General features: G+C 67.4%; 59 protein-coding genes, 1 tRNA gene and 1 pseudogene (2 of these 61 cut by a window edge). 39 read left to right on the top strand and 22 right to left on the bottom strand.

What is annotated here, in order from left to right; translation table 11 throughout:
* Positions 1-545 carry the 5' portion of a septum site-determining protein Ssd gene (gene ssd / locus AC4LGL_RS19695; protein ID WP_491840252.1) on the bottom strand. The gene continues 535 nt to the left of window position 1, outside the view, so the window shows 545 of its 1080 coding nt (coding positions 1-545); it begins with the start codon at positions 543-545; its stop codon lies beyond the left edge, outside the window.
* Positions 546-965: 420 nt separating this feature from the next.
* Between ssd and AC4LGL_RS19690 the strand changes: the two genes are divergently transcribed.
* A complete protein-coding gene (locus tag AC4LGL_RS19690; RefSeq protein ID WP_413784902.1) occupies positions 966-1823 on the top strand; it encodes an HAD-IB family hydrolase in 858 nt (285 codons plus the stop codon).
* Between the two features lie 428 nt (positions 1824-2251).
* Here the strand turns inward: AC4LGL_RS19690 and AC4LGL_RS19685 are convergent, their stop codons facing one another.
* Positions 2252-2992 (bottom strand): Fic family protein, encoded by a 741-nt coding sequence (locus AC4LGL_RS19685; RefSeq protein WP_491840251.1) that lies wholly within the window; start codon positions 2990-2992, stop codon positions 2252-2254.
* A gap of 126 nt (positions 2993-3118) precedes the next feature.
* Here AC4LGL_RS19685 and acs point away from each other — a divergent pair, with 126 nt between their 5' ends.
* Complete coding sequence (gene acs / locus AC4LGL_RS19680; protein ID WP_491840250.1) at positions 3119-5080, top strand: acetate--CoA ligase; 1962 nt, start codon at positions 3119-3121, stop codon at positions 5078-5080.
* A gap of 71 nt (positions 5081-5151) precedes the next feature.
* Here acs and AC4LGL_RS19675 read toward each other — a convergent pair whose 3' ends face one another.
* A complete protein-coding gene (locus AC4LGL_RS19675; protein ID WP_491840261.1) occupies positions 5152-5787 on the bottom strand; it encodes a S1 family peptidase in 636 nt (211 codons plus the stop codon).
* Between the two features lie 174 nt (positions 5788-5961).
* Here AC4LGL_RS19675 and AC4LGL_RS19670 point away from each other — a divergent pair, with 174 nt between their 5' ends.
* Both AC4LGL_RS19670 and AC4LGL_RS19665 read left to right on the top strand, forming a co-directional pair.
* Positions 5962-6468, top strand: a complete 507-nt coding sequence (locus tag AC4LGL_RS19670) for a phage holin family protein (RefSeq protein WP_491840249.1) — start codon at positions 5962-5964, stop codon at positions 6466-6468.
* Positions 6468-7415: an alpha/beta fold hydrolase gene (locus AC4LGL_RS19665; protein WP_491840248.1), complete on the top strand. Its 948-nt coding sequence runs from the start codon at positions 6468-6470 to the stop codon at positions 7413-7415. The genes AC4LGL_RS19670 and AC4LGL_RS19665 overlap by 1 nt, the downstream gene beginning before the upstream one ends.
* On the opposite strand, the gene marP is transcribed toward AC4LGL_RS19665, so the two are convergent.
* From marP to nth, 4 genes are read right to left on the bottom strand one after another with little or no spacing between them, the layout of a single operon-like run.
* Positions 7416-8606: an acid resistance serine protease MarP gene (gene marP / locus AC4LGL_RS19660; protein ID WP_055118119.1), complete on the bottom strand. Its 1191-nt coding sequence runs from the start codon at positions 8604-8606 to the stop codon at positions 7416-7418.
* Between the two features lie 11 nt (positions 8607-8617).
* Positions 8618-9394: an NUDIX hydrolase gene (locus AC4LGL_RS19655; protein WP_491840247.1), complete on the bottom strand. Its 777-nt coding sequence runs from the start codon at positions 9392-9394 to the stop codon at positions 8618-8620.
* Positions 9395-9405: 11 nt separating this feature from the next.
* Positions 9406-10056, bottom strand: coding sequence for a TlpA family protein disulfide reductase (locus AC4LGL_RS19650; RefSeq protein ID WP_491840246.1), 651 nt, complete (start codon positions 10054-10056; stop codon positions 9406-9408).
* Between the two features lie 7 nt (positions 10057-10063).
* Positions 10064-10837 carry an endonuclease III gene (gene nth / locus AC4LGL_RS19645; protein WP_491840245.1) on the bottom strand — a complete coding sequence of 258 codons (774 nt, stop codon included), beginning with the start codon at positions 10835-10837 and terminating at the stop codon, positions 10064-10066.
* A gap of 96 nt (positions 10838-10933) precedes the next feature.
* On the opposite strand from nth, the gene AC4LGL_RS19640 reads away from it, so the two are divergent.
* Positions 10934-11161, top strand: coding sequence for a hypothetical protein (locus AC4LGL_RS19640; RefSeq protein ID WP_491840244.1), 228 nt, complete (start codon positions 10934-10936; stop codon positions 11159-11161).
* An 87-nt stretch (positions 11162-11248) separates the two neighbouring features.
* The gene (gene crp / locus AC4LGL_RS19635) at positions 11249-11923 is read left to right on the top strand and encodes a cAMP-activated global transcriptional regulator CRP (RefSeq protein ID WP_003883807.1); all 675 of its coding nucleotides are present in this window, start codon (positions 11249-11251) and stop codon (positions 11921-11923) included.
* A gap of 106 nt (positions 11924-12029) precedes the next feature.
* Here crp and AC4LGL_RS19630 read toward each other — a convergent pair whose 3' ends face one another.
* From AC4LGL_RS19630 to sp36, 3 genes are read right to left on the bottom strand one after another with little or no spacing between them, the layout of a single operon-like run.
* Positions 12030-12815, bottom strand: a complete 786-nt coding sequence (locus AC4LGL_RS19630; protein WP_491840260.1) for an MBL fold metallo-hydrolase — start codon at positions 12813-12815, stop codon at positions 12030-12032.
* 34 nt (positions 12816-12849) lie between these two features.
* Positions 12850-13305: a RidA family protein gene (locus AC4LGL_RS19625; protein WP_491840243.1), complete on the bottom strand. Its 456-nt coding sequence runs from the start codon at positions 13303-13305 to the stop codon at positions 12850-12852.
* Positions 13302-13463 (bottom strand): Sp36 family protein, encoded by a 162-nt coding sequence (gene sp36 / locus AC4LGL_RS19620; RefSeq protein ID WP_075908995.1) that lies wholly within the window; start codon positions 13461-13463, stop codon positions 13302-13304. Before sp36 ends, AC4LGL_RS19625 begins: the two co-directional genes overlap by 4 nt.
* Before the next feature lie 44 nt (positions 13464-13507).
* On the opposite strand from sp36, the gene bagA reads away from it, so the two are divergent.
* Positions 13508-14539: an ATPase BagA gene (gene bagA, locus AC4LGL_RS19615; RefSeq protein WP_491840259.1), complete on the top strand. Its 1032-nt coding sequence runs from the start codon at positions 13508-13510 to the stop codon at positions 14537-14539.
* Positions 14539-15672, top strand: coding sequence for an ATPase BagB (bagB, locus tag AC4LGL_RS19610; RefSeq protein ID WP_491840242.1), 1134 nt, complete (start codon positions 14539-14541; stop codon positions 15670-15672). The genes bagA and bagB overlap by 1 nt, the downstream gene beginning before the upstream one ends.
* Positions 15673-15718: 46 nt before the next feature.
* On the opposite strand, the gene AC4LGL_RS19605 is transcribed toward bagB, so the two are convergent.
* Positions 15719-16048, bottom strand: a complete 330-nt coding sequence (locus AC4LGL_RS19605; protein WP_019347376.1) for a WhiB family transcriptional regulator — start codon at positions 16046-16048, stop codon at positions 15719-15721.
* A gap of 326 nt (positions 16049-16374) precedes the next feature.
* Here AC4LGL_RS19605 and ponA2 point away from each other — a divergent pair, with 326 nt between their 5' ends.
* The 4 genes from ponA2 (at position 16375) to AC4LGL_RS19585 (ending at position 21275) form a co-directional block, all read left to right on the top strand.
* Entirely contained in the window at positions 16375-18825 is a 2451-nt protein-coding gene (gene ponA2, locus AC4LGL_RS19600; RefSeq protein ID WP_491840241.1) for a transglycosylase/D,D-transpeptidase PonA2, read from the top strand.
* A gap of 27 nt (positions 18826-18852) precedes the next feature.
* The gene (locus AC4LGL_RS19595) at positions 18853-19797 is read left to right on the top strand and encodes a metallophosphoesterase (RefSeq protein ID WP_064881207.1); all 945 of its coding nucleotides are present in this window, start codon (positions 18853-18855) and stop codon (positions 19795-19797) included.
* The gene (gene cds1 / locus AC4LGL_RS19590) at positions 19794-20900 is read left to right on the top strand and encodes an L-cysteine desulfhydrase Cds1 (protein WP_491840240.1); all 1107 of its coding nucleotides are present in this window, start codon (positions 19794-19796) and stop codon (positions 20898-20900) included. Before AC4LGL_RS19595 ends, cds1 begins: the two co-directional genes overlap by 4 nt.
* A 301-nt stretch (positions 20901-21201) precedes the next feature.
* Positions 21202-21275, top strand: a tRNA-Pro gene (locus AC4LGL_RS19585).
* 427 nt (positions 21276-21702) lie between these two features.
* Here the strand turns inward: AC4LGL_RS19585 and AC4LGL_RS19580 are convergent.
* Positions 21703-22851 carry a serine/threonine-protein kinase gene (locus AC4LGL_RS19580; RefSeq protein ID WP_491840239.1) on the bottom strand — a complete coding sequence of 383 codons (1149 nt, stop codon included), beginning with the start codon at positions 22849-22851 and terminating at the stop codon, positions 21703-21705.
* A 68-nt stretch (positions 22852-22919) separates the two neighbouring features.
* Between AC4LGL_RS19580 and AC4LGL_RS19575 the strand changes: the two genes are divergently transcribed.
* Genes AC4LGL_RS19575 through AC4LGL_RS19565 form a run of 3 tightly spaced genes read left to right on the top strand, consistent with a single transcriptional unit; the run spans position 22920 to position 24948 of the window.
* Complete coding sequence (locus tag AC4LGL_RS19575) at positions 22920-23414, top strand: SRPBCC family protein (protein WP_491840238.1); 495 nt, start codon at positions 22920-22922, stop codon at positions 23412-23414.
* A gap of 36 nt (positions 23415-23450) precedes the next feature.
* Entirely contained in the window at positions 23451-24245 is a 795-nt protein-coding gene (locus AC4LGL_RS19570; RefSeq protein ID WP_491840237.1) for an acyl-CoA thioesterase, read from the top strand.
* A 40-nt stretch (positions 24246-24285) separates the two neighbouring features.
* Positions 24286-24948, top strand: coding sequence for a phosphodiesterase (locus tag AC4LGL_RS19565; protein ID WP_491840236.1), 663 nt, complete (start codon positions 24286-24288; stop codon positions 24946-24948).
* Between the two features lie 3 nt (positions 24949-24951).
* Here the strand turns inward: AC4LGL_RS19565 and AC4LGL_RS19560 are convergent, their stop codons facing one another.
* From AC4LGL_RS19560 to AC4LGL_RS19550, 3 genes are read right to left on the bottom strand one after another with little or no spacing between them, the layout of a single operon-like run.
* Entirely contained in the window at positions 24952-25098 is a 147-nt protein-coding gene (locus AC4LGL_RS19560; protein ID WP_491840235.1) for a hypothetical protein, read from the bottom strand.
* Positions 25099-25144: 46 nt separating this feature from the next.
* A complete protein-coding gene (locus AC4LGL_RS19555; protein ID WP_064888124.1) occupies positions 25145-25609 on the bottom strand; it encodes a GatB/YqeY domain-containing protein in 465 nt (154 codons plus the stop codon).
* Positions 25610-25628: 19 nt separating this feature from the next.
* The gene (locus AC4LGL_RS19550) at positions 25629-26300 is read right to left on the bottom strand and encodes an SIMPL domain-containing protein (RefSeq protein ID WP_491840234.1); all 672 of its coding nucleotides are present in this window, start codon (positions 26298-26300) and stop codon (positions 25629-25631) included.
* 39 nt (positions 26301-26339) lie between these two features.
* Here AC4LGL_RS19550 and AC4LGL_RS19545 point away from each other — a divergent pair, with 39 nt between their 5' ends.
* From AC4LGL_RS19545 to AC4LGL_RS19515, 7 genes are all read left to right on the top strand, one after another.
* Complete coding sequence (locus AC4LGL_RS19545) at positions 26340-27311, top strand: DUF7847 domain-containing protein (RefSeq protein WP_491840233.1); 972 nt, start codon at positions 26340-26342, stop codon at positions 27309-27311.
* Position 27312: 1 nt separating this feature from the next.
* Positions 27313-27900 (top strand): DUF4129 domain-containing protein, encoded by a 588-nt coding sequence (locus AC4LGL_RS19540; protein WP_491840232.1) that lies wholly within the window; start codon positions 27313-27315, stop codon positions 27898-27900.
* Positions 27897-29024: a DUF4350 domain-containing protein gene (locus AC4LGL_RS19535; protein ID WP_491840231.1), complete on the top strand. Its 1128-nt coding sequence runs from the start codon at positions 27897-27899 to the stop codon at positions 29022-29024. Before AC4LGL_RS19540 ends, AC4LGL_RS19535 begins: the two co-directional genes overlap by 4 nt.
* The gene (locus AC4LGL_RS19530; RefSeq protein ID WP_491840230.1) at positions 29021-29995 is read left to right on the top strand and encodes an AAA family ATPase; all 975 of its coding nucleotides are present in this window, start codon (positions 29021-29023) and stop codon (positions 29993-29995) included. Before AC4LGL_RS19535 ends, AC4LGL_RS19530 begins: the two co-directional genes overlap by 4 nt.
* A complete protein-coding gene (locus tag AC4LGL_RS19525; RefSeq protein ID WP_491840229.1) occupies positions 29995-31317 on the top strand; it encodes a DUF58 domain-containing protein in 1323 nt (440 codons plus the stop codon). The genes AC4LGL_RS19530 and AC4LGL_RS19525 overlap by 1 nt, the downstream gene beginning before the upstream one ends.
* Before the next feature lie 127 nt (positions 31318-31444).
* On the top strand, positions 31445-32086 hold the full coding sequence (locus AC4LGL_RS19520; protein WP_491840228.1) for a type IV toxin-antitoxin system AbiEi family antitoxin domain-containing protein: 642 nt from the start codon (positions 31445-31447) through the stop codon (positions 32084-32086).
* Positions 32083-32859 carry a nucleotidyl transferase AbiEii/AbiGii toxin family protein gene (locus tag AC4LGL_RS19515; RefSeq protein ID WP_491840227.1) on the top strand — a complete coding sequence of 259 codons (777 nt, stop codon included), beginning with the start codon at positions 32083-32085 and terminating at the stop codon, positions 32857-32859. Before AC4LGL_RS19520 ends, AC4LGL_RS19515 begins: the two co-directional genes overlap by 4 nt.
* 76 nt (positions 32860-32935) lie before the next feature.
* Here AC4LGL_RS19515 and AC4LGL_RS19510 read toward each other — a convergent pair whose 3' ends face one another.
* A complete protein-coding gene (locus tag AC4LGL_RS19510) occupies positions 32936-33928 on the bottom strand; it encodes a stage II sporulation protein M (RefSeq protein ID WP_491840226.1) in 993 nt (330 codons plus the stop codon).
* Positions 33929-33960: 32 nt separating this feature from the next.
* Between AC4LGL_RS19510 and AC4LGL_RS19505 the strand changes: the two genes are divergently transcribed.
* Genes AC4LGL_RS19505 through lfrA form a run of 3 tightly spaced genes read left to right on the top strand, consistent with a single transcriptional unit; the run spans position 33961 to position 37013 of the window.
* Entirely contained in the window at positions 33961-34806 is an 846-nt protein-coding gene (locus AC4LGL_RS19505) for an RDD family protein (protein ID WP_491840225.1), read from the top strand.
* 52 nt (positions 34807-34858) lie between these two features.
* Positions 34859-35434: a TetR/AcrR family transcriptional regulator gene (locus AC4LGL_RS19500; protein WP_064937263.1), complete on the top strand. Its 576-nt coding sequence runs from the start codon at positions 34859-34861 to the stop codon at positions 35432-35434.
* Between the two features lie 25 nt (positions 35435-35459).
* The gene (gene lfrA / locus AC4LGL_RS19495) at positions 35460-37013 is read left to right on the top strand and encodes an efflux MFS transporter LfrA (protein ID WP_491840224.1); all 1554 of its coding nucleotides are present in this window, start codon (positions 35460-35462) and stop codon (positions 37011-37013) included.
* Positions 37014-37088: 75 nt separating this feature from the next.
* Here the strand turns inward: lfrA and AC4LGL_RS19490 are convergent, their stop codons facing one another.
* On the bottom strand, positions 37089-37568 hold the full coding sequence (locus AC4LGL_RS19490) for an anthrone oxygenase family protein (RefSeq protein WP_491840223.1): 480 nt from the start codon (positions 37566-37568) through the stop codon (positions 37089-37091).
* Between the two features lie 99 nt (positions 37569-37667).
* On the opposite strand from AC4LGL_RS19490, the gene AC4LGL_RS19485 reads away from it, so the two are divergent.
* Together AC4LGL_RS19485 and AC4LGL_RS19480 are read left to right on the top strand one after the other, a co-directional pair.
* Positions 37668-38426: a class I SAM-dependent methyltransferase gene (locus tag AC4LGL_RS19485; protein ID WP_491840222.1), complete on the top strand. Its 759-nt coding sequence runs from the start codon at positions 37668-37670 to the stop codon at positions 38424-38426.
* A gap of 16 nt (positions 38427-38442) precedes the next feature.
* Positions 38443-39375: an AraC family transcriptional regulator gene (locus AC4LGL_RS19480; RefSeq protein ID WP_491840221.1), complete on the top strand. Its 933-nt coding sequence runs from the start codon at positions 38443-38445 to the stop codon at positions 39373-39375.
* Here the strand turns inward: AC4LGL_RS19480 and AC4LGL_RS19475 are convergent.
* Positions 39341-40501: a cation:proton antiporter gene (locus AC4LGL_RS19475; protein ID WP_491840220.1), complete on the bottom strand. Its 1161-nt coding sequence runs from the start codon at positions 40499-40501 to the stop codon at positions 39341-39343. The genes AC4LGL_RS19480 and AC4LGL_RS19475 overlap by 35 nt on opposite strands.
* Before the next feature lie 9 nt (positions 40502-40510).
* Positions 40511-41821 carry a carotenoid oxygenase family protein gene (locus AC4LGL_RS19470; RefSeq protein ID WP_491840219.1) on the bottom strand — a complete coding sequence of 437 codons (1311 nt, stop codon included), beginning with the start codon at positions 41819-41821 and terminating at the stop codon, positions 40511-40513.
* 58 nt (positions 41822-41879) lie between these two features.
* On the opposite strand from AC4LGL_RS19470, the gene AC4LGL_RS19465 reads away from it, so the two are divergent.
* The 3 genes from AC4LGL_RS19465 (at position 41880) to AC4LGL_RS19455 (ending at position 43895) form a co-directional block, all read left to right on the top strand.
* Positions 41880-42398, top strand: a complete 519-nt coding sequence (locus AC4LGL_RS19465; RefSeq protein ID WP_491840218.1) for a PadR family transcriptional regulator — start codon at positions 41880-41882, stop codon at positions 42396-42398.
* Between the two features lie 68 nt (positions 42399-42466).
* Positions 42467-43198: a PadR family transcriptional regulator gene (locus AC4LGL_RS19460; RefSeq protein ID WP_491840217.1), complete on the top strand. Its 732-nt coding sequence runs from the start codon at positions 42467-42469 to the stop codon at positions 43196-43198.
* A 19-nt stretch (positions 43199-43217) separates the two neighbouring features.
* Positions 43218-43895 carry a hypothetical protein gene (locus AC4LGL_RS19455; protein WP_491840216.1) on the top strand — a complete coding sequence of 226 codons (678 nt, stop codon included), beginning with the start codon at positions 43218-43220 and terminating at the stop codon, positions 43893-43895.
* A gap of 4 nt (positions 43896-43899) precedes the next feature.
* On the opposite strand, the gene glpK is transcribed toward AC4LGL_RS19455, so the two are convergent.
* Positions 43900-45420, bottom strand: coding sequence for a glycerol kinase GlpK (gene glpK / locus AC4LGL_RS19450; protein WP_491840215.1), 1521 nt, complete (start codon positions 45418-45420; stop codon positions 43900-43902).
* A gap of 9 nt (positions 45421-45429) precedes the next feature.
* Here glpK and AC4LGL_RS19445 point away from each other — a divergent pair, with 9 nt between their 5' ends.
* Positions 45430-46194, top strand: a complete 765-nt coding sequence (locus tag AC4LGL_RS19445) for a class I SAM-dependent methyltransferase (protein WP_491840214.1) — start codon at positions 45430-45432, stop codon at positions 46192-46194.
* Between the two features lie 6 nt (positions 46195-46200).
* Here AC4LGL_RS19445 and AC4LGL_RS19440 read toward each other — a convergent pair.
* Together AC4LGL_RS19440 and eccA are read right to left on the bottom strand one after the other, a co-directional pair.
* A pseudogene (locus AC4LGL_RS19440) lies at positions 46201-47190 on the bottom strand (MinD/ParA family ATP-binding protein); the annotation flags it as partial.
* A gap of 55 nt (positions 47191-47245) precedes the next feature.
* Positions 47246-49054, bottom strand: a complete 1809-nt coding sequence (gene eccA, locus AC4LGL_RS19435) for a type VII secretion AAA-ATPase EccA (protein ID WP_491840213.1) — start codon at positions 49052-49054, stop codon at positions 47246-47248.
* A 69-nt stretch (positions 49055-49123) separates the two neighbouring features.
* On the opposite strand from eccA, the gene AC4LGL_RS19430 reads away from it, so the two are divergent.
* The 8 genes from AC4LGL_RS19430 to AC4LGL_RS19395 all read left to right on the top strand — a co-directional run.
* Positions 49124-49441 (top strand): hypothetical protein, encoded by a 318-nt coding sequence (locus AC4LGL_RS19430; RefSeq protein ID WP_491840212.1) that lies wholly within the window; start codon positions 49124-49126, stop codon positions 49439-49441.
* Positions 49438-49791 (top strand): YbaB/EbfC family nucleoid-associated protein, encoded by a 354-nt coding sequence (locus AC4LGL_RS19425; RefSeq protein ID WP_491840211.1) that lies wholly within the window; start codon positions 49438-49440, stop codon positions 49789-49791. Before AC4LGL_RS19430 ends, AC4LGL_RS19425 begins: the two co-directional genes overlap by 4 nt.
* A 437-nt stretch (positions 49792-50228) precedes the next feature.
* A complete protein-coding gene (locus tag AC4LGL_RS19420; RefSeq protein WP_491840210.1) occupies positions 50229-50480 on the top strand; it encodes a hypothetical protein in 252 nt (83 codons plus the stop codon).
* A 249-nt stretch (positions 50481-50729) separates the two neighbouring features.
* Entirely contained in the window at positions 50730-51800 is a 1071-nt protein-coding gene (locus AC4LGL_RS19415) for a hypothetical protein (RefSeq protein WP_491840209.1), read from the top strand.
* A 24-nt stretch (positions 51801-51824) separates the two neighbouring features.
* A complete protein-coding gene (locus AC4LGL_RS19410; protein ID WP_491840208.1) occupies positions 51825-52118 on the top strand; it encodes a PE family protein in 294 nt (97 codons plus the stop codon).
* Positions 52119-52166: 48 nt separating this feature from the next.
* Entirely contained in the window at positions 52167-53249 is a 1083-nt protein-coding gene (locus AC4LGL_RS19405; RefSeq protein ID WP_491840207.1) for a PPE domain-containing protein, read from the top strand.
* Positions 53246-54052 (top strand): ESX secretion-associated protein EspG, encoded by an 807-nt coding sequence (locus tag AC4LGL_RS19400; protein ID WP_491840206.1) that lies wholly within the window; start codon positions 53246-53248, stop codon positions 54050-54052. The genes AC4LGL_RS19405 and AC4LGL_RS19400 overlap by 4 nt, the downstream gene beginning before the upstream one ends.
* Positions 54053-54129: 77 nt before the next feature.
* A protein-coding gene (locus tag AC4LGL_RS19395) for a WXG100 family type VII secretion target (RefSeq protein WP_003883841.1) crosses the window boundary here: on the top strand, positions 54130-54310 show its 5' portion. It continues 89 nt past the right edge of the window; 181 of the gene's 270 nt are visible here — the first part of the coding sequence; it begins with the start codon at positions 54130-54132; the stop codon falls past the right edge of the window.

The raw sequence follows: 54310 nt of genomic DNA, 5'->3' as shown, positions 1-54310 counted from the left end.
GGCCAGCGCAGGCCGGCCAGATCCTCACTGCCCGCCACCAGGTCGATTCCGCCGCTCCACGGATCGGCTTCGATCAGCAGCGCAGCCGGCGCCGATTGGGCCAATGCCACCGCGAACACCGATGCCCCGGCACCGCCGCGAGCGCTGACCACCGCCACCGCCGGGCCACGACCGCCGGCGTCGCGACAGTCCGCTTCGGACAGGACCGCCACGAGGTCGGCGTCCTGGGCGGGCAGTGTCATCACGTGCTGCGCGCCAACGGAGACCGCCGCCTGCCAGTCGTCCGGCCGCGGCTCCACGTGACCGACGAGGATCACCCGCGGGCGGCGCGGCAACCCGCGCGTGGCGCACCGCAGAGCCGCCGCGGCGTCGAGCAGCACGGCGGCGGCCGCCGTCCACGCCTTGCGCCCAGAGGGGTCGTCGACGACGACGAGGCCGACACCAGCGGCAGCGGCCACCCGCGACACGTCCTCACGCAGCTGCGGATCGCCGATCAGCGCCAGCACCGTGCCGGCCGGGGTGATCGTGATGGTCGGAATGGCCATGTGCCCACCCTGCGGGCAACGACAGGGCCGGCACCATCACCAATTCGCGGATTGTGGATGAACTACGCGCTGTGGATCAATCCCGGGCGGAGAACACGCCGGGCGACACGCTGAAAATACGGTTCCGCAACCACCGGGGCAGGGCCGGTAAGGATTCTTCCCCCAGAAAAGGGACGACCCCCGCCAGGGGGGGAGGAGGCGGAGGTCGTCGTGTATCAGCCCCGGGGGGTCGGGCTGATACACCCTCGGCATAAGCCGAGTAATGCTCACTATACACACGGAACTGCCAAAACATGCAAGAGACACCGCTGCGGGCTACCGAGGCGATCCCGGAATCGCCGTCCGAAAGAATGTGTCTTGAACTGCCATTTTGTGTTCCCGTCCAGATAACGTGCCACAGGTGCCTCTATGCTGACGCTTGTGACCGCATCCGATCGGGCTGCCGGGGAATTGATCGCACAGCAATCCGGGCCGCACAACGGTCGGCCGGTACGTACGGCGGCCTTCTTCGACCTCGACAAGACCGTCATCGCCAAGTCCAGCACGCTCGCTTTCAGCAAACCTTTCTTCAATCAAGGTCTGCTGAACCGACGCACCGTTCTCAAGTCGACGTATGCCCAATTTCTGTTCCTCATGTCGGGCGCCGACCACGACCAGATGGACCGGATGCGCAGCTACATCACCAACATGTGCACCGGTTGGGATGTCGAGCAGGTCAAGTCGATCGTCGGCGAGACGCTGCACGACATCGTCGACCCCCTGGTCTTCGCCGAGGCCGCCGAGCTCATCGCCGACCACAAGCTGTGTGGCCGCGACGTCGTGGTGGTGTCGGCGTCGGGCGAGGAGATCGTCGCGCCCATCGCCAGGGCACTGGGCGCCACCCACGCGATGGCGACCCGGATGGTGGTCGAAGAGGGCCGTTACACCGGCGAAATCGCGTTCTACTGCTTCGGCGAGGGCAAGGTCGAGGCGATCCGCGCCCTGGCCGCACGCGAGGGCTATGTCCTCGATCACTGCTACGCCTACTCGGACTCGATCACCGACATCCCGATGCTGGAATCCGTGGGCCACCCCACCGCCGTCAACCCCGACCGGGGACTGCGCAAAGAGGCCGCTTCACGTGGGTGGCCGGTGCTGACGTTCACCAAGCCGGTGTCGCTGCGCGACCGGCTTCCCGCTCCGTCGACGGCCGCCGTCGCCACCACTGCGGCCGTCGGGATCAGCGCTCTGGCGGCGGGCGCATTGACCTATTCATTGTTGCGTCGCTTCACTTCCTGAGCTACCGAACGTAGTAGCTGAGACGACGGCGTAACGATCAGAACTCGGGTGCATTTGACCCTTGCTGTGACCGTGGTCACGTAGTACAAAGGAACCACGGAAGCTTGGATGAGGCCAAGGCTTAGCCAGAAGAGAAGGCTGAATCTCCCGAACCAGGCTCCCCAGCACGGGTCCCGGCACCCACGCGGAGCACATGCCGCGGAATAGGCAAAAGTGTTGTGGGCCTGCGTGATTGCGAAGAGCGGACGGCTACGACGGCCCTTTGGGTAGGGTTGCAGCCGAGGCGCATTGCAAGGACGCCGAGGCCACCCACGCAACCCACGTTGGCACGCTTGGTAACCGGTATCCGTGCTAGCGGGCGACGCGCCGAAACATCGTTTCGGACCGTCGCCCGCTTTCGTTTGCTGGAAATACCCTGAGCGGCTGGTTCAGCCTGCCGCGGATTGGGCGATCTGCAGCGCTTCCCGCGCACCGCCCTTCAGGGCCTCGCTACTGAGCAGCAGCCACGCAGTCAGCCCGTCGGCGGTCCCGGAGGCGAATCCCCGTGCAGCAGCCCGGTACTCCCCCGACTTCCGCATCCAGTGCACCTCGGGAACACCCAGCCCGTGCGGATCGAGCCCGCTGGCGATGGTCACCAGGCGCGACACCGCGCGAGCCACCACCCCGTCGGCGGTGCCGAATGGAGCCAGGCTGAGCAGTTCGCCATGAGCCACGGCGGCCAGCACCGGCGCCGGAACCTTGGAGCCGCCGGCCACGATCTCGGTCAGCAGCTCAAGACGGCGTCCGACGTCAAGGTCGGTGCGTGGCCGGCCCAGGTGCTCATCGTCGGTGAGGTCGGCCGCGGCCAAGGCGTGCAGCCGGGCCAGGGCCTGCATCGGGGCCCGCTGCCACACCCCGACCAGCGAGGTGGCGCCACCTTCCAGCGCCTCGGCGACGCGGATGGCGCCCGCGGTCACCGGGTCGGGTTCGCCGTCGGCGGACAGCTGGAGGGCCCCGCCGTCGAGCACCGCGGAGGCCCGCGCTGCGCGTAGGGCGGCCTCGGCGGCCGTCTGTGGCCAGCCGCGCAGATTGAACTTGTGTCGATGCGCCCGGCCCAAGGCCTCACGCGCCTCGTCGCTGGCCGCAGAAACACCGGGCAGGTCGATCAGCGGTGCGAGTGGATCGGTCATACGCGAAACGCTAGCCGACCGTTGGACTCCATCTCGCCGACCGTTGGGCGCATGAGGACCGCCGCCCGCCCGGCGTCTTGTGACGTCCCAACGCCGGTGCAACGTTTGGTGACTAGGCTCACATGCATGTCAAACGCGCCAGCGACGTCTACCGAAGTTCCGTCAGCCTATCCGCCGCCTGCCGATTTCGCGGCCAATGCCAACGCGACGGGCGAGTTGTACGCCGAGGCCGAGAAGGACCGGCTGGCGTTCTGGGCCGCCCAGGCCGACCGGCTGAGCTGGCAGACCCCGTTCAGCGAGGTGCTGGACTGGTCGGAGGCTCCGTTCGCGAAGTGGTTCGTCGGCGGCAAGCTCAACGTGGCCTACAACTGCGTCGACCGTCACGTCGAGGCGGGCAATGGCGACCGGGTCGCGATCCACTGGGAGGGTGAGCCCGTCGGCGACGCCCGCGACATCACCTACGCCCAGCTCAAGGACGAGGTCAGCAAGGCTGCCAATGCGCTGGCCGCACTCGGCCTGACCGCCGGCGACCGCGTCGCCATCTACATGCCGATGGTGCCCGAGGCGATCGTCGCGATGCTGGCGTGTGCGCGCCTGGGCGCCATGCACAGCGTCGTGTTCGCCGGGTTCTCGGCGTCGGCGCTGCGGGCCCGCGTCGAGGACGCCGAGGCCAAGCTCGTCATCACCACCGACGGCCAGTACCGGCGCGGCAAGGCCGCCTCGCTCAAGGACGCGGTGGATGAAGCCGTCTCGGGCCAACCGTCGGTCGAGCACGTCCTGGTGGTGCGCCGCACCGGCATCGACGTGAACTGGACCGAGGGCCGCGACCTGTGGTGGCACGAGACCGTCGACGCCGCTTCGCCGGAACACACCCCGGAGGCGTTCGACGCCGAGCAGCCACTGTTCCTGCTGTACACCTCGGGGACCACGGGTAAGCCCAAGGGCATCGTGCACACCTCGGGCGGCTACCTCACCCAGTCGGCGTACACCCACTACAACGTGTTCGATCTCAAGCCCGAGACCGACGTGTACTGGTGCACCGCCGACATCGGCTGGGTGACCGGGCACACCTACATCGTCTACGGCCCGCTGGCCAATGGCGCCACCCAGGTGGTCTACGAGGGCACCCCCACCTCGCCGACCGAGCACCGTCACTTCGAGATCATCGAAAAATACGGCGTCACAATCTATTACACCGCGCCCACGCTGATCCGCACCTTCATGAAGCTGGGCCGCCAGATCCCCGCCGAGCACAACCTGTCCAGCCTGCGGCTGCTGGGGTCGGTGGGCGAGCCGATCAACCCCGAGGCCTGGCGCTGGTACCGGGAAGTCATCGGCGCCAACAAGACCCCGATCGTCGACACCTGGTGGCAGACCGAGACCGGGGCGATCATGATCTCCCCGCTGCCCGGTGTCACGGCAGCCAAGCCCGGCTCGGCCATGACCCCGCTGCCCGGCATCTCGGCCAAGATCGTCGACGACGCCGGCAACGAGCTGGTCCCCGGCGCCGACGAAGCCGAACACGTCACCGGCTACCTGGTGCTGGACCAGCCGTGGCCGGCGATGCTGCGCGGCATCTGGGGCGACCCGCAGCGGTTCAAGGACACCTACTGGTCGCGCTTCGCCGAGCAGGGCTGGTACTTCGCCGGTGACGGTGCCCGCTACGACTCGGACGGCAACATCTGGGTGCTGGGCCGCATCGACGACGTCATGAACATCTCCGGACACCGCATCTCGACCGCCGAGGTGGAGTCGGCGCTGGTCGGGCATTCCGGGGTGGCCGAGGCTGCCGTGGTCGGCGCATCCGACGAGACCACCGGTCAGGCCATCTGCGCGTTCGTCATCCTCAAGGCCTCCGCGCACGGCGGGGCCGACACCATGATCGAGGAACTGCGCGCTCAGGTGGCGACCGAGATCTCGCCGATCGCCAAGCCGCGGGAGATCCACGTGGTGCCCGAGCTGCCCAAGACCCGAAGCGGCAAGATCATGCGCCGGCTGCTGCGCGACGTGGCCGAAGGCCGCGAACTCGGTGACACCTCGACCCTGGTCGACCCCAGCGTGTTCGAGGCGATCCGCGCCGGCAAGTAGGCACAGCTCGTCGAAAGGCCAGTTATGGCACGCGTTTCCGAAGAGGGCGTGTCATAACTGGCCACTCGGGATCAGGGAATCGGGACGAAACCCGTTCCCGGTCGGTTCTTGGCGGTGATGTCGGCCAGTTGCGTGTTGAACGACATCGTCACCGCCGGCGTGTGCAGAGGCACGAACTTGACGACGCAGGTCGGCAGTTCCTCGCTGTAGGCGCCGTGAATCATGCCCACCAGTCGGTTGTTCACCGTCACCGGCGCGCCCGAGTCGCCCGGCTGTCCGCACACCTGGTTGACGATGGTGCCCGGGTCCTTGCCCGGTCCCCAGGTGACGCCGCAGGAATAGCCGGTGGTGCGGCCGAGCTTGCAGGCGATCTCCCCGAACGCCGGGTCCGGTCCGAGCCCGTCGATCTGGAAACCGTCGACGTTGTTGGTCGGGGTGACCTTCGCGGGATCGAATTCGATCACCGCGTAATCGAGCAGGTCGTTACCGGCGACCATCTTGCCCACCAGTCCGGCGCTGTCCGCGCCTTCAGCCGACACCACGGCACCCGGTCCGCCGCAGTGTGCGGACGTGAAACCGATGAGCCGGCCCGCACTGTCGTGCCCGATGGTGGTGAGCGTGCAGAACGAATCGCCGTTGACGACGATGCCCGAGCCGCCGCCCAGTACAACCGGCTGATCGGCATGAGCCGGGGCCGAGGTCAACATCGCAACAGCGGCGAGGATCGGTGCGCCAATCAGCAACTGCAGGCGGTGTCTGCTCGTCAAGTGTCCTCCGATCGACGCGCCCGACCCGCGCAACTCAAGAATGCGATCAGTCTACTAAGACCAGGATGTCGGCCGGGATCGTTAACGGCTTCGCCGCATGGCAACATGAACGCCATGAGCACAGGCGACCGCAGGGACGGCGTTCCGACGACGGTGACCTCGATTCCGCTCGTCGACCCGCATGCCCCCAAGCCGGACCCCTCGATCGGCGACCTCGTCAAGGACGCCACCGCGCAGGTCTCCACCCTGCTGCGCGCCGAGGTGGAGTTGGCCAAGGCTGAGATCACCCGGGATGTGAAGAAGGGCCTGACCGGCAGCGTGTTCTTCATCGCCGCGCTGGTGGTGCTGTTCTACTCGACCTTCTTTTTCTTCTTCTTCCTGGCCGAGCTGCTCGACACCTGGCTGTGGCGCTGGGTGGCCTTCCTGATCGTGTTCGGCCTGATGGTGCTGACCACGGGGGCGCTTGCGGTGTTCGGCTTCCTGAAGGTGCGACGGATCAGAGGTCCGCAGCAGACGATCGAGTCGGTCAAGGAGACCCGCGAGGCCCTCACGCCCGGCCATGACAAGGGCGCACTGCCCGCTGTCCCGGTCAAGCCGGCCACCGACCCGTCAGGCTGGTAATGCCTCCACCCGCTCCGTCGATCGCCAGGATCGAGGGGCCGTGGCGGCATCTGCAGGTGCACGCCAATGGGATTCGCTTCCATGTGGTGGAGGGCGAGGGCTCGCAGGGTGACAGCGAGACGGACCGCCCACTGGTCATCTTCCTGCACGGGTTCGGCTCGTTCTGGTGGTCGTGGCGTCATCAACTCACCGCGCTGACCGGTGCGCGTGTGGTGGCGGTCGATCTGCGTGGCTACGGCGACAGTGACAAACCACCGCGCGGCTACGACGGCTGGACCCTGGCCGGAGATACCGCCGGGCTGGTGCGCGCGTTGGGCCACAAGACCGCGACCCTGGTCGGGCATGCCGATGGCGGTCTGGTGTGCTGGGCGACGGCGGTCCTGCATCCGCGGGTGGTCAACGCGATCGCACTCGTCAGTTCACCGCACCCGCTGGCGTTGCGGACGTCCACCTTGACCCGGCGCGACCAGGGCCGCGCGCTGTTGCCGTCGATGCTGAGCTACCAGTTGCCGGCCTGGCCCGAGCGCACGCTGACCCGTCACGACGGCGCGGAGCTGGAGCGCCTGGTCCGCAGCCGGGCGGGCACCAAATGGCAGACCAGCCAAGACTTCTCCCAGACCATGGGCCATCTACGTCAGGCCATCCAGATTCCAGGGGCCGCGCACTGTGCACTGGAATATCAGCGGTGGGCGGTGCGCAGCCAGCTACGCGGTGAGGGCCGGCGGTTCATGCGCTCGATGAAACGTCCGATCGGCGTGCCGGTGTTGCACATGCGCGGCGATGCCGACCCGTATGTGCTGGCCGACCCGGTGCACCGGACCCAGCATTATGCACCGCATGGCCGGTATGTATCGATCACGGATGCAGGGCATTTCGGCCACGAGGAACAGCCGGAGGCCGTCAACGCGCAGCTGAGCCGGTTCCTGACCCAGCTGCGCGCCAACTGATCAGGAGTTGATGCAGGTTCCGGTCGCGACGCGCTGGGTGTTGCCGATCTTGGCCAACTGATGCTCGACTTCCTTGGCGGTCAGCACGAATCCGGTATCGGCGTCGTCGACTGCCGCACCGAACACCACGCCCAGCACCTTGCCGGACCGGTTGATCATCGGCCCGCCTGAATTGCCTTGCCGCACCGTGCCCCTGACCGTGTAGACCTCGCGGGTGACGGTGGTGGTGCGGTAGATGTCGGGTCCGTTGAGCTCGATGATCTCGCGCACGCGGGCCGGGGTGGCCAGGAAGTCGCCGCCACCCGGGTAACCCATCACCACAGCGTCGGTGCCCTTCGGGGCCGGTTGTTCGGCGAACTGCAGCGGCGTGATCGGCAGGTTCGGGACGTCGAGGATCGAGATGTCGGCGTTGGGGTCGTAGGACACCACCCCGGCGTCGTAGGTCTTTCCGTCGGCCTCGATGGTCACGCTGTCGGCACCGGCGACCACATGGGCGTTGGACATGACCCGGTTGGGGGCGACCACGAAACCGCTGCCCTCAAGCACTTTCTGGCAACTCGGCGCGACACCGCGGATCTTGACCACGCTGGGCCGGGAGGTCGTCACCACAGGATCGGTGGCCAGTGCCGCGTCCGGGGCGTCGACGTTGACGATCGGGGTCCGCCCGAACGGTTCGAGCACATCGGGCAGCCCGGAGGTGTCCAGCAGCGCCGACAACCGGTTCGGCACGGACCGCAGCCAGTCCGGCGCGACCTTGTCGACCTCGGTGAGCACCCGTGAATTCTTCACGGCCGCAGCCAGATTCGGCTGGTCCGAGGAGGTGAGCAGACTGCCCAGCAGCCAGGACGCCACCAGGACGGCGACCAGCATCAGGCTCACCCCGACCGCCGAGTCCAACACCCGGAACACCGGGTTTCGGATGGTGCCGCGCACCGCACGGCCCAGCACCACACCGGCGATCTCACCGATCACCACGAGCGCGAGGATCAGGAAGAGCGTGGCGAAAAGCTTGGTGCGGTCACCGCTGACGTGCGGGATCACGTGCGGCGCCAGCAGCACGCCTGCCACCGCACCGAGCACCACGCCGATGAAGGACAGCAGGGAGCCGAGCGCGCCGGAACGCCAGCCGGAGATGGCTGCGACGAACCCGATGCCGAGGATGGCGAAATCGAGCCAGACCGAAGGTGTCATCTATATCCACTTCAACATTGGGCTTCACCGTAACCGTTGTCATGCCCGACGAGGGCCATTGCGTCGTCGAGTCCGCGCACGTCGTCGGTGTTCCACGGTTTGGCCCAACCTGCGACGTCGAGGATCGCCGAGATCACCTGGCCGGTGAAGCCCCACACCAGCATCTCGTTGAGGAGGAACGCCGGTCCGGCAAACCGGCTGGTGTTGGCCTCCCGGTACACCATGAGGCGGTTCTCGGGGTTGGTGAAGGCGCGCACCGGAACCCGTGCGACGACCGCGGTCTCGGATTCGTTGACAACAGCGACGGGCCCTGGGTCGGGCGAGTACGCCAGCACCGGGACCACGTGGAACCCGGACGGCGGGATGAACATCTTCTCCAGCGTCGCCAGCGGGTACAGGCGGTCGGTGTCGATGCCGGTCTCTTCCCAGGCCTCGCGGAACGCCGTGCCCACCGGACCCTGGTCACCGGGATCGGTGGCCCCGCCGGGGAACGCGGCCTGACCGGCGTGGTGGCGCAGGGTCGAGGCGCGGACCGTGACCAGCAGGTCGGCATCCTCGGGAAGGAGCGGAGGTGTTCCCTCGGCCGGGCCGGAGAAGAGGACCAGGACCGCGGCATCGCGCCGGGCGCCGGCCTGGGCGGCTTGATTGTTGGCTTCGACGATGCCTGCCAGCACCTCAGGGGGAACCCGTCGGCGATAGGCGTCCGGTACTCGGTCGAGGTTGTCGACCAGCGGTTTGAGCCAGGCCGGGGCGGCATCCGGGAACAGCCCGTCGCGCGTCGATCTCACCCCGGGTGCTCCTATCGGCTAGAGCGGATCTTTTCGTCGACCGCCGCCGCGATCTCGTCGGCGCTGACGAACGATCGGGGTAGGGTCCCGGCCACGCTACCGTCCGCGCGCAGCACGACCGTCGCAGGCATGACGTTGGGCACCTTGAGCGCAGCCGCGACCAGCCGTCTGCCGTCCTGCAGGGTCGGAAGACGCACTCCGAGCTCGGCCAGACGCACCAGCGCCGCCGTCTCGTTCTCGTCCTGGTGCACCGTCACGACCAGTACATCGTCGCCGACCCGGCGCTGGTATTCGGCCATCGCCGGAAGCTCGTCGGCGCACGGGCCGCACCAGTACGCCCAGAGGTTGAGCACCACAGTCCGGCCGGCCAGCGCCTGCGCCACGTCCACGGGCTTCCCGTCGCCGACGCACTCCAGGGTGATCCCACGCAACGCTTCAGGTCCGGGACCCTCCGCTGGCCCGGGGCACGGCGGCAGCTCCGCACGGGCCCGGGGTCCGGCGAGGGCCGCCGGGGTGTCGGCATCGCGATGATCGCGGGAGGTGGACTGTTGCCCCACCCCGGCCTGCGGTGCGGGCTCGTCGCGCAGTTCCATCCAGAACGCGGTGCCCAGCGCCACCAGGACGACGAGGACCACCACGGTCCAGCGGGCCGATCTGCTCACGGTGCGTTCACAGGCCGGCCAGCGCCAGCAGATGCTCGGTCTCGGGACCTCTGACCAGTGCAGCAGCCGCGGGCGGATCGGTGGGCCCGAGCCCGAACGACGGGCAGTCCTTGGCCAGAACACACACTCCACACGCCGGCTTGCGGGCGTGGCAGACCCGGCGGCCGTGGAAGATCACCCGGTGGCTCAGCAGGGTCCATTCCTTGCGTTCGATGAGCTCACCGATCGCGAACTCGACCTTGACCGGATCCTCTTCCTCGGTCCAGCGCCACCGCCGCACCAACCGGCCGAAGTGGGTGTCGACGGTGATCCCCGGGATGTCGAAGGCGTTACCCAGGATGACGTTGGCGGTCTTGCGCCCCACCCCCGGCAGCGTCACGAGGTCCTCGATGTTGTCGGGCACCTCGCCGTCGAACCGGGCCACCAACTCCTGGCCGAGCCGGATCAGCGAGTTGGTCTTGTTCCGGTAGAAGCCGGTCGGCCGGATCAGCTCCTCCATCTCGGTGCGATCGGCCTGGGCATAGTCCAGGGCCGTGCGGTATTTGAGGAACAACGCCGGCGTGGTCAGGTTCACCCGCTTGTCGGTGCTCTGTGCCGACAGGATGGTCGCCACCGCCAGCTCCAGCGGATTGGTGAAGTCCAGCTCGCAGTAGACGTGCGGAAATGCCCGCGCCAGTTCACGGTTCATTCGTCGAGCCCGACGAACCAGGCCCAGGTGGGTTTCGCTGTCCCACTTCTTGGACCGGCGCGTCTTCCCTGTCGGGGCGGCAGCCTCAGTCACGTCAATCAGCCTACTGACCTCGCCGGACATACTCCTGCGCGGACCGGTGATGATTCGTGACCCCACTGAGACCTACGCCGTGTTAACTACTGCCTTGTGTCGTGGTTGCTGGTGGCGCTCATCCCGGGCTTGCTGATGCTGGCGGCGTTCGGGCTCGAGCGGCTGGAATCGGGGTTGGAACGAAAGCCCGCGCCTGCGGCGCCCGCGCCCCGGGTCAAACCTGTCCTCATCGACGTCGAGAGTGAACGTTTGCCGACGCGCTACTACGAACCGCAGGCCATCAATACCGGGTTTCCTGCGTCTCGACATGTCAATCGTGTGTAGCGTGGGCTAGTCGCGAAACCGCGTACCTCTAGACTGAGCAGGAAATATCAGTAAGAGGACAACACACCCAATAGCTTAAGGGGCAACGTGGACGAGATCCTGGCCAGGGCCGGAATCTTCCAGGGCGTCGAACCGACCGCCGTTTCGGCGCTGACGAAGCAGTTGCAGCCCGTCGACTTTCCGCGCGGGCACACCGTCTTCGCCGAGGGCGAACCCGGCGACCGCCTGTACATCATCATTTCCGGCAAGGTGAAGATCGGCCGCCGTTCACCGGACGGCCGCGAGAACCTGCTGACCATCATGGGCCCGTCGGACATGTTCGGTGAGCTGTCGATCTTCGACCCGGGGCCTCGTACCTCGAGCGCCACCACCATCACCGAGGTGCGCGCCGTGTCGATGGACCGCGACGCGCTGCGCGCGTGGATCGCCGACCGTCCCGAGATCGCCGAGCAGCTGCTGCGGGTGCTCGCGCGTCGTCTGCGCCGCACCAACAACAACCTGGCCGACCTGATCTTCACGGACGTTCCCGGCCGCGTGGCCAAGCAGCTGTTGCAGCTGGCTCAGCGGTTCGGAACCCAGGAGGGCGGGGCGCTGCGCGTCACGCACGACCTCACGCAGGAAGAGATCGCCCAGCTCGTCGGCGCGTCCCGCGAGACCGTCAACAAGGCACTCGCCGATTTCGCCCACCGCGGCTGGATCCGCTTGGAGGGCAAGAGCGTGCTGATCAGCGACAGCGAAAGGTTGGCGCGCCGAGCGCGCTAGCGCGAGCATCCAGCACAGCGCGCGTTAGTTTTCCGCCGAAACGGCATTCCGGCAGCGATTGTTTCGAGTAATCAGCTGCTGGAATGCCGTTTCGGCGTTTCTGGGGTCAGGCCCGCAGATAGTCCAACTGGGCCTGCACGCTCTTCTCGGCGGCGTCCCACAGTTTCTGGTCGACGTCGGTGTAGACGTGCTCGACGACCTGGCGGACCGAGGCGTCCTCACCGAGTTCCCGTAGCGCCGCCCGGATCTGGTCCAACCGCTCTTCGCGGTGGGCCAGGTACATCGCGGTCACCTCGTGGAGATTCGGCAGATCGGGCCCGTGCCCGGGCAGCACCGTCCGGGCGCCCAGGCCCTGCAGCCGCTGCAGGGATTCCAGGTAGTCACGCAGGCTGCCGTCCTCGGTGTCGATGACGGTGGTGCCGCGGCCCAGCACGGTGTCGGCGGTCAGTACCGCCCCTTGCCCGTTGTCGTCGTCGAGCACGAACGACAGTGAATCGACGGTGTGGCCGGGGGTGGCCATCACCTTGATCCGCAGCCCGGCCGCGTCGATCACCTCGCCATCGGTCAGCGGACCGCCGAGGCCTCGCAGGAAGCCACTGCCGACCGAACGGACCGTGGCGCCGGTCAGGTCCACGAGCTTGTCGATGCCGCCGGTGTGGTCCTCGTGCTTGTGACTGATCAACACCAACGCGACGGTGCCCAGTTCGGCGATGCGGGCGATGTGCGCCGCATCGTCGGGTCCGGGGTCGACGATGACGATCTCGTCGCTGCCCGGACCGCGCAGCACCCACGTGTTGGTGCCCTCCAGGGTCATCAGCCCCGGGTTGTCGCACAGCAGCACCGAGGCCGATTCGGTCACCGGCCGTAACAGCCCGTAGGCCGGGTGTTGCATGACGACGCGGTTGCCTCTCCTCATGCTCGATCGCTTACGCGATCTCGGCGATGATCTCGACTTCGACCGGCGCGTTGCGCGGCAGTTCCGACACGCCGACGGCCGAACGCGCATGCGCGCCCGCCTCGCCGAAGATCTCGCCGAACAGTTCGGAGGCGCCGTTGACGACGCCGGGCTGTCCGCTGAATCCGGCTGCGGAGGCGACGAACCCGGTCACCTTGACGATCCGGACGACGGAGTCGATGCCCACCAGTGCGTGCACGGCGGCCAGCGCGTTGAGGCCGCAGACCCGGGCCAGCTCGTTGCCCTGCTCGGGGCTGATCTCCGCGCCGACCTTGCCGGTGGCCAGCAGCTCGCCGGCTTGGATCGGCAGCTGACCGGCGGTGTAGACGAGGTTGCCGGTCCGGACGGCGGGGACGTACGCGGCCAGCGGAGCGACGACGTCCGGCAGTTCGATGCCGAGTTCGGCCAACCGCTGAGAGTTGGTCACTTCGGCCGCTTCAGGTAGGCCACGTGCTGCTCGCCGGTCGGGCCGGGCAGCACGGAGACCAGCTCCCAGCCGTCCTGTCCCCACTGATCGAGAATCTGTTTCGTGGCGTGGGTCAACAACGGCACCGTGGCGTATTCCCACCGGGTTGGTTCGCTCATGGCCCGAGCCTATCGGTCGGACACCCAGGCTTGGTTAGCATGCACTGGTGGCAACCACAGAGAGCGGCGCCAAACACGTCGGCTGGCCGTCGAGGCTGACAAAGGCCCGGCTGCATTTCGTTTCCGGCAAGGGCGGCACCGGCAAGTCCACCGTCGCAGCGGCACTGGCGCTGGCCCTGGCGGCCGGCGGCCGCAAGGTGCTGCTGGTGGAGGTCGAGGAGCGGCAGGGCATCGCGCAGTTGTTCGACGTGCCACCGCTGCCGTATGAGGAAGTCAAGGTGGCCACGGCCGATGGCGGCGGACAGGTCAACGCGCTCGCGATCGACATCGAGGCCGCGTTCCTGGAGTACCTCGACATGTTCTACAACCTCGGCCTGGCCGGCCGGGCCATGCGCCGCATCGGTGCCATCGAATTCGCGACCACGATCGCGCCCGGTCTGCGTGACGTTCTGCTCACCGGCAAGATCAAAGAAATCGTGACGCGTACCGCCAAGGACGCCAAGGGCAAGCGCGGCGTCTACGACGCCGTGGTGGTGGATTCCCCTCCCACCGGCCGCATTCCGCGGTTCCTGGACGTCACCAAGGCGGTCTCCGACCTCGCCAAGGGCGGGCCCGTGCACTCGCAGGCCGACGGTGTGGTCAAGCTGCTGCACTCCGAACAGACCGCGATCCACCTGGTGACGCTGCTGGAAGCGCTGCCCATCCAGGAGACGCTCGAAGCCATCGACGAGCTCACCGAGATGGGACTGCCGATCGGTAGCGTCATCGTCAACCGCAACATCCCGGCCTACCTGCCTGCCGAGGATCTGGCCAAGGCGGCCGAGGGTGACATCGACGCCGACGCCGTCCGCGCGGGCCTGGAGAAGGCTGGAATCACGTTGGCGGACAACGATTTCGCCGGTCTTCTGACCGAGTCCATCCAGCACGCCACCCGGATCGCCGCACGCGCCGAGAGTGCCGAACTCCTCGATGCCATCGACGTACCCCGCCTTGAGCTGCCGTCGCTGGCCGATGGTGTCGACCTGGGCAGTCTCTATGAACTCGCCGAAGCACTGGAACAGCAGGGGGTCCGATAGTGAGCGCCAAACCGTCCGCCCTTGACATGCACACCATCCTGTCCGACACCGCCAACCGCGTCGTAGTGTGTTGCGGCGCAGGCGGAGTCGGCAAGACCACCACCGCAGCCGCAATGGCGCTGCGGGCCGCGGAGTACGGCCGCACCGTCGTGGTGCTGACCATCGACCCGGCCAAGCGTCTGGCCCAGGCGCTGGGGATCAAGGATCTCGGGAACACCCCGCAGCGGGTTCCGCTGGCCCCGGAGGTCACCGGGGAACTGCACGCGATGATGCTGGACATGCGCCGCACGTTCGACGAGATGGTGGTGCAGTACTCCGGACCGGACCGCGCCGACTCCATTCTGGAGAACCAGTTCTACCAAACCGTGGCGACCTCGCTGGCCGGCACGCAGGAGTACATGGCGATGGAGAAGCTCGGCCAGCTGCTGGCCGAGGACAAGTGGGATCTGGTGGTGGTGGACACCCCGCCGTCGCGCAACGCCCTGGACTTCCTCGATGCCCCGAAGCGGTTGGGCAGCTTCATGGACAGTCGGCTGTGGCGGATGCTGCTGGCGCCGGGACGTGGGATCGGCCGGTTGGTCACCGGCGCGGTCGGGCTGGCGATGAAGGCCCTGTCCACGGTGCTCGGATCGCAAATGCTTTCCGACGCAGCAGGTTTCGTACAGTCACTGGACGCGACCTTCGGCGGGTTCCGCGAGAAGGCCGACCGTACCTATGAATTGCTCAAGCGCCGCGGCACTCAGTTCGTGGTGGTGTCGGCGGCCGAGCCCGACGCACTGCGCGAGGCCTCGTTCTTCGTCGACCGGCTGTCGAACGAGCACATGCCGCTGGCCGGGCTGATCCTGAACCGCACCCATCCCATGCTGTGCGATCTGCATGCCGACAAGGCAGAGGAAGCCGCCGACGAGTTGGCGGCAGAGGGTTCGGACTCACTGGCCGAGGCCGTGCTGCGGATCCACGCCGACCGGGCCCACACCGCCAAGCGCGAGATCCGGCTGCTGTCCCGGTTCACCGGCGCCAACCCGCATGTGGCGATCGTCGGGGTGCCGTCACTACCGTTCGATGTCTCCGATCTCGACGCGCTGCGCGCGATCGCCGATCAGATCACCGGAGAGGCGGCCGAGCCCGCCTGACATCAGGCGGGCGGCGCAGCCGCGGTGTGGTGTGAAGGATTGCGGGTCAGACGGCGCTGCGGTGGTGCTTGCGCTGGGCTGCGAAGAACTCGGCCCAGGAGATGACTTCGGGATGCTGCTTGAGCAGGGCACGCCGCTGCCGCTCGGTCATTCCGCCCCAGACGCCGAACTCCACGCGGTTGTCGAGTGCATCGGCACCGCATTCGAGGATCACCGGGCAGTGGCGACAGATCACCGCGGCCTTGCGTTGCGCGGCACCCCGCACGAACAGCTCGTCCGGGTCGGCTTGACGGCATCGTGCCTGTGAAACCCAGGCGATCCGGGCTTCACCCTCGCCTCGATGGACCAGATTCGTGGCGGGGGCGGAAGCGTTCATCTTGTCTGCGACAGTTCTTGTACCTGACACCAGCGATCCCTTCGTTCCTGTCATCTCCCCAGATGACGGGCGTTGAACCTTCCGGTGTAGAACGCTATTGCGATCTACGCCACATTGCGACAGCCCGTGTTACCTGGATCGCACTGTGTGTCCAAGCTAGGTGGTCAGAGGGTATTTACGCAACAGTTTGTCGCCCACTTTTTTGGGACGGCCGTGCCGTCTGACCGGGGTCGGTGCGCACTGAGGTGTTTCTGCAGGCAAGCGCGATATGCCCGCGGGGCCCGCTCACGGGCAGCGCCGCTCGGCGACCTGGCTACTCTGTACCCATGCCGGAGCCGCCGACACGACCGCCCGCGCAGCCACCCCAAGCGGTCACCATCATCAAACTCGCCTGGTGCGTCCTGCTCGCGAGTGTGCTGGTGGCCACCTTCATGTTCCCGTTGGTGGGTGGATTCGGCCTGATGTCGAACCGGGCTTCCGACGTGGTGGCCAACGGATCGGCCGCCCTCGTCGACGGTGAGGTTCCGCAGGTCTCGACCATGGTTGATGCCAAGGGCAACACCATCGCGTGGCTGTATTCACAGCGGCGCTTCGAGGTGCCGAGCGATCAGATCGCCAACACCATGAAGCTCGCGCTGGTCTCCATCGAGGACAAGCGGTTCGCCGAACACAACGGTGTGGACTGGCAGGGCACCCTGACCGGTCTGACCGGATATATGCGCGGTGATTCCGACACCCGCGGCGGTTCGACCATCGAGCAGCAGTACGTGAAGAACTACCAGCTGCTCGTCATCGCCCAGACCGACGCCGAGCGCCGCGCCGCGATCGAGACCACGCCGGCTCGCAAACTGCGTGAGATCCGGATGGCCTTGACGCTCGACAAGACCTTCACCAAGCCCGAGATCCTGACGCGGTATCTGAACCTGGTCTCGTTCGGCAACGGTGCGTTCGGCGTTCAGGACGCCGCGCAGACCTATTTCGGCGTCAACGCCTCCGAGCTGAACTGGCAGCAGGCCGCGCTGCTGGCCGGCATGGTGCAGTCCACCAGCGCGCTGAACCCGTACACCAACCCTGACGGCGCCCTGGCCCGGCGGAACCTGGTGCTGGACACCATGATCGACAACATCCCGCAGGAGGCCGACGCACTGCGGGCCGCCAAGCAGCAGCCGTTGGGCATCCTGCCGCAGCCCAACGAACTGCCCCGTGGCTGCATCGCGGCCGGTGACCGGGCGTTCTTCTGCGATTACGCGCTGGAATACCTGGCCCGCGCCGGGCTGTCCAAGGAGCAGGTGGCCAAGGGCGGTTACCTGATCAAGACCACGCTGGATCCCGATGTGCAGGGCTCGGTGAAGTCGGCGATCGACAGCATCGCCCGCCCGGACGCACCCGGCATCGCCAGCGTGATGAGCGTGGTCAAGCCGGGCAAGGAATCCCACCCGGTCCTGGCGATGGGCAGCAACCGCACCTACGGTCTGAACACCGATGCCGGCGAGACCATGCAACCGCAGCCGTTCTCGCTCGTCGGCGACGGCGCCGGATCGATCTTCAAGATCTTCACCACGGCCGCGGCCATGGACATGGGGATGGGCATCAACACCCAGCTGGCGGTGCCCGGGTTCTTCCAGGCCAAGGGACTCGGCAGCAGTGACACCCCGGGGTGCCCGAAGGAAACCTGGTGCGTGAAGAACGCCGGCGGCTACCGGGGTTCGATGAGCGTCACCGATGCGCTGGCCACCTCACCGAACACCGCGTTCGCCAAGCTGATCTCGCAGATCGGTGTGCAACGGTCGGTCGACATGGCGGTGAAGCTGGGCCTGCGGTCCTACGCGTTGCCCGGCACCGCCCGCGACTACGACCCGGACAGCAATGAAAGCCTGGCCGACTTCGTCAAGCGCCAGAACATCGGTTCGTTCACGCTGGGCCCCATCGAGGTCAATGCGCTCGAGTTGTCGAATGTGGCGGCCACCCTGGCCTCCGGCGGCACCTGGTGCCCGCCCAATCCGATCGGCCAGGTGCTCGATCGCCACGGTCAGGAGGTGTCGGTGACCACCGAGACCTGCGATCAGGCGGTGCCTGAGGGTCTGGCCAACACCCTGGCCAATGCGATGAGCAAGGACGATCAGGCCGGAGGCACCGCCTCCGGGTCGGCCGGTTCGGTCGGCTGGGACCTGCCGATGTCGGGCAAGACCGGCACCACCGAGGCGCACCGGTCGTCGGGCTTCCTGGGCTTCACCAATCAGTACGCCGCGGCCAACTACATCTACGACGATTCCACCAGCCCCGGCGAGCTGTGCTCGTTCCCGCTGCGCCAGTGCGGCGACGGCAACCTGTTCGGCGGTAACGAACCGGCCCGTACCTGGTTCACGGCGCTCAAGCCGATCGCCAACAACTTCGGCCCGGTCGCCCTGCCGCCGACAGATCCGCGCTACGTCGACGGCGGCCCCGGCTCCGTGGTCCCGACCGTGACCGGACTGGATGAGACGGCCGCGCGCCAGCGGCTCAAGGAATCCGGATTCCAGGTGGCCGACGGCTCCGCCTCGGTCAACAGCAGCTCGCGCGCCGGCACCGTCGTCGGCACCGCGCCCAGCGGCCAGACCATTCCGGGCTCGATCATCACGATCCAGGTCAGTAACGGGATCCCGCCGGCCCCGCCACCGCCCGAGTTCCCGTTCCCACTGCCGGGCGGCCCGCCACCTGAGATCGGCCAGACAGTCGTCGAGATCCCGGGGTTGCCTCCGATCACCGTCCCGGTGCTCGGCCCTCCACCGCCCCCGTGACCATCGGTTCGCAGTAGGCTTGCCTGCATGTCAGTAAAGAAGGCAGCTGCCGTCACCGCCGGTTCGCTGGTTGCCGGGATCGGCTACGCGACCCTCATCGAGCGCAATGCGTTCGTGCTGCGGGAAGCGACCATGCCGGTACTGGCCCCTGGCTCGTCACCCCTTCGGGTGCTGCACCTGTCCGATCTGCACATGCGTCCCAACCAGCGCCGTAAGCAGGCCTGGCTGCGTGATCTGGCACGCCTCGAACCCGATCTGGTGGTCAACACGGGCGACAACCTGGCCCATCCGAAGGCCGTGCCCGCCGTCGTGCAGTCACTGAGCGACCTGCTGTCCGCGCCCGGCCTGTTCGTGTTCGGCAGCAACGACTATTTCGCGCCGCGCCTGAAGAACCCGCTGAACTACCTCACCAACCCGGACCATCGGACGCACGGTGAACCGTTGCCGTGGCAGGACCTGCGCGCGGCGTTCACCGAGCGTGGCTGGCTCGACATGACCCACATCCGTCGGGACGTCGAGGTGGCCGGGCAGCACATCGCGGTGGCCGGCGTCGACGATCCGCACCTCAAGCGCGACCGCTACGACACCATCGCCGGCCGGGCCAACGGCGCGGCGAACCTGACGTTGGGGCTCACGCACTCCCCCGAACCGCGGGTGTTGGACCGCTTCGCCGCCGACGGCTATCAGCTGGTGCTGGCCGGGCACACCCATGGCGGGCAGCTGTGCCTCCCGTTCTACGGGGCCATCGTGACCAACTGCGAGCTCGACCGGTCGCGGGCCAAGGGCGCCTCGAAGTGGGGTTCCCACATGCAGTTGCACGTGTCCGCGGGTATCGGCACGTCGCCGTTCGCGCCGGCGCGGTTCTGCTGCCGCCCCGAGGCCACCCTGCTGACGCTCGTCGCAGCGCCGACCGGCGGCGGCCACGTCGGGATCAGGGCCGGGCAATCCAGCCCGGCCGTCTCGGCCCGGTGAGCCAACCGGGCTGCACCGCGTCGCGTCCTCGGCCACGCCGGTGGGTCGACAATGCGGTGCGGCTGATCGAGGCCGATTCGAAACGCAGCGCCGACACCCATCTGTTGCGTTATCCGCTGCCGACCAAGTGGCGCGACGAGATCGACGTCGCGTTGTATCTCAAGGACGAGTCCACCCACATCACCGGCAGCCTCAAGCACCGGCTGGCCCGCTCCCTGTTCCTGTACGGCTTGTGCAACGGCTGGATCGGCGAGGGCACCACGATCATCGAGGCGTCTTCGGGGTCGACGGCGGTGTCCGAGGCCTACTTCGCCGCACTGCTCGGCCTGCCGTTCATCGCAGTGATGACCGAGTCGACCAGTGCCTCCAAGATCGCGCTGATCGAAGCCCAAGGCGGCCGTTGCCATTTCGTCGCCGAGTCGTCGCAGGTGTACGCCGAGGCCCAGCGGTTGGCCGAGGAGACCGGCGGGCACTACCTGGACCAGTTCACCAACGCCGAACGGGCCACCGACTGGCGTGGCAACAACAACATCGCCGAGTCGATCTACGAGCAGATGCGTCTGGAACCGCACCCGGTTCCGGAGTGGATCGTGGTGGGCGCCGGCACCGGTGGCACCAGTGCGACCATCGGCCGCTACATCCGCTACCGCAGGCACGCCACGCAGTTGTGTGTCGTCGACCCGGAGAACTCCGCGTTCTTCCCCGGCTACGCGCAGGGCCGCGACGACGTCGTCACGGGCGCATCGTCGCGCATCGAGGGCATCGGCAGGCCGCGGGTCGAGCCGTCGTTCCTGCCGGGGGTGGTCGATCAGATGATCACCGTCCCCGACTGCGGGTCGGTGGCCGCGGCGCATCACGCCAGCCGAGTGCTGGGCCGCCGCGTCGGCCCGTCGACCGGAACCAACCTGTGGGGCGCGTTCCAGCTATTGGCAGAGATGATCGCGCACGGCCGCAGCGGGTCGGTGGTGACACTGCTGGCCGACAGCGGTGACCGCTACGCGGATACCTACTTCGATGCCGACTGGCTCAGCGCCCAGGGGCTGGAACTGTCGGAATCGGCGGAGGTGCTGTCGGAGTTCGAGCGTTCGGGCAGCTGGTCCTGATCCGTCTCGGCCGTCAAGAACAGCCAAAACGCTGCCAGCGCGAAGAACCCCAGGTAAATGGTGGCGCCCAGGACGGTCATGAGTACTCCAGTCGATTCGGATGTCGTCAGTGGGTAGAACACCGCCGACACCCTCATTGCTTCCCGTCGCTTCCCGGCGCCGGTCGCCGTTGCGTCCCGTTGCCGATTTCCACACCAGGGCTGTGGTCCGCGCCGGCGCACCGCCCAGAGGTAGAAACCGGCGCAGAGGTGGCCGTTTGGCGTCCGAGGTACCCGGTGCGATACGCTGTCGGAGCTTCACACGGGGTGTGGCGCAGCTTGGTAGCGTGCTTCGTTCGGGACGAAGAGGTCGTGGGTTCGAATCCCGCCACCCCGACTCGTGTGATCAAGGCCCAGACCAGAGAAATCCGGTCTGGGCCTTTTCGATTCCGGTCGACAGCTTGCCTATCCCGGTAGTCCTTGTTCTTCCGGCGGCAGTGGAGCAGGTCCCTTGATTCCCGGAGTAGCCATGGGGATCTCGGGTGCCTGCGCGGGGTTGGACGGCGCGATGGTTACCCCGGTCTGCATCGGAGATGCCGGCTCGGACCCGAGAAGCGAGGCGGGATGACTCTGCAGGCCTCCGACGACCCCGAACACACTCAGCGCAACAACAGCGCATCCACCAATCACGGTCGAGAACTTGATGCCGAAATTACTCATATCGAACCAATCCATTGAAAACATAGAACTTCTATGCAATGGAAAACGTTGCGGCCCCGGCATCTATTCCCAATTCGGGCCTATCGCCGACGCGTCAGGCGCCGTCACTCATGTTGATGGCCTTTCTTGCCGTGGCCCCTGCCATTCCCGTTGCCGTTGCCGTTACCATTCCGCTGGTCTTGACCGTTCCCGTTCCAGTTGCCCCACTCCCCTTCGTCCTCGGGCAGCGTCGGGGTGACGGTCGGGATGCTTGGCGCGGCAGGCACGATCGGCTCGACAGTGGTGGTCACCGGCGTCACGGCCGGCGCGCGCTGCGGCGGCGGATCGGCGATCAACAGGATGACCCCGAGGATGCCGGCCACCGCAACGGCCAGTCCGGCGAGCACCATCCGGACGCGCGACCGCCGGGTCGGCAGCGGGGCAGGCAGCATCAGGGTCGCGGGAGGAGCGGTCGGGGCGGCGTGCAATGCCGCCCGCATCTCGACGGCGTCGGCGAAGCGGTAGGCCGGGTCCCGCGCCATCGCGCGCTCCAGCACGTGAATCAGAGCGGGGTCGACGTCGGGGCGCAGCATGCCGATCGGCATCGGGGCTTCGTCGACGACGGCGCGCATGGTGGCGATCGGATGGTCCCGGGCGAAGGGCCGCCGTCCGGTCAGCGCCTCGTAACCGAGGACACCGACGGCGTACAGATCGTCCGACACCGTCGCCGGCTGGCCCGTAATCCGTTGCGCGCTGAGGTAATCCGGCGTGCCGAACACGGTTCCGACGTGCGTGTGGGCGGTTCCGGCCGTCTTGGCGATACCGAAGTCGGCAAGCTTGGCGGTGCCCGAGCTGGTGATCAGGACGTTGCCAGGTTTGATGTCGCGGTGCAGGATGCCCGCGCCGTGGGCGGCGGTCAGCGCACCCAGCAGGTCGGCCAGCACCCAGCGCACCCGGTCGGCGGACAGCGGTCCGGCCGCGATCTCCTCGGCCAGGGTCGGCCCGGGCAGCCGTTCCATCACGATGTAGGGCGTCCCGTGGTCTTCACCGCTGTCGTGGACCGCGACGATATTGGGATGGTTCAGCGCGGCGGCGGCGCGCGCTTCGTCCTCGAATCGCCGACGCGTCACCTCGTCGGCGGCCAGCGCCGGATAGAGCAGTTTGATCGCGACCGGGCGCGACAGCCGGGTGTCCCAGCCATCGCGCACCTCGGCCATGCCGCCTCGGCCGAGCACGCCACGTAGCTCGTAGCGGCCGGCGAGCGCCGCCGTCATAGATCTCCCCTCCGCCGTGCGCTTGGCTCCAAGTATCCCGGAATGCTGTTCTGCGGCATGCTGGCACCATGCCCAGGTTCAGGTTGGAACCCGCCGACGCCGCCTTCTTCAGCACGGCGCCGCACATCTTCACCTATCAGAAGCGGTTCGCCGCATCGCCCGAGAAGGTGTGGGAGTCGCTGGTCTCCGATGAGTCCCTGGCTGCCTGGGGACCGTCGGTCAACAAAGTCGAGTGGCTGGCGCCGCGGCCGTTCGGCGTCGGGACCTCTCGCGAGGTGACGCTGGCACCTGGAGTGGTCCGGGTGCACGAGACGTTCTTCCGGTGGGAGGAGGGCCGGCGGTACTCGTTCACCGTCGACCACGCCAACATTCCGTCACTGCGCCGGTTCGCCGAGGACTACCTGGTCGAACCCGCAGGCGACGGAGAAACGCAGTTCACCTGGATCGTGGCGATCGAGCCGAAGCCGTTGTTCGCGATCCCGTTCAAGGGCCTGGCGCCGGTGGTCAAAGCAGCGTTCGGGCGCCTGGCCTCCGACGGCCAGCGCTATTTCGCCCGAGTGTGACCGAGGTCCCAACCAAGCAGTTGATAGCGTCGGCCGATGGCCGCGCTGAGCTGGATCGCCGAACTGCTGCAGTTCGATCGCGATGGTGATGACTTCTGCATTCGGGAACCGCGCAGAGGGGCGACCGAGCGGCTGTTCGGCGGGCTGATCGCCGCCCAATCACTGGGCGTGGCCGGAGCCACGGTCGATGGCGGTAAGCGTCCGCAATCGCTGCACGCCTACTTCGTCCGCGGCGGCCGCTACGACGCCGACGTCGAGTTCCACGTCGACCGCACCCGCGACGGACGCGCGTTCGCGACCCGGCACGTCACCGCCAGCCAGGACGGCAAGGTGATCCTGGAGATGCTGGCGTCGTTCCATCAACCCGAGCCCGGTCTGGACTGGTCCCCCGACGCCCCGCCCACCCTCGAGTTCGACGCAGCGGCCCCCAAGCTCGACGTCATGGACTTCGGCGACAAGTTCGACCTACGGACCATGCCCGACGACACGTCGGAGTTCGCGGTGTCGCCGTTCTGGATCCGCAGCCAGGTCGAGATCGAGGACGATCCGCTGATCCGGGCCTGCACCCTGGCCTTCATGTCGGATCTCGGTCCGGTCCCCTCGGCGCTACCGCCGATGGTCCCGCTTCGCGCCGACCTTGGCTTCGCCGCCAGCCTGGACCACTCGATCTGGTTCCATCGCCCGTTCTTGCCCTGCGACTGGCACCGATATGAGTTGCAGTCGGCGAACCACAACGATTCCCGTGGCCTGGCCCGCGGCTCGCTGTACGACGCGGCCGGCGCACTGATCGCCAGCGTCAGCCAGGAAGCGCTCTGGCGGATTCCGGTCTAGCTCCACGTTTGTCACCGCCGCATGGCGGGCAACCGGTGGCATGAAGATCTCCGATGTCACGTCCTGGCCGGTCGAGATCGGTGCCGCGATGCGGCACCGACGGCTGTTCCACCCGAACGGTGTGCTGGCGCGGGGTCATCTGGAGCGCACCGCACCCGCAGGCCGGGGCCTGCCGCTCTACTCGTGCGATGTGGTGGGCAGGTTGTCAAAAGGGATCGGGACCCCGGATTCGGTGCCGGACATCGCCGGCCTGGCGTGGCGGATGCCACCGCAGCTGTCGGGCACACCGTGGGATGTGCTGTTGGCCTCCACACTGGCCGGCAATCGATTTGTCTTGTGGCCGGCCAATTCCTGGGCAGGGATCACGTTCTCGAGTGTGATGCCGTTGAGATTCGAGGGCGCGCTGTGGTGGCTGCGAGCCCGTCTCACCACCGACTTCGATGGCGCCGGGCTTTCGCTCGGCAGCGTGGACCAGCAATTGGAACGCGGTGGGGTTGAGTTCGACATCGAGCAGTCCCCCGCCGCCGGCGAATTCGAGCCCGTCGCCCGACTGTCACTGTGCGAGAAGCTGCCCCACGGCCGTGACGTGTCGTTCGATCCTGCTTTGCACGAGGCCGACGGGGTTCGCCTGGTGCCCACATGGCTGGCCGACATCCGCCGCAGCGCATATCACAGCAGTCGCGTCGGGCGCGATGCTGAGTAGCGTTCAGTCGGGCGGTTCGTGCGTCGTGCTCTCGCTGGTGTCGACGTCCGGCGTGTCCTCCGGAACGTCCTTTGCCCGGGCGGGCTTGTCGCCCGCAGCACCGTTCTTCTCGCGGTGCTCTTCGTCGTAGATCCCTTTACCGGTTGGCATGCGCTTGAGATACCCGTCGTCGTGGGTTTCAACGCATCGCCGACAGCTACAGCCGCGCCTTGACCGCCGCTGACAACCGCGCGCCGTCGGCCTTGCCCGCGGCAATTGCCGTCGCGGCCTTCATCACCTGACCCATCTGGCGCATGCCGGGCCGTTCCCCGGTCTGCTCGGCGACCTGTGCGATGGCGGTGTCGGCGACGTCGGCCAGTTCGGCGTCGGTCAACGGGGTGGGCAGGTACTCGTCGATCACCCGGGCCTCGGCATGCTCGTTGGCTGCCAACTCACCCCGGCCGTTCTGGGTGTAGATCTCGGCGGCCTCGCCGCGCTTCTTCGATTCGCGGGCCAGCACCGCGATCACCTCGGCGTCGGACAGTTCCCGGGCCTGCTTACCCGAGACCTCTTCGCTCTGGATCGCCGCCAGCATCATGCGCAGGGTGGCGGTGCGCAGCTTGTCCTGCGACTTCATCGCGCCGGTCAGATCCGCGCGCAGCTTGTCCTTGAGCTCGGCCATAGCGTCAACCTAGCCGCGATCAGTCGTCGCCCGCCACGAATTTCGCGTCGACCGCGACCGAGACCTCGATATCGGCGGGTGCGAACTCGATTTCAGGCGCCGCGCCGCCGCGTACTGCCATGGCACGCATCATCGGCGGGGACGACGAATCGTCGGGCGGCCGGCACACCATCCCGGCGTCCCCGATCGCCACCGGCCGCACCGGACCGAGGGCCAGTGCATCGGAATAGCGCTGGGCCTTGGTGACGGCGTCCTGCACGGCCCGGGTCTGGACCTGGGTGACGAGCTCCTCGCGATGTTCGGCGGTCAGCGCCCATTCGATCCGCGACAACGAAAAGCCGCCGGTGTCGGTGACATGGCCGCCGACCCATCGCGACAGTGCGGTGAAATCGCTGAACTTGACCTGGATGTCGACACTTGCGTGGTGCACGAGCGGCAGTTGCTTGCCCTCGTTGTTCCAGGGTCGGTTGGCCCAGGTGCGCACCTGACCGGTGGACCACCAGGTGACCGGGCCGGTGTCGGGCTTGTGCAGCGGGGTGATCGAGGATTTCACCGTGTCCAGGTCGCGCACCACGCGTTCGTACGCCGGTTCGATCGCCGGGCCCTCGTAACCGAGCGTGGCATGGACCGTCGCACGCTCCGGCTGCCGAAATGCGGAAAAAGACCCACGCACGATGATCTCGGTCGGCATGGGTCCACCGTAGTTGCTGACGGGAACTACGGTGAGAGGATGACGAGCGGTCGGCCATATGCGGGGAGTGTCATCCCGCTTCGCCCGTTGAGCCTGACCGACATCTTCAACGGCTCCCTCGCCTACGTGCGCACCAATCCGAAGGCGACGCTGGGTCTTGCCACCGTGGTCGTTCTCGCATCGCAGATCGTCACGCTCGCGCTGCAGATCGGGCCGCTGTCCGCACTCGGCGAATTCGACCCCGCACTGCAGGGCGAGACGCCGTCGTCCGGGACCATCGCGGTGTTCGCGATCGGGGCGTTCGTCGGAATCGTCGTCACGACGCTGGCCTCGCTTCTGCTCAGCGGCATGCTCACGGTGGTGATCGGCCGCTCGGTGTTCGGCGGCAGTATCACCATCGGCGAGGCCTGGCGTCGGCTGCGCGGACGGTTACCGGCGCTGATCGGGTTGACCGTGTTGCAGGCGCTGGCCCTGGTCGTGATCGTCGGCATCGTCGCGGTCGTGATCGTCGGAGCCGGTGCGCTCGGCGGCGGGTTGGCCGCGTTCGCCATCGGTATGCCGCTCGTACTGCTCACGTTGCTCGGTGTGCTCTACGTGTCGACGGTTCTGCTGTTCGCCCCCGCGGTGATCGTGCTGGAGCACCTTGGCATCGTCGATGCGGTCAAGCGGTCATTCACGTTGGTGAACAAGGACTTCTGGCGGGTGTTCGGCATCTGGGTCCTGGCCACCATCGTGGCCGCGGTGATGGCCTGGGGGGTGGGTGCGCCGTTCAACGTGGCGGGACAGATCATGACGATGGTCGCCGAAGGACCGACGGTGCCTGGACTGATCCTCACTGCCGTCGGTGGAGCGATCGGGCAGATCGTCACCGCACCGTTCAGCGCGGGCGTGGTGGTGTTGCTCTACGCCGACCGGAGGTTCCGCGCCGAGGCCTTCGACCTGATGCTGCAGACGGGCGCGGGTGCACCGGTGGAAACTACCGACCAACTATGGCTGCCGCGGTACGTCTGAGGTGACGGGCATCGACATCGACCGTGACGCTGCGCATGACGCCGCGCAGAACGAGCTGACCAAACCGATCTATCCCAGGGCTTCACCGACCGATCAGATCGGCGACTGGATCAACGATCTGCTGTACCGGATCACCGCGGCAGGCTCGACGATCCCCGGTGGCTGGTTCACCATCTCGGTGCTGGCCATCCTGCTCGTGGTGGCCGTCGTGGTGGCGGTGCGGATCGCACGGCGCACCTTGCGTACTGCGCGCAGCGGTGACCACGCCCTGTTCGGCAGTCAGGAGCTCAGCGCCGCACAGCACCGTTCGATCGCTGAACAATATGCCGCACAGGGTGATTGGTCGGCCGCGATTCGTCACCGGGTCCGCGCGCTGGCCCGCCATCTTGAGGAAACCGGGGTGCTCGACGCAGTCCCGGGCCGTACCGCGACCGAACTCGCCCGCGACGCCGCGACGGCACTGCCGGCCCTGTCGACCGGACTGTTCAGCGCGGCAAGCACATTCAACGACGTCACCTACGGCGAGCAACCGGGTACCGAGGCGGCCTACCGGGAGATCGCGGCGCTCGACGAGGCCGGGGTGCCATGAGCGCCGATTCGATCAGACACCGATTCCGCACGGCACGCTGGGTACTGCTGGCACTCGCTGTGATCGTCGCGGTTTCCGTCGTGACGGTGTACCTGACCGCACCGCGCCCGGGTGGCGCGCTGGATCCCGAGTCGACGTCGCCCGAGGGAACGCACGCGTTGGTCAGTCTGCTGCGCGACCACGGTGTCGAGGTGATCACCGCGACCGATGTCGGCCAGGTGCAGCAAGCCGCCCGGCCCGGCACCCTGCTGGTGGTGGCGCAGACGATGTTTCTGTCCAGCGACAAGACCGTCGACCGGCTCGCCGGCACCCCCGGCGACCTCCTGTTGGTCGCACCGTCCGGACTCGTCCGCGAGAAGCTGGCGCCGCAGATCCGGCTCGACAAGCCGACGGAGTTCGGCGGTGACGAGCCGGATTGCCAATTGCCCGAGGCAAACCGCGCCGGAACCGCACAGCTGGGCACAACCGATACCTATACCGCGGCCGACGGTACGGCGTTGACGTCGTGCTACGACGGCGCGGTGGTCCGCTACCACGACGGGGCGCGCACCGTCACGGTCGTCGGCACCGGCTCCTTCATGACCAACGCCCGCCTGCTCAAGGAGGGCAACGCGGCACTGGCGATGAATCTGGCCGGCGCCGCACCGCGGGTTATCTGGTATGCACCACAGCATTTCGAGGCCGAGTCGACCGGGGACGGCACGCTGTCGGACCTGATGCCGCCGCAGATCCGGTGGATCGTCCTGCAGCTGTGCCTGGTGGTGGCTCTGCTCGCGGCGGCGCAGGCGCGGCGTCTCGGCCCGCTGGTCGCCGAATCCCTACCCGTGGTGGTCCGCGCGTCGGAGACCGTCGAGGGGCGTGGCCGCCTGTACCGCTCCCGCCGGGCCCGCGACCGGGCCGCCGATGCCCTGCGCGCCGCCGCGTTGGGCCGGATGCTGCCCCGACTCGGCCTGAACTCCTCGGCGCCACCACAGGCGGTGGCCGCCGCTGTCGCCGCGCGGTGCGGCACCGCATCGAACTCGGCCGGGCACATCCTGTTCGGCCCACCGCCTGCGACCGACGCCGACCTCGTCCACCTCGCACACCAACTCGACGACATCGAAAGGCAGGTCGCGCAGTCGTGACTCAGCCCCACCCAGAGAATGCCGGCTCCGATTCGGCCCGTGACGCCCTGCTGGCCCTGCGCAACGAGATCGCCAAGGTGGTGGTCGGTCAGGATGCGGTGATCAGCGGACTGGTGGTCGCGCTGCTGTGTCGCGGGCACGTCCTGCTCGAAGGCGTGCCGGGGGTGGCCAAGACCCTGCTGGTGCGCACCCTGGCTGCGGCCCTGCAGTTGGAGTTCAAGCGCGTGCAATTCACGCCGGACCTGATGCCCGGCGACGTCACCGGCTCGCTGGTGTACGACGCGCGCACCGCCGAGTTCGAATTCCGCGCCGGCCCCGTATTCACCAACCTGCTGCTGGCCGATGAGATCAACCGGACGCCACCGAAAACCCAGGCGGCACTTCTGGAAGCCATGGAGGAGCGTCAGGTCAGTGTCGACGGCACCCCTCGGCCGCTGCCCGACCCGTTCATCGTGGCAGCCACCCAGAACCCGATCGAGTACGAGGGCACGTATCAGCTGCCCGAGGCTCAGTTGGACCGCTTCCTGCTCAAGCTCACCGTGCCGCTGCCGCCGCGGGATCAGGAGATCGCGATCCTGAGCCGGCATGCGCAGGGCTTCGACCCGCGTGACCTGTCAGCCGTGCAGCCGGTGGCCGGCGCGGCCGAGCTCGCCGCCGGGCGCGACGCGGTGCGTCGGGTCCTGGCCGGTGACGAGGTGCTCGGCTACATCGTCGACATCGTCGGGGCCACCCGGCATTCCCCGTCCCTGCAGCTCGGTGTGTCACCACGCGGCGCCACGGCGCTGCTGGCCACGTCGCGGTCCTGGGCCTGGCTGTCGGGCCGCAACTATGTGACTCCCGACGACGTCAAGGCGATGGCCCGCTCGACGCTGCGCCACCGGGTGGCGCTGCGCCCCGAGGCCGAGCTGGAGGGCGCCACCCCTGATGGAGTGCTGGACGGCATCCTGGCCGCCGTCCCGGTGCCGCGCTGATGGTTCTCACCGGCCGCGCCGGTCTGGTGGCACTGGTCTGCGTGCTGCCGATCGCGTTGGCCCCTTGGCCGGCAACGGCTTTCGCTGCGCTGGCGGCGCTGCTGGCGGTGGCGGTGGTCGCAGATGTCGCACTGGCCGGTCGCATCGGCGGCCTGCAGATCACCCGCAACGGCGAGTCCACCGCACGGCTGGGCCAGAGCGTCGAGGCCGGGCTCACCGTGCACAACACCGGACGACGGACGGTCCGCGGTGCCATCCGCGACGCCTGGCCGCCCAGCGCGACGGCGCAACCGCGTGCCCACCAGGTGAATATCGATGCGGGACAAAAGATTTCCCTGGCCACCCGATTACACCCGGTACGCCGCGGCGACCAGCGCTGCGAGCTGGTCACGGTGCGGTCGGTCGGACCACTGGGCCTGGCGGGACGTCAACGCTCGCAGCGGCTGCCCGGACAGGTGCGGGTCCTGCCGCCGTTCCTGTCGCGCAAGCATCTGCCGTCCCGGCTGGCCAGGCTGCGGCAGCTGGACGGTGCGATCCCCGTGCTGATCCGCGGTCAGGGCACCGAATTCGACTCGCTGCGTGAGTATGTGGTCGGCGACGACGTCCGCTCGATCGACTGGCGCGCCACTGCCCGGCGCGCCGACGTCGTGGTGCGTACCTGGCGCCCGGAGCGCGACCGGCGGGTGGTGATCGTGCTCGATACCGGCCGCACCTCGGCGGGCCGGGTCGGGGTGGACCCGACCGCGCTAGATCCGGGCGGGTGGCCGCGACTGGACTGGTCGATGGACGCGGCACTGCTGCTGGCAGCCCTGGCCGCCCGCGCCGGGGATCACGTCGACTTCCTGGCCATCGACCGGGTGGCGCGCGCCGGGGTGTGGGGCGCCTCGCGCACCGAACTGCTGGCCGCGCTGGTCGCGGCGATGGCACCCTTGCAGCCCGCGCTGGTGGAATCCGATGCGACGGCGATGGTTTCGGCGGTGTCGCGCCGGGTGCGGGGCCGGGCTCTGGTGGTGCTGCTGACCGATCTGAACGCCTCGGCGCTCGACGAGGGGTTGATGACGGTGCTGCCGCTCCTGTCGTCGCGCCATCAGGTCCTGCTGGCTGCGGTGTCCGATCCGCGAGTGGACCAGTTGGCGGCGGGTCGGTCCGACGCCGCGCAGGTCTATGACGCCGCGGCCGCCGAACGGGCCCGAAACGACCGCCGGGCCATCGCGTCGCGGCTGCGCGGCCACGGGGTGGACGTGGTCGATGCCGCTCCCGAAGACCTCGCGCCGGCCCTGGCCGACCACTATCTGGCGATGAAGGCTGCGGGCAAGCTCTAGCAGTCCTTCTGGATCGGACGGTGCACACCGGGCAAGCGCTGGTGAAATTGATCGATTGAGAAAGCCTTGCCCTTCAGTATGCATTTCGTACTCTTGGGGGGTACGAAATGCATACTCGGGAGCAGAAATGGCACAGGACCGCAGTACCCCACTGCCTGCAGAACTCGCGCGGGTGCCGATGAAGACAATTCGGCCGCTCGACGCGGCGCACCACTATGCCCACCCGCGCACACAGTTAGCCCGCCTTGCCGAACGTGGTTTGCTGCACCGCTTGACCGATGGCTACTACGTGGTAGTGCCGCAGGACATGGTGGGAAACAGCTGGATGCCGGGCTTGGAAACCGCCGCGGCGGGCATCGCTTCGGCAATCTATGGCCCGGGCAGCATCGTCGTCATGGGAGTCAGCGCCGCGCGACTGCACGGAGTAATTCCGCGCGCACTGGCCACCGCGACTATCGCCGTCCCTGACCAGCACCGCCCCATCGCGCTGTCTGACCGTCCAGCAGCCGTCCGGTTCATCAAGCGAGACACCAAGAGATTGGACGCCGAACGTTACGACACCGAGCTCGGCCCGACGCTGGTGACTACACCCGAGCAGACGATCCTGGACCTTGCCAATCGTCCCAAACTTGGTGACGCCGAGATCGACATTCCGGTCGCCGTCGCAGCGCTCTACGAGCGCAGCGACAAGGACCAACTACAAGCCCTCGCAACCGAGCAGAAACGCACAGCATCACTGAAGCGGGCGAAAGCCTGGGCACGACAGTGAATACCGACGAAAAAGCCGCGGTCGCCGAGCAATTCGGCGTCGCGACCGAACAAGTCGAGCGCGACCACCTCATCTCCCACCTCCTTGCCTTCCTCAGCCGGGACTTTGGCGACCGAATCCACTTCATCGGTGGAACCGCGCTCGCCCGAACGCATCTCTCGAACGGGCGGCTAAGCGAGGACATCGACCTCATCGCGGTCGGCGACCGCAGATCCGTAGCTGCCGGTCTGGACGCCGCCTTGCCCCGCGCGCTCGCCCGCACTCACGGTCGACTCGCCCTTGACCCGGCGCTCAGCAGCGTTCGTGACACGTACCCGGCGATCCTCCGCACCTCAGATGGACTGGCAGTACGGCTACAACTGCTGTCCCCCCGGGACCGAATCGTGTGGCCGACAGAGCGACGATCGCTGGTCCAGCGTTATTCAGATGCCCCCGCCGCCGAGCTGCTGGTGCCCACCCGCCCTGCCTTCGCAGCATCTAAGACCGCGACATGGTTCGACCGCCACGCCTCTCGCGACCTTTGGGATCTCTGGGCGCTCGACCGGATCGGCGCCATCGACGCCGAAGCCGAAAACCTTTACCGGCGCTTTGGCCCGACTAACAATCCGCCGGCCCTACGGGACTTCATGACCGCGCCGACAGAGGCCGACTGGCAAAGCCAACTCGCCGGCCAAACCCGCCTCACGGTCTCGCCCAAAGATGCCCTGACCGCCGTGCATGACGCTTGGGCACAGGTGATCGCGGCGTCGGCGAGCGGGTCAAGGCCCGCATGAACGGAAAATAATCGACGAGTCTGAAAAGAACTGGTGCCCATATCCGTCTCCTCGTCGGAGAAAGTCCCGGGGAGAGTTAGCCCACAGGCAGCACGTCGGGGGCGTCCTCGAGGTCTCCACTCTCGCCAGCCCGGGCGGCCTTGCGGCCGAAATGGAACACGTAGCCCAGGAAGGCGAGTTCGGCGGCCACACCGATGCCGATCCGCATCCAGGTGGGCAACGGCGACGGGGTTACCAATGCCTCGATCAGACCGGATATCAGCAGCACGACGGCCAGCCCGATCGCGGCCGCGACGACGGCCCGGCCCTGTTCGGCCAGTACCTGGACCCGGGGTCGGTCGCCGGGAGCGATCACCGTCCAGCCCAGCCGCATCCCCACCGCGGCGGCCAGGAACACCGCGGTCAACTCGAGTAGTCCGTGCGGGGTGATCAGGCCCAGGAAGAGATCTCCCTTGTCTGCGCTGAACATCAGCCCGGCGATGACGCCGAGGTTGGCCGCGTTCTGGAACAGCACGTACGGGATGGGCAGGCCGAGCAGGATCGCGAAAGCGATGCACTGCGCGGCCACCCAGGAGTTGTTCACCCAGACCTGCAGAGCGAACGACGCGGCGGGATGCTCGCTGTAATACGACGCGAAGTCGTTGTTCACCAATTCGTCGATCTCGCTGGGGGTTCCGATGGCCGCATGCACATCCGGGTTGCCCGACACCCACAGCGCCAGCGCGACGGTCACGATGAAGAACGCCACCGCCGATCCCAGCCACCAGCGCCAGGCCCGGTAGGCCACCACCGGGAAGGACACGGTCCAGAACCGGACGAACTCGCGCCAGAGCGGAGCGTGCGCACCCGTCACCGCGGCGCGCGCCCGGGCCACCAGCCCAGACAACCGACCGATCAGAACGGAATCCTGCGAGGCCGAACGCACCATCGAAAGGTGCGTCGAGACCCGCTGATAGAGGTCGACGAGTTCGTCCACCTCGGCACCGGTCAACCGTCGGCGTCGTTTTACCAACTGCTCCAACCGGTCCCAGGTGGGGCGATGGGCCACGACGAACGCATCGACATCCACGTGGCAGAGCGTAGTCGGTAGCGTGTGTCGGTATGGTTTGGCAGCCCGCGCCGGTGGTGACCGGGGACGCCGTCGTCCTCGACGTGGCGATCGCCCAGTTGCCGGTGCGCACACTGGCCGCATTGATCGACATTCTGGTGATCGCCGTCGGCTATGTGGCCGGTCTGGTGTTGTGGTCGATCACGTTGAGCCAGCTCGACGACGCATTGTCGGCGGCCATTCTGATCATCTTCACGGTGCTGACCCTGGTGGGTTATCCGGTGGTGATGGAGACCGCGACCCGCGGCCGCTCGCTGGGCAAGATGGCGTTGGGACTCCGGGTGGTGGCCGAGGACGGCGGCCCGGAACGCTTCCGGCAGGCCCTGTTCCGCGGGCTGGCGGGCTTTGTCGAGATCTGGATGCTCACGGGTGGGCCTGCGGTGATCTCCAGCCTGGTGTCAGCGAAGGGCAAGCGCCTCGGCGACATCTTCGCCGGGACGGTGGTGATCAGTGAGCGCGGGCCCAAATTGAACCCGCCACCGGTCATGCCGCCGGCCTTGGCCTGGTGGGCCGGCTCGCTGGAACTGTCCGGGCTCGGCCCCGAGCAGGCCGAGCTCGCCAGGCAGTTCGTGTCCCGCTCGGCCCAGCTCGACCCGCGGATACGGCAGGAGATGGGCTACCGGATCTTCTCCGAGGTGACCTCCCGCATCTCACCCCCGCCGCCGCCGGGCGCGCCGGTCGAGTACGTGTTGGCCGCGGTGCTGGCCGAACGGCACCGTCGCGCGTTGGTCAGGCTCATGCCCCAGGCGCCGGCTCCGGCGTTCCCAGCGCCGTATCCCCCGCCCTACCCGAACTCTCCTCCACCGCCTCCGACCAGCGGGTTCACCTTACCCAGCTGAGGTGTGGGACATCACTGTCCCATTTTGGCCCGGTCGTGCTACATTTTGATGCATGACCAGTTCGGCGTCGTCGCACAGCGGGCCGCGTGAGCGCACCCGCAAGGCGATTCTCGATGCCGCCATGACGGTCCTGGCCGACAATCCGTCGGCCTCGCTGACCGATATCGCCGCTGCCGCCGACGTCGGTCGCAGCACCGTGCATCGGTACTACCCGGAACGCACCGATCTCCTGCGGGCCCTGGCCCGCCACGTCCACGAGCTCAGCAACGCCGAAATCGACCGCGCGGATCCCACCCACGGTCCGGCGGATGCGGCGCTGCGCCGCGTGGTGGAAAGCCAGCTCGACCTGGGCCCCATCGTGATCTTCGTGTACAGCGAGCCGACGATCCTGGCCGATCCCGAGCTGGCCGCCTACCTCGACACCGGGGACGAGGCGATCGTCGAGGTGCTCAACCGCGCCTCTGTCGACAGGCCCGAATATCCCCCAGGATGGGCCCGGCGGGTGTTCTGGGCCCTGCTCGACGCCGGCTACGAAGCCGCCAAGCAGGACGGCACACCCCGCCACCAAATCGTCGACGCCATCATGACCAGCCTGACCGCGGGCACCATCGATCTCCCGCGCGGCTGAACGAAACTTTCTTGGAGCTCCCCGCATGTCCACCCGCCTCGACGGCTCGCCGTCGAACTCTCGCGACGGCTCGCCGTCGATGACACCGACGCCCAAACGCGCCTGGCTCGCACTCGCCGTACTTGCCCTTCCAGTCATCCTGATCGCGGTCGACAACACCGTGCTCGCGTTCGCCCTTCCGGCGATCGCCGAGGATTTCCGGCCCGCCGCATCCACCCAACTCTGGATCGTCGACGTCTACTCGCTGGTGCTGGCCGCACTACTGGTCGCGATGGGCAGCCTCGGCGACCGGCTGGGCCGGCGCCGAATGCTGCTGATCGGCGCCACCGGTTTCGCGGTGGTGTCGGTGGCGGCCGCCTTCGCGCCGAGCGCGCAGTACCTCGTGCTGGCCCGCGCCGTGCTGGGCGTGTTCGGCGCCATGCTGATGCCCTCGACGCTGTCGTTGATCCGCAACATCTTCACCGAGGCCTCCGCGCGCCGGCTGGCCATCGCGATCTGGGCCTCGTGCTTCACCGCGGGATCCACCCTCGGCCCGATCGTCGGCGGCGCGCTGTTGCAGCATTTCCATTGGGGTTCGGTCTTTTTGGTGGCCGTCCCGATCCTGCTGCCGCTGCTGATCCTCGGCCCCAAGCTGATCCCGGAGTCCCGTGACCCCAATCCGGGCCCGCTGGATCTGACCAGCGTGGCACTGTCCTTCACCGCGATGCTGCCGATCGTGTGGGCGATCAAGACCACGGCGCACGACGGGCTGTCGGTGCTGACCGTATTGGCCTTCGTGGTGGGCATCGCCTCGGGCGCGCTGTTCGTCCTTCGGCAGAAGCGCAGCGCCACCCCGATGCTCGACATCGGACTGTTCTCCTACGCACCGTTCAGCTCGTCGATCCTGGCGAACTTCCTGTCCATCGTGGGGTTGATCGGCTTCATCTTCTTCATCTCGCAGCACCTGCAGCTGGTGCTCGGCCTCTCCCCGCTGGCGGCCGGCCTGGTGACTCTGCCGGGTGCGGTGGTGTCGATGGTCGCCGGGATCAGCGTGGTCAAGCTGGCGAAACGCTTTGCGCCGCAGACCCTGATGGTCGCCGGACTGGTACTGGTTGCGGCCGGGTTCATCATGATCCTGCTGTTCCGCCACGACCTGTCGGTGGTTGCGGTGATCGTGTCGTTCATCGTGCTCGAGCTCGGCGTCGGCATCTCCCAGACGGTGTCGAACGACACCATCGTCGCCTCGGTACCGGCCGCCAAAGCCGGTGCTGCGTCGGCAGTCTCGGAGACCGCCTACGAGCTGGGCGCGGTGATCGGCACCGCCACGCTCGGTACGATCTTCACGGCGTTCTACCGCAACAACATTGCGCTGCCGGCCGGCTTGAGCCCGGCGCAGGCGGCCGACGCCGGTGAGAGCATCGGCGGCGCCACCTCCGTGGCCGCCGACCTGCCCGCGAATACTGCGGCACAACTGCTCGACTCCGCCCGCACCGCGTTCGATTCCGGGATCGCACCGACAGCGGTCATCGCGGCGATGCTCGCGCTGGCCGCGGCCGGGATCGTCGCCTACGCGTTCCGCAAGCCGGCTCAGCCGAGTTGACGCCCAGTGGCCAGTCATGACACGTGATCCGCGAAATTGCGTGTGCCAACTGGCCACTCGGCCGCACACCAGGCTTCAGCGGTAACGCAGCCCGATCAGCAGCAGGACCGCGCTGATGAATCCGGAGGCGGCGCGCACATGGTTCCACGCGGTCCAGGTGGTGAGGCAGGCCTGCCATTCGGCGGCCGCATCGGCGAGATCGACCTGGTCGAGGTGGTTGTTGAGCGGCACGTTGAACAGCATCGTGACGAGGACCCCGAGGACGCCGAAGATCGCGCCGGCCAGCAGGAACCAACTGCCGGGCCGGCCGATCTGGGCCACCGCGAACACACCGACCACCAGGGCCAGCAGGGCCGAGCCGAGAAGCATCATCAGGAACGGCGCGTTGGTGTTGGCCTCGGCGTTCATGCCGCGCATCGCGGTGATCGCTTCGACCGGACCGGTGCGGTTGAGACCGCGCATCACGAATGTGGAGAATGCGTAGTAGATCCCGCCCGCAGCTGCGCTGGCGATGGCGGCGATTGCGACGAGGACGACGACGGGGCTCATGGTCATGGCTTCAGTCAACGGCGCCGGCAAAAGACGTTCCATGGTTCAGACTCCCGTTTTCATACGTGAGCGTCTCGCCGTATCCGCACTGCGACGATGGAGACCATGACCCGCGAATTCGACGACCTGATCACCGAGGCGGACGCGGCATCGGTGGACGGCTGGGACTTCTCGTGGCTGGACCGGCGGGCCACCGAAGCCCGGCCGTCCTGGGGGTTTCAACGTCTGATGAGCGAACGGTTGGCCACGGCATCGTCGGCGCTGGACATCCAGACCGGTGGCGGTGAAGTGCTCGCCGGAGCGGCGACGTTCCCGCCGACCATGGCAGCCACCGAGTCCTGGCCGCCCAACCTCGACCGCGCGACCCGACTGCTGGGACCACGTGGCGTCGTCGTGGTCGCCGATCCCGACGAGCCGCCGCTGCCGTTCGCCGACGCGGCGTTCGAACTGGTCCTCAGTCGGCACCCGGCCACCGTGTGGTGGGACGAGATCGCGCGCGTGCTGTGTCCCGGCGGCACCTACTTCGCTCAACATGTCGGACCGGCAAGCGTTTTCGAGCTCACCGAGTTCTTCCTCGGCCCGCAGCCACAGGCCCGGCGGGCCCGTGATCCCGACATCGAGTGCGCCGCGGCGCGAGACGCCGGCCTCGACGTCGTCGACCTGCGTGCCGAGCGGCTGCAGATGGAGTTCTTCGACATCGGCGCGGTGGTGTATTTCCTGCGCAAGGTCATCTGGATCGTGCCCGGCTTCACCGTCGCGGCCTATCGCGACGAACTCGCCGCACTGCACCGGAAGATCGCGACCGACGGATCCTTCGTCGCGCACTCCTCCCGGCATCTGATCGAAGCCCGCAAGCCGGGATGAGCGTTACCCTACCGAGGTGGACGCCCTGGTCGGACTGCTCGACGGCGTGCGCGCACGGGGCGCATTCGTGTTGCGGCTCCGGATGGATCCGCCGTGGTCACTCGCCATCCGCGACGAAGCGCCACTGGCCCTGATCTGCCAGACGCGCGGCGAGGCCGTCATCGTCGGCGAGCACAGCGGCACGTTCCGGCTCGGCCCCGGCGACGTGGCGGTGACGCGCGGCACCGAGAACTACGTCTTCGCCGACGACCCCGCTACGCCGCCGAGCGTGATCATCAATCCCGGCCAGCAGTGCACCACGCTGGCGGGCGAGGATCTGCATTTCGAGATGTCGCTGGGGCTACGCAGCTGGGGCAACAGCGCCGACGGGGCCGCGGAGTCGATCGTCTGCGCCTACGAGGGCCGCAGCGAGGTCAGTGCCCGCCTGCTCGACGCGCTGCCTGCGGTGCTGGTGCTGCGCGCCGAAGAGTGGGACACCCCGCTGGTCGATCTGCTGTCGGTCGAGGCCGGCCACGACGGTTCCGGGCAGGAGGCCTACCTCGACCGCCTGCTCGACCTGCTGCTGATCGCCGTGCTACGTACCTGGTTCGACCGGGACGGCAATGCGCCCGCGTGGTGGCAGGCCGAACGGGATCCGGTCGTCGGGCCTGCGCTCAAGCTGATCTACAACAATCCGGCCCACCCCTGGACGGTGTCCAATCTCGCTACGGCAGTGGGGTGTTCACGTGCGGTCTTCGCGCGCCGGTTCACCGATCAGGTCGGTGAGCCACCGATCGCGTTCCTCACCGGCTGGCGCCTGGCGCTGGCGGCCGACCTGCTGCGCGGCAGCGAGGCCACGATCGCTGCCGTCGCCCGGCAGGTCGGCTACTCCACACCGTTCGCGTTGAGCAGCGCGTTCAAACGGTCCTACGGGGTCAGCCCGAATGAACATCGGGCGCAGGCTGGTTGACTCGTGCCGCGAGCATCCCGGCGACCGAGGTGGTCGCGATGGTGACCAGTGCGCCGAGCATCAGCGCGGCGGGCTCACCTGGCGTCAGCAGGTGCTGCTCGGTGCCCAGCGTCGCGGCGGCGACCGGCACGCCGAGCTGGGCGGCGGAGAGCACCGCCAGCGTCACCGGCTGGCCCAGCAACCGACCTGCACTGTGGGCGAGCACCGCACCGAGCCCCAAAGCCACTCCGAGCCCGATGAACTCGGGTTTGTCGGCAAGTTCGCGAACCTGCAGCGAGGCGCCGAGCCAGATGAAGAACAACGGGCCGAAGAACCCGTCGGTGATCCCGAACAACTGCCTGGCCAGCCGCCTCGGCTCACCGATCGCCGACACCACCAGGCCGAGGGCGAACCCGGCGAGCATGATCGAGACGTGGGTGGCGACGGCCAGCGCTGACAGGCCGAACAGCATCACCAGGCTCAGGCGCAGCTCCAGCGCGAACTTGTGATCCTCGGAGTACCGATGCAGGCGTTTGCGGAGCCCGCGGGCATTCGCGGCACGTAACACGACGAACAACACCACTGCGCAGCCGGCGATGGCCAGCGCACCGAGAGCCGCTCGCGGCGCGTGCTGGATGTCGATCACCAAGGGCAGCAACACGATCGAGGCCGCGTCGGCGATGGCGATCTGCGCGGTCACCGACAGCACGTTCGGCCCCTGCAGGCGCAGGCCGTCGATCACCGGCAGGGCGAGTGCGGCCGACGAGGACGCCATCACCACGGCGTAGAGCGCGGCGTGGCCGGTTCCGAACAGGTGCGCGATCACCACTCCGAGAACTGCGGCCACCGCCCCCACCAACACCGCCCGCACCAGTGCCCTGGGAAGCGCGGTGCGCAACGACGTGTCGCGCACCGGCACGTGGGTGCCGACGACGAACATCACCAACGCGAAGCCGATGTTGGCCAGCAGGGTGAAGGTGGGACCGGTGTGGTCGACGATGCCGAATCCGCTTCCGCCCAGGATGATCCCGACGATCAGTTCACCGATGACCACCGGGATGCGTAACCGCGGGACGGCAGCCAGTGCCGGTCCCGTCAGGCCGATGACCGCGACCAGTGCCAGTGTCTCGAACCCGAACCCGGCCATCCGCACACATTAGGCGCTGATCCAGTTCCCGTGGAAGCCGTAGGGAACCCGCTGCGGCAGTTTGATGGTCGCGACGGGGCCTGCGGTGAAGTCGGACGCATCCAGGATCACGAGGTCGCTGCCATCCCGCTCTGGGTTGTAGACGTAGCCCAGGTACCAACCGTTGCTCTCGTCGGCCGGACCAGCGCCGGGGACGAACACGGCTTCCCCCGGTCCGCCGGGTCCGAGTTCATGGCGCGCGCCGGCGCCGGTGGACAGGTCGTAGCGGACCCAGGCGTTACCCCCGACCGACACCGAGTACCGGGCGGGCAGACCCGCCAACCGATCGTCGATGCGGGGGAATTCCACTCCGAGGTCATCGAGTTGACGCTCGCGGACGGTCCCGGCCGCCAGGTCGATCCGCCACTCCCACAACACGCCCTCGACGTCGAAACCACCGTTGCTGCGCCACAGTTCGGGGTAGCGAACTGCCTGCAACACAATCGAATTGCCGTCATCGTGCGCATTGGCAACGTGGAACACGTAGCACGGATCGATGTCGAACCACCGGATCGGCGCGTCGGGATCATCCCGGCGCAGCACACCGAATCGGGCGCCGTAGTCATCGCTCCAGCGGTAGGGCATGTCACCTTCGCCCTTGACCGCGATGTCGAGGTCGAACACCACGGGCAGGTCCATGAAGATCACATGGCCTGCGGTCATGGCGAAGTCGTGCATCATGGTGTGCGCCTTGACATCCACCGGCCGGTTGACGGTCAGCTCACCGTTGGCGTCCGCGCGGTGATAGGTGACGTAGGGCTCGAAGATGCTGCCGTATCCGAAGAAGTGCAGCTCGCCGGTCGTCGGGCAGATCTTGGGGTGCGCGGTCATCGAGTCGACCAGTTTCCCGCCGAAGTCGTAGGCGCCCACGGTTTCCAGGTCGTTGGTGATCTCGTAGGGCAGCGAGGATTCCACCAGCGCCAGGGTCCTGCCCGCGTGGTTGACGATGTGGGTGTTGGCGACGGCGGAGCGCAGGTTGCGCGTTCCGTCGGCGTTGTACAGCGGGAAGTCCTTGACGAAGCTGTCGGTGCGGACCCAGCGGTTGCGGTACCACTTGGCCGCACCACCCTCGATGCGGACGCCATGGATCATCCCGTCGCCGGTGAACCAGTGCTCGGTCGCCTGGCGGGGGTTCGGGCCGTTGCGCAGGTACCAGCCGTCGAGTTCGGCGGGGATGGCGCCGTCGACGGGCAGGTCGTACTCGGTGAGTTCGTCGGCGACGGGTGCGTAGTTGCCGCGCCGGAAGAAGTCGGTTTCGCCGATGGGCAGGGCTGAGGTCATGCACACAACGGTGACATTCCACAAGTGACATGTCAATAGTGGACGGTAGACTGCCCGCATGAGTCTGCGCATGGCGGCACTTGGCTTGTTGGCACAGCACCCCGGCAGCGGGTATGACCTGCTCAGACGGTTCGAGAAATCGATGGCGAACGTCTGGCCCGCCACCCAGAGCCAGCTCTACGGCGAGCTCAACAAGCTGGCCGGGACCGGCCTGATCGAGGTGTCGGCGATCGGCCCCCGCGGCCGCAAGGAGTACCGCATCACGCCCGCCGGCCGCACCGAACTGGCGCACTGGATCACCAATCCCGCCGCCGATCCACTCGAGCGCAGCGCCGGGCTGCTCCGCGTGTTCCTACTGGGCGAATTGCCTCGCGACCAGGCTCTCGAGCACCTCACCGGGCTGGCCGCCCACTCCGAGTCCGAGGTGGCGCGACTCAAGGAACTGGAGGCATCCATCCTCTGGGCCGACACCGACGAGGACCGGTACGGGCACGCAGCCCTGGAATACGGCCTGCGCTTCAACGCCATGCAGGCCGAGTGGGCACATTGGCTCAAAAAGACTATCGACAACCGATAGATCCCGATATATCGTTGACGCATCGGAAGCGCCAACAGCGCTCCTCCACGACAACGAAGGATTTACCAATGACCAACCCATTCACTTCACCAAACGGCGGCTTCGGCTTCGTCCCCCTTGGCCGCGAAGAGGCTCGCCACATGTTCCACCAGGCCCGCGCCGCACGCCGGGACATGCGCGAGCAGATGCGCGCCCAGGCGCACGCGGCCCGCGAGCAAGCCGCCGACGCCACCTGCCAGACCGGCTTCGGTGGTCCCGGCTTCGGACCCGGTTTCGATCCGCGCGGCGGCCTCGGCTTCGGATTCGGCAACTTCGGCGGACCGTTCGGCGGCGCCAGGGGCCGGGGCGGACGCGGCGGACGACGCGGACGACGCGGTGATGTCCGCGCCGCCATCCTGACCCTGCTGACCGAACGGCCCATGCACGGCTACGAGATGACGCAGGAGATCGCCACCCGCAGCCATAACCTGTGGAAGCCCAGTCCGGGCTCGGTGTACCCCACCCTGCAACTGCTGGTCGACGAGGGCCTGATCACCCCGGCCGAAACCGAGGGCAGCAAGAAGACTTTCGAGCTGACCGAGGAAGGTCGCCAGGCGGCGGCCGCGATCGAGACCGCGCCCTGGGACCAGATCACCGAAGATGCCGACCCCGCTGCGATGAACCTGCGCGGTGCCCTCGGCCAGCTGATGGCCGCCGTCGGGCAGTCGAGCTTCACCGCCACCGAGGACCAGCAGCAACGCATCCTCGACATCGTCAACAACGCCCGCCGCGAGGTCTACCAGGTCCTCGGCGAGGAGTAGCGGCCCGTAGGCTGCGGTTGTGAGCAGCCTCTTCACGATCATCGCGCCGGCCGTCGTCGCAGTCCTGACCGCGGCCGGCGCGGTCATCGGACTTCAATTCCGTGACGTCGACGCCTACGAGCGCCGGCGCGGTATCTGGCAGTGGCTTCTGGTCGTGCTCGCCGCCGCCGCGACCATGGGGGCCGTCGGCTCGGCATCGGGTGTCGAAAGCGGGGACCTGCGGGAAGCCATCATCATGGCGGTGGTCGGCGTGGCCGCCGTCGTCGTCGCGCATGTGATGTGGCGACGACGCGTGCCCGATGCCGAGCCCCGCAACATCGCGATCGCGACGGCCGCCGCCGCGTGCGCGGTCCTGGTGATCGTGGGCGTGACCGCACTGACCTATACCGGGAACAAGGGCTGCCGGCAGGCCCAACTACTGGTGGACTACACGAATGCCAGCTTGGGTGCGCTCACTCCCCCGCCCAGCGACAAGCCCGGTCCGGCCGTGGGCGATTACGAGAACTGGTCGAAACTGATCCACGAGGCGGCCGATCAGGTGACCGACGGCGAGATCGGGCCGCACGCCCGCAAGATGGCCGAACTGTCCGGACAGATCACCGACGCCGTCCGCAACAAGGAGAGTGCCAACCATGCACTTCTCGGGGTTCAGTATTCCGACGAGTTCAAGGCGATCATCGCCAAGTGTCGGCGGTAGTGGGTCAGTCGATCTCCACCCAGTCCAGGGTGCGCGAAACAGCTTTGCGCCAACCGGCGTAACCCCCGTGGCGCTGCTCGTCGTCCCACTGTGAGCTCCAGCGCTGACCTTCCTGCCAGTTGGCCCGCAGGTCGTCGGGGCTCGCCCAGAACCCCACTGCAAGCCCGGCCGCATACGCCGCGCCCAGCGCAGTGGTCTCGGCCACCACGGGCTTGACCACGTCGACACCCAGCACATCGGCCTGGATCTGCATGCACAGCGCATTGGCGGTGATACCGCCGTCGACCTTCAGAACCTCAAGGTGCACACCGGAATCCGCTTCCATGGCCTCCACGACGTCGCGGCTCTGGTAGCAGATCGCCTCCAGGGTGGCGCGCGCCAGATGAGCGTTGGTGTTGAAGCGGGACAGTCCGACGATGACGCCCCGGGCGTCCGAGCGCCAATAGGGTGCGAACAGCCCGGAGAACGCCGGCACGAAGTAGACGCCGCCGTTGTCGGCCACCTGCCGCGCGAGCGCCTCGCTCTGTGCCGCACCGCTGATGATGCCCAGCTGATCGCGCAGCCACTGCACCGCCGAACCGGTCACGGCGATCGAACCTTCGAGGGCGTAAACAGGTTTCGAGTCACCGAACTGGTAGCACACCGTGGTGAGCAGTCCGTTGTCCGAACGCACGATCTTCTCGCCCGTGTTGAGCAACAGGAAATTGCCTGTGCCGTAAGTGTTCTTGGCCTCACCCGGCTCCAGGCACACCTGCCCCACCATGGCGGCCTGCTGATCGCCGAGGATGCCGGTCACCGGAACCTGCCCGGCCAGCGGCCCGTTGTCTCGGGTGCTCCCGAAGGAGGCCGGATTGGATGACGGCTTGATCTCGGGCAGCATCTGCCGCGGGATCGAGAAGAACGACAACAACTCGTCGTCCCAGTCCAGGGTTTCCAGGTTCATCAGCATGGTGCGGCTGGCGTTGGTGACGTCGGTGACGTGCTCACCGCCCCGATAGCCACCGGTGAGGTTCCAGGTCACCCAGCTGTCCGGCGTACCGAAGATCGCGTCACCGTTCTCGGCGTCGCGCCGGACGCCATCGACGTTGTCCAGGATCCACTGGATCTTGCCGCCCGAGAAGTAGGTCGCGGGCGGCAGCCCGGCCTTGCGCCGGATCACGTCGCCGCGGCCATCGCGGTCCAAGGCGGCGGCAATGCGGTCCGTGCGGGTGTCCTGCCAGACGATGGCGTTGTGGTACGGCCTGCCGGTGTGACGGTTCCAGACCAACGTGGTCTCCCGCTGGTTGGTAATGCCCAGCGCAGCAAGGTCCCCGGCCGCCAGGTTGGTCTTGTTCAGTGCGGTCATGATCGCCGCGGAGGTGCGTTCCCAGATCTCCACCGGATTGTGTTCCACCCATCCGGCCTTGGGCAGAATCTGCTGGTGTTCCAGCTGATGGCGGCCCACCTCGGCGCCGGCATGATCGAAGATCATGCATCGGGTGCTGGTCGTGCCCTGGTCGATTGCAGCTACGAAGTCCGCGGACATTCGTACATGATGGCCTACATGGCTCCCGACCCCTCAGATATCGACCGGATGCCCAGAGGCGGATTCCGCGCGTCGTGCCTGGATCGGTTACTGGAAACGGATCGGCAGGAGTACCTGGACCGTGACGATGTGGACGAATCGACCAAGAACCAGGTGATCGGCGCCCTGGACTGGACCGGCCGGTTCTTCAGGAACCATCAGCGCTTCGCCGCGATCGCGCTCGATCTGGTCGCCGACGTAGCCGATCCGCGGATCCTGGAACTGGGCGCCGGGCACGGCGGCGTATCGCGGCAGCTGCTGGCCGACCATCCGTCCGCACAGGTCACCGTCACCGACCTCGATCCGGATTCGGTCGCCCGCATCGCCGCGAGTGACCTCGGCAGCCATCCCCGCGCGGAGGTCCGCCAGATGGACGCCACCGAGATCGATGCCGCCGAAGACAGCTACGACCTGGTCCTGTTCGCCTTGTCGTTTCACCATCTGCGCCCGGCGCAGGCCGCGCGGGTGTTCGCCGAGGGCACCCGGGTTGCCGAAACGCTGCTGATCATCGATCTGCCGCGACCGCCCGCCCCGCTGCACCTGTTGCGCCTGGCGACGATGCTGCCCATGGCCGCAGTGCTGCCGTTCGTGCACGACGGGGTCATCAGCTCGCTGCGCAGCTACAGCCCCTCGGCATTGCGCAGCCTGGCCCGCCACGCCGACCCGTCGATCGAGCTCACGCTGCGCGGCGGGCTGAACCTGCCGCAGATCGTGATCGCCCGAAACGGCCGGTGATTGCCGTCAGGCGCGCCGTTTGACCTGCGGTGCCACCGAGAAGAGGTCGGCGACGGTGGAAGCCAGTTCCAGGAAGGCCTGCCGGGTCGGCCGGCTGAGGAAACCGAGATCCACCTCGGCACCTTCGGCGAGGTGATCGTCGAACGGAATCACGTGCAGGGCCCGCACCCTGGGCAAGAAATGGTTGGACAGCTGCCCCATGTCCAGCCCCAGTGCACCGGGGCGCGAGGCGCTGACCACCACGACCGCCTTCGGCACCAGGTGCGAATAACCGTTGCGCTCAAGCCAATCCAACGTGGCAAGGGCGCTCCGCGCCGAGTCGATGGCAGGCGATGCGACGATCACGATCGCATCAGCCACATCCAGCACTCCCGCCATCGCCGAGTGCACCAGCCCGGTGCCGCAGTCGGTCAGGATGATGTTGTAGAAGCGCTGCAGCACACTCAGGACACCGCGATAGTCGTGCTCCGAGAACGCCTCTGAGGTGGCCGGGTCCCGCTCGGAGGCCAAGATCTCCAGGCGGCTGGTGCTCTGGGAGGTGTGGCGGCGGATGTCGGAGTACCGCGAGATGCCGTCGTCGATGAGCACGTCGCGCACCGTGGAACTGCATTCGTTGGGTCCGCGCTGGGCCAGCGTGCCGAAGTCGGGGTTGGCATCCACCGCGATCACCCGGTCACCGCGGGTCGCGGCAAGTGTCGCCCCCAACCCAACCGTGGTGGTGGTTTTGCCCACTCCACCCTTCTGAGACAGCAGGGCGATGTTGAACGGTCCACCGACCACCGGTTGGTTGACCCGATCCATGAGGGTCTTGTGGGCCGACTCCTGCTCGGAGACACCGGGATTCATACCCGTGGCCCGGTAGACGGCTTTGCGCCAACCCGACCTCGGGGTGGGCGAGGCACGGACCAGGCCGAGTTCGCCGTTGCTGGGCACCACCGACGGACGCTGACCATCTGCGGTCCGCGGTGTGATGGACGTGAACGGCGTCGGCTCCGGGGGCCCAACGCTCAACCGCTCGTCGTCGCTGTCGGTCATGGCTACTTCCCTCCGGTCAACTCGATGCCGTCATGCCGAGTACCTGTTTGAGCGCGGCCCGCATGTCCACCGGCTCGATCCGCATCAGCTGCGCTTCGTCGAGTTCCGACAGATTCATGCCGTGGAGTTCACTGAGCCGGTATTCGCGTTCCTCTTCGGCTGCCTCGATGACGTTACGGACGAAGCGGCCGTTACCGGCCAGATCGATGCTTGGACGCAGTTGTCCCGACTGGTCGAGCGCCTCGCTCTGGCACAGCCCGATGCACGCGGTGACGAGTTCTTCGTAAGCGGCGTCCGACAATTCGGAGTCTCTGGTGCGGGCGACGAGCTTGCCGATATCCCCGAGTTCGTGCGGACCGTAGGAGCTGAATCGGATTCGTTTGGTGAATCGCGACGCGAGGCCGTCGTTGGAGGCCAGGAATCGATCGATCTCACCGTCGTAGCCGGCGATGATGACCACCAGGCGGTCGCGGTCGTTCTCCATGCGGGCCAGCAGGGTGTCGACCGCCTCACGGCCGAAGGCGTCGCCGCCGGACAGTCCGGTCTGGATCAACGTGTAGGCCTCGTCGATGAACAGCACGCCGTCCATGGCCGAGTCGATCAGCGCGGTGGTTTTGATCGCGGTACTGCCGAGATGCTGGCCGACGAAATCGTGGCGTTTGGCCTCCACGATGTTCGGCGTGCGCAGCAACCCCAGCCCGCAGTAGGTCTGCGCCACGACCCGGGCGATCGTGGTCTTGCCGGTTCCGGGCGGGCCGGTGAACGCCAGGTGCAGACTGCGCGCGGCCGAACTGAGCCCCTTGTCCCCGCGGACCTTTGCCAGCATCGCCGCCGACTTCAATTTGGCGACTTGGAGTTTGACCTCTGACAAGCCGATCTGTCGGTCCAGTTCCTGCTGCGCCGCCTGTAGGTATTCGTTGCCCCGTTCCGACAGATCGTCCGCCAGGAGGTCCTCTGCCGACGGCACGCTGGCCGGGTCCCAGCGGTCGGTACGCGAGTCGACGATCTCCTTCGAGGTGACCACCAACCGGTACTTCGGATCGGCCAGCGCCGCAGCGTTGGCCTCGAATCCCGGGTCCTCGCTGTAGATCCGTTCGAAGATCACCCGGGCGTCCTGCTCTTCGCCCATCTCCCGCAGGGTCAGCCCCTTGCAGAACTCCGCGGCCCGCCGCGCTCCCGGAACCGGACCCTCGACGGCCCGGTCGAGCCGGCGGATACCCTCTCCGAACAGTCCCATCTGTGCACACGCCGATCCGACCATGAGATCAGCGCCGGCGCCGATGTAGTTGTCGGTGAACGATCCCGATCTGCTCAACGCGCTCAGCACGTCGGGCCAGCGCTGCGTCGTGAAGTGCAGTACGCCACGGATGTACGCACGGATCTCAGCGGTGTCGCCGTCGGATGCGGTCGTGGCCTGGTCCAGCTTGTCGAGCACCTGCTCGGCCTCGTCGAAATCTCTGGCGCCGATCATGCTGGCCGCGTAGGCGAGCCACATCTCGGTCTTGGTGCTCAACGGGTAGTCGAGGTAGAGGCCGGTCTGGAAGCGTCCACTCAATGCCCGTTGCGGCAGACCGAGTCTGCGCTGCTCGCGGAACAACGTGAGTGTGCTGGTTCGGTACAGGTGGTAGACGACCTCGGGGCCGGTGTCGCCGGCGGCGGCGCGACCCAGCCACGCGTCGCACATATCCGGGTCATATTCCGTGGCCCGACGGAACGCGAGGGCCGCGTAGGGCAGGTCGCGCTCGGTCTCCAATCCGTCGATGGGAATGCCGAGCGACAGCACTCCGGCATCGAAAACCCGCTGCGCATCGGTGGATCCATTCATCGGAGGTGACACATCTCCTCACTGCAGCCTCAGCCGCGATTCGCCCGCGAGTGTACTAAGTTGAGCAGAATGTCACAGCCGGTGCAGTCACCTGGCGGAACGATTTCGGTGCACACCACCGAACGGGGTCTGCCGGTCGCACTTCGCCTCGACGCCGTCGAGTTGAAGAAGCCACCCGCACAACTGGCCGACGAAATCCTGGCGTTGTGCCGCTTGTCTGCGGCCCGCGCCCAGGTCGAACGCAGGCGTGACCTGGCCGAAAAGGGTTACAGCGCATCGGTCATCGAACCCTTGCAGTTGGCGACCGCGGAGGAGTTGGCCCGCGCCGAAGACGAGGTGCAGGGCGAGGAGGGCGAGCTACCGTCCACCTGGGGCAGGTCGGTATGACCGGGCTCGCCGACTCGCTGGTCGGGCGCATCCGCAAGCAGCGTGACCTGGTGCAGGCGATGGATGAGCACTGCCAATCGATTTCGGCACGGGTCACCAGCCGTGACGGGAACGTCAGCGCCGAGGTCGACGGCATGGGCGCCCTCACCGGGCTGTGGCTCGGGCCCGCCGCGCACAAGCTGGGTACGGACGCACTCGCCAAGCTGATCGTCGAAACCGCCGACGCTGCCGCGCAGGTAGCGACGGCCCGTCAGCAGTATCTGTCTCAGGAGTTCGCGCAGCGCATGCAGGAACTGAACCAGGCTCCGCTGACGCGATGGGACGGCAGCGCCTTCGAACCGAAGGGCTAGTTTCGCTCATCTGTCACCCGGGCGGGTTTCACGCTGACAATCCGCTATCGGCCTTGGTAATTGACGTTCGCTGTCGATATTCGAATCGGTTACCGCACAGGGAGTTACCCGCAATCATCGGCAGGCGCGCATGGATTGGGCGGCATCGCAAGATGATTCACTCGCGCCACGTCGCCCCCTGATCCGGCAAACACCCGGCGACAGCACCTTCCCAGCGTGCACGCAGAAACCACTCAAAAATCACCGCGATCAGCAATTTTCTCCATTGCACTAATTACCGAAACGAACGATCTACACGGATTATTCGCGGAAAATTCAGTTAGCTGCAGAGGGTGGCCGCGGCTATAGTTTATTGGTCTCGTGCCCACACAACCCCCGCTTCCAGCTGGAAAGGTATCAGCACGATGAGCGACATTTTCGCCGCCCAACCTTCGGGAATGGCTACCTTTTCCGCTGCGAACGAGGCGGCCGCATCCGCGATAACCACAGCTGGATCGGCCGACTCAGCGGCGATGCTGATGTCCGCGGCAGCTGCACTCGGACCGATCGGTGCGGTCTATCTGGCAGCATTCGGCCCAGCTCAAGCCAATAATTTGGCCGGCACACTGCTCGTGGGCGGAGTGCACGCCGCCACCGGAGCCGCCACCGAAGGGGCCCGCTCCGCCGTCCTGTCCAACGACGACGCCTAGGCCCGACGCCATATGCCCACAGTTTTGCCTCCCCAGCCGGTAACGCCAGTTGGACAGTTGGCTCAACGCGTTCCCGGCTACGACGCCACACCGGTCATAGCTGCTCAAGAACAGAATCTGCAAGACTTTCTGAATTTGCCAGTCCGACAAATTCTTGACCGGCTGGGTTTGCCGCCAATTGCGGATCAAAAGCCCGCAGAAGAACCGCCACCCGAAGGTCAACCCGAACAGCAGCCACCGGCGAATCCCATGGATCCGAGTGCCTTGATCAGCCCCGTCACCGATGCCCTCAGCACGCTGGGCAGCGGCATGTTCGATGGGGTCGATCCGACGACGATGCTGCCGGCCATCGCCAAGATGTTCCAGTCCACCGGCGGTCCGATGGCGAAGTCGGTCAGTGCGGCGGGCGACGCCTGGCAGGGCGCGTCCGGTACCGCCGCGGCGGCCAAGACCACGACAGCCATTTCCGACGGCGCCGAGGTAGGTGCCCAATCCGATGCGCTGAGTAGCAGTTTGACCACGGCCGCCGCCGACGTCGGACAGGCCAGGGTCCGACTCATCGCCATCATCACCGAGTTCGCCGCGACGATTGCCGCCATCGGGCCCATGATCATCTTCCCGTGGGGGTGGGCCGCCGCAATCGCCGCTGCCAACAAGGCAATTGCCACCACAGCCGAGGTGATGACCGAACTGCAGACCTCACTGGCCACCCAGGCCGCCCAGGTCACCACGGCCGGTGCACCGGTGGGCATCACCGCCGCACCCGAGGGTGCCTCGTCGCTGGCCGGACTGGCCCCGCTGATGCCGATGGCGATCAAAGGCGCCGAGGCAGGAGTGCAGGCCGGCACCGGCGCGGCGTCGGCAGCCAGTCAGAACGCCGCGAATCCCGCGATCGATCCGATGGACCCTGCCGCCGACGCTGCGGGAGAAGGTGAAGGCGACCCCGCGCTCGCGGGCGGTGGAATGGGCGCCGGCGGTGTCGGCGGCGGAATCGGGGGCGGCGGCATGCCCGGACCCCGGTCACTACCGATGTCAGCCATGATTCAGGCCGAAACTACCAGCGCCCCAGCACAATCAGCCGGGCCGCGGGTCGGCGGTGTCGGCTCACCGGGCATGATGGGCGGCGCACCCATGGGGGCGATGGGCGCGGGCGCCGGGCAGGGTGCGAACGCCTCGTCCGGCAACAACCACACTTCGGCGTCCTTCCTGCACACCACCGACCAAGGCAGCGAGATCGTCGGCGATCTCGGCACTGCGGCACCCCCGGTCCTCGGGGAGGCCGACCCGTATCAGACTCCGGACGTCGAACTCCGGATCTAGTCATCCCAACCAAGGAGAACGGTCATGGCCGACAGCGACGGAATGTCCATCCAGCCCGCAGAGGTGCAGGAGATCAGCCGCCAACTCGACGAACTCGCCAACCGGGTAGGGCGGGTGATGACCGACGAGGCGCCCAACCTCACGGTGACCCCGTCGGGCCGTGACGAGGTGTCACAACGAGTTGCCCAGACTCTCAACGAGGTCCACACCTCGTTCGGGACCTCCACCGACCAGGGGATGGCCGAGGTCCACGAGGTGGCGGCGACACTGCGCGGTCATTCGTCCAACATTGCCGCCTCGGAGGACTTCGCCGGCTGACAGTCATTCCTACATCTGCTTCTGTTCTGCGAGGGGAGGTTTCTGGGCGTGGGGTTCACCGACGTTGCGTGGGAGTCACGCAGCACCGAGCAGCTGGCGCGTGACCTCACCGAGGGGCCCGGTCCGGCATCGGTCGGGGGTGCCGGCGCAGCCTGGATCCGGGTCGCCAACGAATTGGCCAACGTCTCAGTCGATTTCGACAAGCTCGTGGCCCGTCTGCGGACCGCCTGGGACAGCCAGGCCTCCAACGCGGCGGCACAGCGCCTGGAAGAATTCGGTCAGTGGCTGCAGGCGATCAGCCTCAGCGCGGCAGCCAACGGTCAACGCGCCGAGGAGGCCGCGGTCGCCAACACGGTGGCGGTGCTCGCCATGCCCAGCGTGTCGGAGGCCGTCGAGGCACGGGCGGCCCAGGACATGATGGCCTCGCTGGCCGCATACAACGGGGCCGTGCTGACCGGGACGTTCGCCGAGTTCGACGCGGCCGCCACCGCCGATGCGGCCAACGCAGCGGCCGTCATGCAGCAGTACGAGGAGGCCGCTGCTCCCCTGGCCCAGCCGTGGGAGCAGCCCCCACCTCCACAGGTGTCGAAGGGCAATGCCCTGGCGGCCGAACAGGGCGGTGAAGGGGCACCCGGCGGTGGCGGCGCGGCAGCAGGTGGCGCCCCTGCGGTGCCGCCCCCGCCGCTCGCGCCGATGGTCGCACCGAGCATCAAGTCGAGCACCGACCCGAAGGCGTTGCAGAAGACCGGATTCGCCGGCAGCGGCGGTTCCTCGGGCACCGGGATGGGTGGCACACCCTATGCGCCGATGGGCGCCATGGGCCGTAACGACCAGAGCCGCGACTACGAGTCGGTGCAACCCGCGGCGACCCTCGACGGGGCGGGAGAACCCGGCGCCGGGGTGTCCGACGCCGGGCAGTCCTGGCTTCCCACCGCGCAGCAGAACGACGCACCGTTCATGGTGTCGAACGTCAGTTGGGGTCCGGATACCGCGGTGTTCGACGAACTGGCTGCCCCCGAGGTACCCGCAGGCGAGGGCTTCGCCGACGAACCCGAGCGCACGCTCGAGCAGGTGGACAACCGTTGGGTCACTCCGCCGGTGATCGGCGTCGACCGGGGGCTGAGCCTATGACGGCATCGCTTGCCCCAGTCGTCACGGACGACGAACTTCAGGTTCTGGCAGCGAGACTCGGTGTCCAGTCCCTGCCGTTGGTGTTGAATCTGCGATCCCGGCATCCCACCGGAACCGCTCGGGCCGAGGCAGTCGGCCGAGCGACCAGAACCCTGGCCGAGCGCGGCCTACTGCCGGGCGGGGAGGTGGGCCCCGATCTCGCCGAGATCGTGCAGTCGCTGCAACGGCCCGACCGTGAGCTCGCGATGCGCCTGGTCACCCCCGACGGGCTGGCCCGCGTCGCGGTCGTGCGCCACGGCACCCGGTGCGTCGCGGCCTGCCGGGTCGGTGACGAGATCACCTTGGACCTGATCGACGACGGCGCCAACCTTTCCAGCGCCACTGGCGCCCTGCTGCGTCGGCTGCCTGCGTCCGTCCCCGCCGAGATCAGTCCCGTCGGTGCGCCGCTGACCGAGGTCGTCCAGGCCCTGTCTGACACCCATGACCCCACCGAGTTGTCCGACCGGATCCGGGCGCTCGGGGCCGACACCCGCACCGCGATGATGCTGGGCTCGGCACTGGCCGCACGGCTGGCCTTCGCCGAGATCGTCTACCACGCACTCGATGCCGAACTGGACCGGATCTCACGTTCTGCCGGGGCGGTCGGCGTGTTCTACACCAAACGCGGACGGATCGTCGGCGCCCCGAGCTCCTCACCCAGCGGGCAGTTGTGGACCACCCTCAAGCCGGGGTCGGATCACACGGTCAAGCAGGCCATCGGCCAACTTGTCGAGCTGTCCGGCTACAGATGGGGGGACCGCTAGATCCGCTCCGTGTTCAACAGCGAATTCTCAACCACCGTCCGGCGATTCATGCCGGTTTCGACAAAGAGAGGTAAGGCATGACGCTCCATCTGACGCCCGCGGAAGCCCAGAGCAAGATCGAGAACATCGACAAACAGATGATGGATGTCAGGCGGCTGGCTTCCCAGATCCTCGACCAGACCGAGGCGATGACCGCCAGTTCCTGGACGGGCGGCAAGGCGGCGAAGTTCCGCGGCATCATGACGCAGCATCACGAGG

The sequence above is a fragment of the Mycolicibacterium arcueilense genome (genome assembly GCF_058536225.1).
This window is presented reverse-complemented; position numbering and strand designations above follow the sequence as displayed.

What these genes read in the sequence shown, in the direction of transcription:
- AC4LGL_RS19545 (WP_491840233.1), top strand. Translation starts at nt 26,340, where the DNA reads ATGACGAGCGGTCGGCCATATGCGGGGAGTGTCATCCCGCTTCGCCCG.
- AC4LGL_RS19505 (WP_491840225.1), top strand. Translation starts at nt 33,961, where the DNA reads ATGGTTTGGCAGCCCGCGCCGGTGGTGACCGGGGACGCCGTCGTCCTC.
- sp36 (WP_075908995.1), bottom strand. Translation starts at nt 13,463, where the DNA reads ATGAGCGAACCAACCCGGTGGGAATACGCCACGGTGCCGTTGTTGACC.
- AC4LGL_RS19430 (WP_491840212.1), top strand. Translation starts at nt 49,124, where the DNA reads ATGTCACAGCCGGTGCAGTCACCTGGCGGAACGATTTCGGTGCACACC.
- AC4LGL_RS19665 (WP_491840248.1), top strand. Translation starts at nt 6,468, where the DNA reads ATGCCTCCACCCGCTCCGTCGATCGCCAGGATCGAGGGGCCGTGGCGG.
- AC4LGL_RS19570 (WP_491840237.1), top strand. Translation starts at nt 23,451, where the DNA reads ATGGCCGCGCTGAGCTGGATCGCCGAACTGCTGCAGTTCGATCGCGAT.
- AC4LGL_RS19420 (WP_491840210.1), top strand. Translation starts at nt 50,229, where the DNA reads ATGGCTACCTTTTCCGCTGCGAACGAGGCGGCCGCATCCGCGATAACC.
- AC4LGL_RS19685 (WP_491840251.1), bottom strand. Translation starts at nt 2,992, where the DNA reads ATGACCGATCCACTCGCACCGCTGATCGACCTGCCCGGTGTTTCTGCG.
- AC4LGL_RS19555 (WP_064888124.1), bottom strand. Translation starts at nt 25,609, where the DNA reads ATGGCCGAGCTCAAGGACAAGCTGCGCGCGGATCTGACCGGCGCGATG.
- AC4LGL_RS19445 (WP_491840214.1), top strand. Translation starts at nt 45,430, where the DNA reads ATGGCCTACATGGCTCCCGACCCCTCAGATATCGACCGGATGCCCAGA.
- AC4LGL_RS19535 (WP_491840231.1), top strand. Translation starts at nt 27,897, where the DNA reads ATGAGCGCCGATTCGATCAGACACCGATTCCGCACGGCACGCTGGGTA.
- marP (WP_055118119.1), bottom strand. Translation starts at nt 8,606, where the DNA reads ATGACACCTTCGGTCTGGCTCGATTTCGCCATCCTCGGCATCGGGTTC.
- AC4LGL_RS19560 (WP_491840235.1), bottom strand. Translation starts at nt 25,098, where the DNA reads ATGCCAACCGGTAAAGGGATCTACGACGAAGAGCACCGCGAGAAGAAC.
- ponA2 (WP_491840241.1), top strand. Translation starts at nt 16,375, where the DNA reads ATGCCGGAGCCGCCGACACGACCGCCCGCGCAGCCACCCCAAGCGGTC.
- AC4LGL_RS19460 (WP_491840217.1), top strand. Translation starts at nt 42,467, where the DNA reads ATGACCAACCCATTCACTTCACCAAACGGCGGCTTCGGCTTCGTCCCC.
- AC4LGL_RS19580 (WP_491840239.1), bottom strand. Translation starts at nt 22,851, where the DNA reads ATGACGGCGGCGCTCGCCGGCCGCTACGAGCTACGTGGCGTGCTCGGC.
- AC4LGL_RS19400 (WP_491840206.1), top strand. Translation starts at nt 53,246, where the DNA reads ATGACGGCATCGCTTGCCCCAGTCGTCACGGACGACGAACTTCAGGTT.
- AC4LGL_RS19605 (WP_019347376.1), bottom strand. Translation starts at nt 16,048, where the DNA reads ATGAACGCTTCCGCCCCCGCCACGAATCTGGTCCATCGAGGCGAGGGT.
- AC4LGL_RS19595 (WP_064881207.1), top strand. Translation starts at nt 18,853, where the DNA reads ATGTCAGTAAAGAAGGCAGCTGCCGTCACCGCCGGTTCGCTGGTTGCC.
- AC4LGL_RS19470 (WP_491840219.1), bottom strand. Translation starts at nt 41,821, where the DNA reads ATGACCTCAGCCCTGCCCATCGGCGAAACCGACTTCTTCCGGCGCGGC.
- AC4LGL_RS19520 (WP_491840228.1), top strand. Translation starts at nt 31,445, where the DNA reads ATGGCACAGGACCGCAGTACCCCACTGCCTGCAGAACTCGCGCGGGTG.
- AC4LGL_RS19630 (WP_491840260.1), bottom strand. Translation starts at nt 12,815, where the DNA reads ATGCAACACCCGGCCTACGGGCTGTTACGGCCGGTGACCGAATCGGCC.
- AC4LGL_RS19565 (WP_491840236.1), top strand. Translation starts at nt 24,286, where the DNA reads ATGAAGATCTCCGATGTCACGTCCTGGCCGGTCGAGATCGGTGCCGCG.
- lfrA (WP_491840224.1), top strand. Translation starts at nt 35,460, where the DNA reads ATGTCCACCCGCCTCGACGGCTCGCCGTCGAACTCTCGCGACGGCTCG.
- AC4LGL_RS19500 (WP_064937263.1), top strand. Translation starts at nt 34,859, where the DNA reads ATGACCAGTTCGGCGTCGTCGCACAGCGGGCCGCGTGAGCGCACCCGC.
- AC4LGL_RS19465 (WP_491840218.1), top strand. Translation starts at nt 41,880, where the DNA reads ATGAGTCTGCGCATGGCGGCACTTGGCTTGTTGGCACAGCACCCCGGC.
- AC4LGL_RS19670 (WP_491840249.1), top strand. Translation starts at nt 5,962, where the DNA reads ATGAGCACAGGCGACCGCAGGGACGGCGTTCCGACGACGGTGACCTCG.
- AC4LGL_RS19425 (WP_491840211.1), top strand. Translation starts at nt 49,438, where the DNA reads ATGACCGGGCTCGCCGACTCGCTGGTCGGGCGCATCCGCAAGCAGCGT.
- AC4LGL_RS19415 (WP_491840209.1), top strand. Translation starts at nt 50,730, where the DNA reads ATGGATCCGAGTGCCTTGATCAGCCCCGTCACCGATGCCCTCAGCACG.
- AC4LGL_RS19525 (WP_491840229.1), top strand. Translation starts at nt 29,995, where the DNA reads ATGGTTCTCACCGGCCGCGCCGGTCTGGTGGCACTGGTCTGCGTGCTG.
- AC4LGL_RS19485 (WP_491840222.1), top strand. Translation starts at nt 37,668, where the DNA reads ATGACCCGCGAATTCGACGACCTGATCACCGAGGCGGACGCGGCATCG.
- glpK (WP_491840215.1), bottom strand. Translation starts at nt 45,420, where the DNA reads ATGTCCGCGGACTTCGTAGCTGCAATCGACCAGGGCACGACCAGCACC.
- AC4LGL_RS19675 (WP_491840261.1), bottom strand. Translation starts at nt 5,787, where the DNA reads ATGTTGACCTCGGCCCCGGCTCATGCCGATCAGCCGGTTGTACTGGGC.
- eccA (WP_491840213.1), bottom strand. Translation starts at nt 49,054, where the DNA reads ATGAATGGATCCACCGATGCGCAGCGGGTTTTCGATGCCGGAGTGCTG.
- AC4LGL_RS19410 (WP_491840208.1), top strand. Translation starts at nt 51,825, where the DNA reads ATGGCCGACAGCGACGGAATGTCCATCCAGCCCGCAGAGGTGCAGGAG.
- AC4LGL_RS19550 (WP_491840234.1), bottom strand. Translation starts at nt 26,300, where the DNA reads ATGCCGACCGAGATCATCGTGCGTGGGTCTTTTTCCGCATTTCGGCAG.
- AC4LGL_RS19475 (WP_491840220.1), bottom strand. Translation starts at nt 40,501, where the DNA reads ATGGCCGGGTTCGGGTTCGAGACACTGGCACTGGTCGCGGTCATCGGC.
- AC4LGL_RS19575 (WP_491840238.1), top strand. Translation starts at nt 22,920, where the DNA reads ATGCCCAGGTTCAGGTTGGAACCCGCCGACGCCGCCTTCTTCAGCACG.
- acs (WP_491840250.1), top strand. Translation starts at nt 3,119, where the DNA reads ATGTCAAACGCGCCAGCGACGTCTACCGAAGTTCCGTCAGCCTATCCG.
- AC4LGL_RS19490 (WP_491840223.1), bottom strand. Translation starts at nt 37,568, where the DNA reads ATGACCATGAGCCCCGTCGTCGTCCTCGTCGCAATCGCCGCCATCGCC.